53 protein-coding genes (1 of these 53 running past the window's edge) are annotated in these 55,076 nt (G+C 73.1%); 22 read left to right on the top strand and 31 right to left on the bottom strand.

What is annotated here, in order from left to right:
• Positions 1–369 carry the 3' portion of a nuclear transport factor 2 family protein gene (locus ACFWMZ_RS18480; RefSeq protein WP_383202667.1) on the top strand. It extends 96 nt beyond the left edge of the window, so only the last 369 of its 465 coding nucleotides appear in the window; its start codon lies off the left edge, out of view; the stop codon is at positions 367–369.
• Between the two features lie 345 nt (positions 370–714).
• Here the strand turns inward: ACFWMZ_RS18480 and ACFWMZ_RS18475 are convergent, their stop codons facing one another.
• From ACFWMZ_RS18475 to ACFWMZ_RS18460, 4 genes are all read right to left on the bottom strand, one after another.
• Complete coding sequence (locus ACFWMZ_RS18475; protein ID WP_383202664.1) at positions 715–1,239, bottom strand: nuclear transport factor 2 family protein; 525 nt, start codon at positions 1,237–1,239, stop codon at positions 715–717.
• Positions 1,240–1,375: 136 nt separating this feature from the next.
• Positions 1,376–1,552, bottom strand: coding sequence for an aldo/keto reductase (locus ACFWMZ_RS18470; RefSeq protein WP_383202661.1), 177 nt, complete (start codon positions 1,550–1,552; stop codon positions 1,376–1,378).
• A gap of 137 nt (positions 1,553–1,689) precedes the next feature.
• Positions 1,690–2,565 carry a TIGR03619 family F420-dependent LLM class oxidoreductase gene (locus ACFWMZ_RS18465; RefSeq protein ID WP_383171185.1) on the bottom strand — a complete coding sequence of 292 codons (876 nt, stop codon included), beginning with the start codon at positions 2,563–2,565 and terminating at the stop codon, positions 1,690–1,692.
• Positions 2,562–3,377: an SDR family NAD(P)-dependent oxidoreductase gene (locus tag ACFWMZ_RS18460; RefSeq protein ID WP_383171182.1), complete on the bottom strand. Its 816-nt coding sequence runs from the start codon at positions 3,375–3,377 to the stop codon at positions 2,562–2,564. The genes ACFWMZ_RS18465 and ACFWMZ_RS18460 overlap by 4 nt, the downstream gene beginning before the upstream one ends.
• 311 nt (positions 3,378–3,688) lie before the next feature.
• Between ACFWMZ_RS18460 and ACFWMZ_RS18455 the strand changes: the two genes are divergently transcribed.
• The gene (locus ACFWMZ_RS18455; RefSeq protein WP_383202658.1) at positions 3,689–5,383 is read left to right on the top strand and encodes a 3-ketosteroid-delta-1-dehydrogenase; all 1,695 of its coding nucleotides are present in this window, start codon (positions 3,689–3,691) and stop codon (positions 5,381–5,383) included.
• A 393-nt stretch (positions 5,384–5,776) separates the two neighbouring features.
• Here ACFWMZ_RS18455 and ACFWMZ_RS18450 read toward each other — a convergent pair whose 3' ends face one another.
• On the bottom strand, positions 5,777–6,193 hold the full coding sequence (locus ACFWMZ_RS18450) for a nuclear transport factor 2 family protein (RefSeq protein ID WP_383171176.1): 417 nt from the start codon (positions 6,191–6,193) through the stop codon (positions 5,777–5,779).
• A gap of 179 nt (positions 6,194–6,372) precedes the next feature.
• On the opposite strand from ACFWMZ_RS18450, the gene ACFWMZ_RS18445 reads away from it, so the two are divergent.
• Positions 6,373–7,194, top strand: a complete 822-nt coding sequence (locus ACFWMZ_RS18445; RefSeq protein WP_383171174.1) for an enoyl-CoA hydratase/isomerase family protein — start codon at positions 6,373–6,375, stop codon at positions 7,192–7,194.
• 259 nt (positions 7,195–7,453) lie between these two features.
• Here ACFWMZ_RS18445 and ACFWMZ_RS18440 read toward each other — a convergent pair whose 3' ends face one another.
• Positions 7,454–8,254, bottom strand: coding sequence for an IclR family transcriptional regulator (locus ACFWMZ_RS18440; RefSeq protein ID WP_383171618.1), 801 nt, complete (start codon positions 8,252–8,254; stop codon positions 7,454–7,456).
• Between the two features lie 166 nt (positions 8,255–8,420).
• Here ACFWMZ_RS18440 and ACFWMZ_RS18435 point away from each other — a divergent pair, with 166 nt between their 5' ends.
• On the top strand, positions 8,421–9,044 hold the full coding sequence (locus tag ACFWMZ_RS18435) for a TetR/AcrR family transcriptional regulator (protein ID WP_383171172.1): 624 nt from the start codon (positions 8,421–8,423) through the stop codon (positions 9,042–9,044).
• 18 nt (positions 9,045–9,062) lie between these two features.
• Here ACFWMZ_RS18435 and ACFWMZ_RS18430 read toward each other — a convergent pair whose 3' ends face one another.
• From ACFWMZ_RS18430 to ACFWMZ_RS18395, 8 genes are all read right to left on the bottom strand, one after another.
• Entirely contained in the window at positions 9,063–10,310 is a 1,248-nt protein-coding gene (locus ACFWMZ_RS18430) for a CaiB/BaiF CoA transferase family protein (protein WP_383171169.1), read from the bottom strand.
• Positions 10,307–11,359 carry an acyl-CoA dehydrogenase family protein gene (locus ACFWMZ_RS18425; protein ID WP_383171167.1) on the bottom strand — a complete coding sequence of 351 codons (1,053 nt, stop codon included), beginning with the start codon at positions 11,357–11,359 and terminating at the stop codon, positions 10,307–10,309. The genes ACFWMZ_RS18430 and ACFWMZ_RS18425 overlap by 4 nt, the downstream gene beginning before the upstream one ends.
• A complete protein-coding gene (locus ACFWMZ_RS18420; RefSeq protein WP_383171164.1) occupies positions 11,356–12,510 on the bottom strand; it encodes an acyl-CoA dehydrogenase family protein in 1,155 nt (384 codons plus the stop codon). The genes ACFWMZ_RS18425 and ACFWMZ_RS18420 overlap by 4 nt, the downstream gene beginning before the upstream one ends.
• 67 nt (positions 12,511–12,577) lie before the next feature.
• Entirely contained in the window at positions 12,578–13,300 is a 723-nt protein-coding gene (locus ACFWMZ_RS18415; RefSeq protein WP_383171161.1) for a GntR family transcriptional regulator, read from the bottom strand.
• 75 nt (positions 13,301–13,375) lie between these two features.
• A complete protein-coding gene (locus ACFWMZ_RS18410) occupies positions 13,376–14,122 on the bottom strand; it encodes an SDR family NAD(P)-dependent oxidoreductase (RefSeq protein WP_383171158.1) in 747 nt (248 codons plus the stop codon).
• A gap of 110 nt (positions 14,123–14,232) precedes the next feature.
• Positions 14,233–14,625 (bottom strand): VOC family protein, encoded by a 393-nt coding sequence (locus ACFWMZ_RS18405; protein ID WP_383171155.1) that lies wholly within the window; start codon positions 14,623–14,625, stop codon positions 14,233–14,235.
• A gap of 500 nt (positions 14,626–15,125) precedes the next feature.
• Complete coding sequence (locus ACFWMZ_RS18400; RefSeq protein ID WP_383171616.1) at positions 15,126–15,560, bottom strand: substrate-binding domain-containing protein; 435 nt, start codon at positions 15,558–15,560, stop codon at positions 15,126–15,128.
• A 789-nt stretch (positions 15,561–16,349) separates the two neighbouring features.
• Positions 16,350–17,810 (bottom strand): dihydrolipoyl dehydrogenase family protein, encoded by a 1,461-nt coding sequence (locus tag ACFWMZ_RS18395; protein WP_383202655.1) that lies wholly within the window; start codon positions 17,808–17,810, stop codon positions 16,350–16,352.
• Positions 17,811–17,934: 124 nt separating this feature from the next.
• Here ACFWMZ_RS18395 and trxA point away from each other — a divergent pair, with 124 nt between their 5' ends.
• Positions 17,935–18,333 carry a thioredoxin gene (gene trxA, locus ACFWMZ_RS18390; RefSeq protein WP_383202653.1) on the top strand — a complete coding sequence of 133 codons (399 nt, stop codon included), beginning with the start codon at positions 17,935–17,937 and terminating at the stop codon, positions 18,331–18,333.
• Between the two features lie 162 nt (positions 18,334–18,495).
• On the top strand, positions 18,496–18,954 hold the full coding sequence (locus ACFWMZ_RS18385) for a type II toxin-antitoxin system PemK/MazF family toxin (protein WP_383182992.1): 459 nt from the start codon (positions 18,496–18,498) through the stop codon (positions 18,952–18,954).
• A 27-nt stretch (positions 18,955–18,981) separates the two neighbouring features.
• On the opposite strand, the gene ACFWMZ_RS18380 is transcribed toward ACFWMZ_RS18385, so the two are convergent.
• Positions 18,982–19,821, bottom strand: a complete 840-nt coding sequence (locus ACFWMZ_RS18380; RefSeq protein WP_383202650.1) for a TIGR02452 family protein — start codon at positions 19,819–19,821, stop codon at positions 18,982–18,984.
• Between the two features lie 248 nt (positions 19,822–20,069).
• Between ACFWMZ_RS18380 and egtA the strand changes: the two genes are divergently transcribed.
• The 4 genes from egtA to egtD are packed head-to-tail and all read left to right on the top strand — an operon-like array spanning position 20,070 to position 24,556.
• Complete coding sequence (gene egtA / locus ACFWMZ_RS18375; RefSeq protein ID WP_383202647.1) at positions 20,070–21,458, top strand: ergothioneine biosynthesis glutamate--cysteine ligase EgtA; 1,389 nt, start codon at positions 20,070–20,072, stop codon at positions 21,456–21,458.
• Positions 21,455–22,822, top strand: coding sequence for an ergothioneine biosynthesis protein EgtB (egtB, locus tag ACFWMZ_RS18370; RefSeq protein WP_383202644.1), 1,368 nt, complete (start codon positions 21,455–21,457; stop codon positions 22,820–22,822). Before egtA ends, egtB begins: the two co-directional genes overlap by 4 nt.
• Before the next feature lie 19 nt (positions 22,823–22,841).
• Positions 22,842–23,597, top strand: coding sequence for an ergothioneine biosynthesis protein EgtC (gene egtC, locus ACFWMZ_RS18365; RefSeq protein ID WP_383202642.1), 756 nt, complete (start codon positions 22,842–22,844; stop codon positions 23,595–23,597).
• Positions 23,594–24,556 (top strand): L-histidine N(alpha)-methyltransferase, encoded by a 963-nt coding sequence (gene egtD / locus ACFWMZ_RS18360; RefSeq protein WP_383182982.1) that lies wholly within the window; start codon positions 23,594–23,596, stop codon positions 24,554–24,556. Before egtC ends, egtD begins: the two co-directional genes overlap by 4 nt.
• A 53-nt stretch (positions 24,557–24,609) precedes the next feature.
• On the opposite strand, the gene ACFWMZ_RS18355 is transcribed toward egtD, so the two are convergent.
• The gene (locus tag ACFWMZ_RS18355; protein ID WP_383182994.1) at positions 24,610–25,848 is read right to left on the bottom strand and encodes an extracellular solute-binding protein; all 1,239 of its coding nucleotides are present in this window, start codon (positions 25,846–25,848) and stop codon (positions 24,610–24,612) included.
• Positions 25,849–26,072: 224 nt separating this feature from the next.
• Here ACFWMZ_RS18355 and ACFWMZ_RS18350 point away from each other — a divergent pair, with 224 nt between their 5' ends.
• Positions 26,073–26,297 (top strand): dodecin, encoded by a 225-nt coding sequence (locus tag ACFWMZ_RS18350; protein ID WP_383182980.1) that lies wholly within the window; start codon positions 26,073–26,075, stop codon positions 26,295–26,297.
• 33 nt (positions 26,298–26,330) lie between these two features.
• Here the strand turns inward: ACFWMZ_RS18350 and ACFWMZ_RS18345 are convergent, their stop codons facing one another.
• Positions 26,331–26,816, bottom strand: a complete 486-nt coding sequence (locus ACFWMZ_RS18345; protein ID WP_383202639.1) for a haloacid dehalogenase-like hydrolase — start codon at positions 26,814–26,816, stop codon at positions 26,331–26,333.
• 94 nt (positions 26,817–26,910) lie between these two features.
• Between ACFWMZ_RS18345 and ACFWMZ_RS18340 the strand changes: the two genes are divergently transcribed.
• Positions 26,911–27,966 (top strand): MsnO8 family LLM class oxidoreductase, encoded by a 1,056-nt coding sequence (locus ACFWMZ_RS18340; RefSeq protein WP_383182977.1) that lies wholly within the window; start codon positions 26,911–26,913, stop codon positions 27,964–27,966.
• Positions 27,967–28,026: 60 nt separating this feature from the next.
• Complete coding sequence (locus ACFWMZ_RS18335; protein WP_383182975.1) at positions 28,027–30,378, top strand: ATP-binding cassette domain-containing protein; 2,352 nt, start codon at positions 28,027–28,029, stop codon at positions 30,376–30,378.
• A gap of 328 nt (positions 30,379–30,706) precedes the next feature.
• Here the strand turns inward: ACFWMZ_RS18335 and ACFWMZ_RS18330 are convergent, their stop codons facing one another.
• Genes ACFWMZ_RS18330 through ACFWMZ_RS18320 form a run of 3 tightly spaced genes read right to left on the bottom strand, consistent with a single transcriptional unit; the run spans position 30,707 to position 34,121 of the window.
• Positions 30,707–31,456 (bottom strand): succinate dehydrogenase/fumarate reductase iron-sulfur subunit, encoded by a 750-nt coding sequence (locus ACFWMZ_RS18330; RefSeq protein WP_383202636.1) that lies wholly within the window; start codon positions 31,454–31,456, stop codon positions 30,707–30,709.
• Positions 31,453–33,408, bottom strand: a complete 1,956-nt coding sequence (locus ACFWMZ_RS18325) for a fumarate reductase/succinate dehydrogenase flavoprotein subunit (RefSeq protein WP_383202633.1) — start codon at positions 33,406–33,408, stop codon at positions 31,453–31,455. Before ACFWMZ_RS18325 ends, ACFWMZ_RS18330 begins: the two co-directional genes overlap by 4 nt.
• Before the next feature lie 2 nt (positions 33,409–33,410).
• Positions 33,411–34,121: a succinate dehydrogenase gene (locus ACFWMZ_RS18320; RefSeq protein ID WP_383182969.1), complete on the bottom strand. Its 711-nt coding sequence runs from the start codon at positions 34,119–34,121 to the stop codon at positions 33,411–33,413.
• Positions 34,122–34,214: 93 nt separating this feature from the next.
• Between ACFWMZ_RS18320 and ACFWMZ_RS18315 the strand changes: the two genes are divergently transcribed.
• Positions 34,215–35,129, top strand: a complete 915-nt coding sequence (locus ACFWMZ_RS18315; RefSeq protein ID WP_383182967.1) for a LysR family transcriptional regulator — start codon at positions 34,215–34,217, stop codon at positions 35,127–35,129.
• A 17-nt stretch (positions 35,130–35,146) separates the two neighbouring features.
• On the opposite strand, the gene ACFWMZ_RS18310 is transcribed toward ACFWMZ_RS18315, so the two are convergent.
• Together ACFWMZ_RS18310 and ACFWMZ_RS18305 are read right to left on the bottom strand one after the other, a co-directional pair.
• On the bottom strand, positions 35,147–37,267 hold the full coding sequence (locus ACFWMZ_RS18310; RefSeq protein ID WP_383182965.1) for a putative bifunctional diguanylate cyclase/phosphodiesterase: 2,121 nt from the start codon (positions 37,265–37,267) through the stop codon (positions 35,147–35,149).
• Positions 37,264–38,076, bottom strand: coding sequence for an SAM-dependent methyltransferase (locus ACFWMZ_RS18305; RefSeq protein ID WP_383182962.1), 813 nt, complete (start codon positions 38,074–38,076; stop codon positions 37,264–37,266). The genes ACFWMZ_RS18310 and ACFWMZ_RS18305 overlap by 4 nt, the downstream gene beginning before the upstream one ends.
• Before the next feature lie 490 nt (positions 38,077–38,566).
• Here ACFWMZ_RS18305 and ACFWMZ_RS18300 point away from each other — a divergent pair, with 490 nt between their 5' ends.
• Both ACFWMZ_RS18300 and ACFWMZ_RS18295 read left to right on the top strand, forming a co-directional pair.
• Positions 38,567–39,154 carry a hypothetical protein gene (locus ACFWMZ_RS18300; protein ID WP_383202631.1) on the top strand — a complete coding sequence of 196 codons (588 nt, stop codon included), beginning with the start codon at positions 38,567–38,569 and terminating at the stop codon, positions 39,152–39,154.
• A 15-nt stretch (positions 39,155–39,169) separates the two neighbouring features.
• Positions 39,170–39,934 carry a hypothetical protein gene (locus ACFWMZ_RS18295; protein WP_383182960.1) on the top strand — a complete coding sequence of 255 codons (765 nt, stop codon included), beginning with the start codon at positions 39,170–39,172 and terminating at the stop codon, positions 39,932–39,934.
• Positions 39,935–39,974: 40 nt separating this feature from the next.
• Here the strand turns inward: ACFWMZ_RS18295 and ACFWMZ_RS18290 are convergent, their stop codons facing one another.
• Positions 39,975–40,472, bottom strand: a complete 498-nt coding sequence (locus tag ACFWMZ_RS18290; protein ID WP_383182958.1) for a hypothetical protein — start codon at positions 40,470–40,472, stop codon at positions 39,975–39,977.
• Between the two features lie 896 nt (positions 40,473–41,368).
• Between ACFWMZ_RS18290 and ACFWMZ_RS18285 the strand changes: the two genes are divergently transcribed.
• On the top strand, positions 41,369–42,046 hold the full coding sequence (locus ACFWMZ_RS18285; RefSeq protein WP_383182956.1) for a class F sortase: 678 nt from the start codon (positions 41,369–41,371) through the stop codon (positions 42,044–42,046).
• Positions 42,047–42,077: 31 nt separating this feature from the next.
• Here ACFWMZ_RS18285 and ACFWMZ_RS18280 read toward each other — a convergent pair whose 3' ends face one another.
• Entirely contained in the window at positions 42,078–42,932 is an 855-nt protein-coding gene (locus ACFWMZ_RS18280; RefSeq protein ID WP_383202629.1) for a polysaccharide deacetylase family protein, read from the bottom strand.
• A 116-nt stretch (positions 42,933–43,048) separates the two neighbouring features.
• Between ACFWMZ_RS18280 and ACFWMZ_RS18275 the strand changes: the two genes are divergently transcribed.
• The 3 genes from ACFWMZ_RS18275 (at position 43,049) to ACFWMZ_RS18265 (ending at position 44,927) form a co-directional block, all read left to right on the top strand.
• The gene (locus ACFWMZ_RS18275; protein WP_383182952.1) at positions 43,049–43,510 is read left to right on the top strand and encodes a universal stress protein; all 462 of its coding nucleotides are present in this window, start codon (positions 43,049–43,051) and stop codon (positions 43,508–43,510) included.
• Positions 43,511–43,726: 216 nt separating this feature from the next.
• Positions 43,727–44,281, top strand: a complete 555-nt coding sequence (locus tag ACFWMZ_RS18270) for a sigma-70 family RNA polymerase sigma factor (RefSeq protein WP_383202626.1) — start codon at positions 43,727–43,729, stop codon at positions 44,279–44,281.
• A 133-nt stretch (positions 44,282–44,414) separates the two neighbouring features.
• Entirely contained in the window at positions 44,415–44,927 is a 513-nt protein-coding gene (locus ACFWMZ_RS18265; protein WP_383202623.1) for a hypothetical protein, read from the top strand.
• Between the two features lie 20 nt (positions 44,928–44,947).
• Here ACFWMZ_RS18265 and ACFWMZ_RS18260 read toward each other — a convergent pair whose 3' ends face one another.
• Positions 44,948–45,592, bottom strand: a complete 645-nt coding sequence (locus ACFWMZ_RS18260; RefSeq protein WP_383202621.1) for a dihydrofolate reductase family protein — start codon at positions 45,590–45,592, stop codon at positions 44,948–44,950.
• 93 nt (positions 45,593–45,685) lie between these two features.
• On the opposite strand from ACFWMZ_RS18260, the gene ACFWMZ_RS18255 reads away from it, so the two are divergent.
• Positions 45,686–46,183: a winged helix-turn-helix transcriptional regulator gene (locus ACFWMZ_RS18255; protein ID WP_383182944.1), complete on the top strand. Its 498-nt coding sequence runs from the start codon at positions 45,686–45,688 to the stop codon at positions 46,181–46,183.
• A gap of 22 nt (positions 46,184–46,205) precedes the next feature.
• On the opposite strand, the gene ACFWMZ_RS18250 is transcribed toward ACFWMZ_RS18255, so the two are convergent.
• From ACFWMZ_RS18250 to ACFWMZ_RS18225, 6 genes are all read right to left on the bottom strand, one after another.
• Positions 46,206–47,420, bottom strand: a complete 1,215-nt coding sequence (locus tag ACFWMZ_RS18250; RefSeq protein ID WP_383182942.1) for a sensor histidine kinase — start codon at positions 47,418–47,420, stop codon at positions 46,206–46,208.
• Positions 47,417–49,000 (bottom strand): cation acetate symporter, encoded by a 1,584-nt coding sequence (locus ACFWMZ_RS18245; protein WP_383202618.1) that lies wholly within the window; start codon positions 48,998–49,000, stop codon positions 47,417–47,419. Before ACFWMZ_RS18245 ends, ACFWMZ_RS18250 begins: the two co-directional genes overlap by 4 nt.
• Entirely contained in the window at positions 48,997–49,368 is a 372-nt protein-coding gene (locus ACFWMZ_RS18240) for a hypothetical protein (protein WP_383182938.1), read from the bottom strand. Before ACFWMZ_RS18240 ends, ACFWMZ_RS18245 begins: the two co-directional genes overlap by 4 nt.
• A 95-nt stretch (positions 49,369–49,463) precedes the next feature.
• Positions 49,464–50,228, bottom strand: a complete 765-nt coding sequence (locus ACFWMZ_RS18235) for a LytR/AlgR family response regulator transcription factor (protein WP_383182935.1) — start codon at positions 50,226–50,228, stop codon at positions 49,464–49,466.
• Between the two features lie 87 nt (positions 50,229–50,315).
• Complete coding sequence (locus ACFWMZ_RS18230) at positions 50,316–51,176, bottom strand: Fpg/Nei family DNA glycosylase (RefSeq protein ID WP_383202615.1); 861 nt, start codon at positions 51,174–51,176, stop codon at positions 50,316–50,318.
• A 52-nt stretch (positions 51,177–51,228) separates the two neighbouring features.
• Positions 51,229–53,304 carry a SpoIIE family protein phosphatase gene (locus ACFWMZ_RS18225; RefSeq protein WP_383202612.1) on the bottom strand — a complete coding sequence of 692 codons (2,076 nt, stop codon included), beginning with the start codon at positions 53,302–53,304 and terminating at the stop codon, positions 51,229–51,231.
• 122 nt (positions 53,305–53,426) lie between these two features.
• On the opposite strand from ACFWMZ_RS18225, the gene ACFWMZ_RS18220 reads away from it, so the two are divergent.
• Entirely contained in the window at positions 53,427–54,857 is a 1,431-nt protein-coding gene (locus ACFWMZ_RS18220; protein WP_383182928.1) for a lipase maturation factor family protein, read from the top strand.
• Positions 54,858–55,076: the final 219 nt, after the last annotated feature.

Raw genomic sequence — 55,076 nt, 5'->3', positions numbered from 1 at the left:
GTCTTCACCGGCGTGTTCACCGCCGACGGCGTCATGGTCGCCTACGGACGGGACGGCAAGGAGACGTTGCGCCGCACGGGGCCGACCGAACTGGTCGGCGAGATAGACGACCTGGCAGCCTTCGAAAGGCTCTTCCACTCGGTCGCCACCCATGTCGCCGTCGTCGCCACGGACGGCGCCACGGCCACCGCGACCGTCCTGTGTGAGGCCCACCACTACGCCGAGGCCGACGGCACCGCCACCGACCTGTACTGCCCTGTGCGCTACGAGGACGCGTACGTGCGCACCTCCGAGGGCTGGCGCATCTCCCGCCGCGAGGTTCATGTGCTGTGGACCGACCTGCGCACCGTCACCGCGCCCGGCGGCTGATTCCGTACGGACGGAAGGGAGTGGGCACCCGCCGCCCGTATGCCCGGACCGGACGGCCGTTTCCGATGACGATCACCACGTCGAGGGCCCTCCAGGAGAGCCGGCCGCCTCCGGTGAGCACGATCTGGCGCGGTGGCATCTCATTCGTCACTTCCCGGACCATCGCCAGCTGCGTCCGATCGGTGGCCGCCGCCTCCGCCCCGCGAAGGACCATCCCGAGCAGAAGCCGCCCGATGCCCACTGCTGGCTGGAGCGTGCCGCGACGCGCTTCTTCCGGCCCGGTTCCAGCTCCACCCAGGCGGTCCAGGGACTCCATCACGCCCCCGTCCGGGCCAGGACATCAGTTCAGCGCACAACTCGGCCGAGGATTTCCCGGGCCTCCTTTCGGCCGTCGAGAAGGCGCGTGCACCGATTGGATATCCGCCAACCGGTCTCCCTCCGCACCAGGTCCCAGCGGTTCGCCGCAATCCGCCAGATGTAGAAGCCCCCGTTGCCGTCGCCGCGGAAGATCTGGGAGTAGGTGATGGCAGTGGCCCGTCCCCCCTCGATCTCGATGAGTGCGGGCCCGATGTTGTGCGCGGAGCCGCCGCCGATGATCTCCTGGTGAGTGGCGCCGAGGACCATCTCCGAGATGCCGGCACTGCCGTTGAGCACGCCGATGTCCATGTCATAGACGGCGTCCTGAGTCCACAGCGCTCCTGCCGCCTCGGCGTCGCCGCTGTCGACCGACGGCCCGTACGAAGCGATGAGCCGCCGGACAGCGAGCTCGTCCTCCAACTCGGTGACGCGGGCCGTCAGTGCCGCGAGCTGTACGGCCAGTTCGGCCACGGACCGGGCCGACTCGGTGTCTGCGGCCACTTCGGGTTCCATGCGCTGTTGCTCCTCACGGTAGGTGGGTCTCTCCGTCGCGGGCGATGGCGTCTCTGCGCCTCACCGAACTGCGTCACCCCCTTCCCGTCCCGATCAGCGGGAGCGAGAGCTGGGTGGTGCCGACTTCGTGCGACTTCTACTGGGCCGGGCAGCTCGCGAGAGCCTTGACCAGTACGGACTCGTTCACTCCGTACCCCGCGGCCGGACCGTGGACGTCGGCCGCGTCGAAGAGCGTCACCCCCGCGTCCACCGCAGCGTGCACAGTGCGGATCGCGCGTTCCTCGTCGTACCCGAGGGCCCAGGTCAGCGTCATCCGCGCCCCTACCGATCGGGAAGACCCTCGCGTCTCCGAACGGCCGCACGACTCGCTCCTGTCGAAAGTCGTCACTCGTCCACTTCCTCCTCGGCAAGGGGGCAGCGTGGACTCCACATGCCACGCGCCGGAGGTGACTACAGAGCTTCGGCTACCCGGGTCAGGGCTTCCAGCTGCACGCAGTGGTCGTCCGCGGAAGAGGACGCGAGCCGGACCGTGACCACGGTGGCGCCCGCCTGCCGCGCCTGCCGGAGCAGTGCCTCGGTGGATTTCGGGTCGTCACGGGGGTCCAACCGGCGTGAGGGGGACAGGACGACCTCGAAGCCGTCCGGGCGTTCCACCGAACCGAGGAGTTCGGCCAGTTGTTCCAAGGACAGGCCGAACGGGGCCCACCCGTCGCCGAGTTCGACTGCGCGGCGCAGTGAACGGCGGGTGGAGCCGCCGATCCAGAGAGGTACGCGCGGCTGCACCGCGTGTGGCTCGACCACCATGCCGGAGTAGTCGTAGTAGCGGCCGTGGTACTCGGGGTCCGGGCGCGACAGCGAGGCCCGCAGCGCCGCGAGCGCATCGTCGGCACGTGCGCCACGGTCCCCGAACTCCGCGCCCAGCAAACCGAATTCCTCCTTGAGCGTGCCGACGCCGAGGCCCAGCACAAGTCGGCCTCCGCTGACGCGGTCCAGGGTGCCGTACCGCTTGGCGATCTCCAGCGGGTGGTGATAGCCGAGGACCAGGACATGGGTGGCCAGGCGGATGCGGTGGGTGCGGGCGGCCAGGTAGCCGAAGGTGGCGAGCGGGTCCCAGTACGTGGCACCGCGTGCCGCCGCCACCTCGGATGGGACGGCCACGTGTTCACTGCACGTCAGGTGATCGTAACCGAGCTCGTCGGCGGCCTGCGCGATCGTGGCCAGTTCGGCGATACCCGCCTTCTCCTCCCAGGCCGAGTGGGCGCCCGGAAAACGGGTCACGACCGGGCTGATCGCCCCCAACCGCAGCGGCAGTCGAGGCGCCGTCACCGGGGGCTCATCCTGCGTACGCCGACCGCCACCTCGGTGACCAGGCGCGCCCGGTCGGGGCCGCAGTGGTTCTGAGCCTGTTCGACGTTGCCGCCGAGCACCTGGACGGGGCCGTCACCGAAGCGGGCGAGCATCTCCTCGGCGATGTCCCCTGGGTCGGCCACGGCGACCCCGGGCAGATCCATGCGCAGCCCTATCCGCTCCATCGCGGGAGTCCGGGTCAGACCCAGGACGGCGTGCAGCACGTGGACTCCGTGCGGTCGCAGCTCCGCCCACAGGCCCTCCGCGAAGATCCGCTCGAAGGCCTTGGCGGCGGCGTAGACGCTGATGTCCACGTGGCCCACATACCCGGACAGCGAACCGACGAGGACGAGGGCCCCCTTGCCGCGCTTCTTGAGGCGGGCGCCGAAGTACTGAGCGAGTTCCAGCTGACGGGTGATGTTGAGGTCGATGACCTGCTGAAAGGAGGAGAGATCGCCCTCGACGAACTCGGCGCCGTAGGTGTTGGCGCCCGCGTTGTAGATGAAGGTGCCGACATCGACCTCCGCTGCGATGTCACGGATCCGCTGGACCACGTCCGGGTCGAGCAGGTCGCCGGACAGAGTGCGGACCTGGACTCCGTGTGCCTGGGCAACGCGGTCCGCAGTGGCCTGCAGAGGGCCGGGCTTGCGGGCGACGAGGATCAGGTCGATGCCCTGTGCGCCCAGCCTGTCGGCGAGCTCGGCGCCCACGCCCTCCGATCCTCCCGCGATGACCGCCCAGGGGCCGTATGTCGCCCGGTCGACCACGCCGTCACCGAGATGCACGTTCATATGTCTCCCTGTCTGCTGCGAAGCCGTACGACGGGCGAGCAGGAACGCATGCCCCCAACGCCCGTAGTCTGGCAGGTGGCGCGGCAACGGCCCAGCCGTGCTCCCGATCAGCGGGAGTGTCGCCGGATCGGGAGTTCGCACAGCGCAGGGAAGGGGCGTCCCTCCCGTGCGGAGAAGCAAGCGGGCGGCGGCAGGGCGGCAGTCCGTCACGAGGGCCCGACCCGTCCCGTACACCGGGAGCGGCCCTTTCCGACCTGGCCGTCCCGTACGAAACTCTCCGCACCGCGCAGGAGCACCACGAGGAGACCGCTATGCCCGACAACGCACTGGCCCCCGTTCCGGCCGTCGACGGCACCACCGTCGACCTGTTGGTCGTCGGAGCGGGCACCGGCATGGCCGCCGCCCTCGCCGGGCACGAGGCGGGCCTGAAGACCCTGATCGTGGAAAAGACGGAGTACGTCGGCGGTTCCACGGCCCGCTCCGGCGGCGCTTTCTGGATCCCGGCCAGCTCCCTGCTGGCCGCCGAGGGCGCCGGCGACACCGCCGATCGCGCCCGTACCTACTTGCAGGCCGTGGTCGGCGCGAGCGCCACCGATGAGCGGTGGCTCAGCTTCCTCGATCACGGCGAGGAAGCCCTGCGGATGCTGCAGCGAGTCACCCCGATGCGGTTCTTCTGGACCCGCGGCTACGCCGACTACCATCCGGAACTGCCCGGCGGCTCCGCCGCCGGCCGCACCTGTGAATGCCGTCCCTTCGACCTGTCCGTACTGGGCAGGGAGCGGGCCCGGTTGCGTCCGTCCGTCATGGAATCGCCCGTGCCGATGCCGATCACCGGCGCCGACTACCGGTGGATGAACCTGGTGGCCCGCCTGCCCCGCTCCGGCCTCCCGCGCATCGCGAAGCGCGCGGCGCAGGGCCTCGGCGGCAAGCTGATCGGCCGCGAGTACGCCGCCGGCGGACAGGCGCTGGCCGGCGGCCTGTACGCCGGGGTGCTGCGCGCCGGGATCCCGGTGTGGACGCGGACCGCGCTGCGCCGCCTGGTCACCGATGGCGACCGGGTCACCGGCGCCGTGCTGGAGCAGGACGGCCACGAGGTGACGGTGACGGCCCGGCGGGGCGTCGTGCTGGCCGCCGGCGGGTTCGACCACGACATCGAGCAGCGCCGCGCACACCAGTCGAAGCATCTCGAGCCGGGCTGGAGCCTCGGCAGTCCTGGCAACACCGGCGACGCCATACGGGTGGCGCAGGACATCGGCGCCGACACCGAACTGCTGGAGCAGGCATGGTGGTTCCCCGCGGTGGCCCCGCTGCCAGGCGGTTCCCCGCAGGTCCTGCTCGCCGAGCGCGCTCTGCCCGGCTCCCTGATCGTCGACGGCAGTGGGCAGCGCTTCGTCAACGAGGCCACCGACTACATGAGTTTCGGACAGCGTCTGCTGGAGCGGGAGCACGCCGGCGACCCGGCCGGCCCCCTGTGGCTGGTCTTCGACCAGCAGTACCGCAACAGCTATGTCTTCGCCGGGGCATGCTTCCCGCGGATGGCCCTTCCCAGGGAGTGGTACGAGGCGGGCATCGCCCACCGGGCAGGCGACGCCGCCGCTCTCGCCCGCGGCGCCGGGCTGCCGGAGGACGCCTTCACCGCGACGCTGCGCCGCTTCAACAACCTGGCCGCAGCCGGAAACGACGACGACTTCCGCCGCGGCGCCAGCGCGTACGACCGGTACTACGGCGACCCGACGGTCACCCCGAACCCCAACCTTCGGCCGCTGACAGGACAGCTGTACGCCGTCCGCGTCGTCCTGAGCGACCTGGGCACCTGCGGCGGACTGCGGGCCGACGGTGACGCCCGTGTCCTGCGGCCGGACGGCGCCCCCGTCGAGGGCCTGTACGCCATCGGCAACACCGCCGCCAACGCCTTCGGCAGGGTCTATCCCGGCGCCGGAGCCACCATCGGCCAAGGACTGGTGTACGCAACCGTGGCCGCCCGGCACGCCGCAGGACGGAAGTGAGCGGCCCGATGCCGGGAGAACACCTGAACGGGCAAGATCCGGGCATGGACCGAGCGGCCACCGCGAACGCCGTCAACCGCTACGCGTTCTGCTTCGAGGGCTCGGACAGGCAGTGTCGCTCCACCTCGGCACGCGCCCCGGCTCCCGGCGCGCTTCGCTCCTGTCCCAGGGACGGGCTGCGAGCTGGGCACCCGCATGGCGCTCGGGGAAGGCGACGTCCGGGAGTTCCGTCCTGTCCGCCCGCACCACCGGGTCCGTCGATATACGCCTCGCCCACTCCGCCGGCGGCCGTCCCCGGAGCTCTGCCTCCGGCCCGGGCCACCTGTTCCCGCAGGAGCGATGAGGGCCCGAGTGCGCTGTTCCGCTGCGTGGACGGCTTTCGGCAGCCCGGGGTCAGGTCGTCACTTCGCGCCGGGCGATGAGCCAGCGCCCCTCCCCGGAACGCCTCAGCTCGTCACGGTAGGAACCGACGACCTCGACGACGGCGGGGGCGCCGCTGGAGACCAGGAGGAAGTACGAGCGGGCCGTGGCCCCGTCCCCGAGCACGCGGACCTCCTGGTTGGTGATCAGGTGCCGGTTCCCCGAGCCGGGGCCGGCGTGGCCGAGTTCGCGCATCGTCAGCAGTCCGGCGACGGCTTCCTCTCGTCCCCTCCACGTGGTGCCGGCCATCCGCCACTCCACGTCGTCGGTGAACAGGGCGCCCAGGTCTTCCGGTGCCCCTTCGTCGGCGAGGCGGGCGAAGGCGTACAGAACATCGGTGATCCGGGCGGCGTCCGGGACGTCTGTCCCCGACTCTTCGACGGTGTTCACGGCTCTCCTCGGGTTCGGAGGGCGGGGTTCGGGCGGCCGTTGTCGTACCGCTCCGGGCCCCGTGGAGCACCATCGTGCGCCGCTCCTCCTCCCCCACGGGCCCGAACGTCCACTGACCGGACACCTCGTCGATGGCGGGGGCACTCGTCCGGCAGCGTGGAAGCAGACCTTTCACCGAGATGGAGGCAGTTCCCGTGACGACAGGCACTGACGCCCACAGCACGCCCCCCGAAAGCCCTGATCTCTCGGTCACGGTGGACGGCGGTGTCGGCCTCCTCGAAATGCGTCGGCCGCCCGCCAATTTCTTCGACGAGGCGCTCATCGGGCAGATCGTCGACGCCGCCCGTCGGCTCGACGACGATCCCGCCTGTCGAGTGCTGGTCCTTGCCTCCGAGGGCAAACACTTCTGCGCCGGGGCCGACTTCGGTGACGGCGGCGGGTTCGCACAGGACCGGGTGGCCGTATCGGAACGCCTGTACCGCCGGGCGGCGCAACTGTTCGAGATCCGCACCCCGGTCATCGCGGCCGTACAGGGAGCCGCCGTGGGGGGCGGCCTGGGCCTCGCCTGCGCCGCCGATTTCCGTGTCGCCGAGACCGGTTCCCGGTTCGTCGCGAATTTCGCGTTGCTCGGATTCCACCAGGGATTCGGCCTGAGCGTGACGCTGCCGGAGCTCGTCGGCAGGCCCATCGCGTCCGACCTCCTGCTGACCGGACGGCCGGTCCGTGGTGAGGAGGCGGTCCGCATCGGGCTGGCGGACAGGCTCGCCGAGCCTGGCCGCGTGCGCGAGACCGCTCTGGACTGGGCACGCTCGATCGCGGCGGCCGCTCCCCTCGCGGTCCGCTCGATCCGCGCCACGCTCCGCGCGGACCTGCCGGGCCGGGTCCGGGCCGCTCTGGAGCACGAGCTGACCGAGCAGGCACGTCTGTGGGCCACTCAGGACTGTGCCGAAGGCATCGCGGCGAGCCTGGAGCGCCGCCGTCCGGAGTTCCGCGGCGAGTGATGACGCGCCGTCACCGGACGTTCCACTGCCAACCGGTGAGGAGCCCGCCGGTCAGGCGCGTACCGCCTCCGAGGTGCACACGGGGTCCTCCTCCTAGAGGTCCGCGCCACCACACGCCGGGACGCCTCCGAACCGCCCTACTCCCCCAGAGGGGGCATGACGTCCCCGCCGACGATGTCATCGGAACACACCTCGGCCACCCGTCCGAGCGGACGGCTGATCGGTACCGGGGGCAGCGGGGGCGCTGCGGGGCCGGGCGTCAGGTGATCAGGGGCCGTGGCGCGGGGCGGCTTCGCGCGCGAAGGCGGCTCATGCCCGATGCCGCGTACCAGATGTCCATCGCGGTGATGCGGACGGCGTCGATGGCCGACTGCAGCGGCATCGCGTCGGAAGGGCCGCACAGCGACACCGCCGCGCGGATCCGGCTCTCGGAGGGGCCGATAGGGGCGGCCACCGCCGTGATCCCCGCGGTGCAGCCCTGGGTATCGACCGCGACGCCGCCGCGGTCGCGAACACGGTCGAGTTCTTGTCGCAACTGTCTCGGGGTGCTGATGCCGTACGGAGTCGCGGGGGCTGGAAAATCCAGGTCGGGCTGCTCGCTCTGGTCCAGTTCCGCGAGCAGAGCACGGCCTGCCGCCGCATGAACGGCCGGCTGCCGGGCTCCCAGCCGCCAGCCTCTCCCCCGTTGCGGCCAGTCACCGATCCGTTCGAGGTGCAGCACCTCCGAGGACACGAGCACACTCAGATGTGCGGTCAGGCCGGTCGACCGGTGCAGCGCGTGCATGAGGGGAAGCGACGCCTGATGGACGCGGTCCCGCCGCACGACCTGAGCACCCAGCTCGAACATCCTCATGCCTAGGGCGTATTCGTATCCTTGCCGCTCGACCCAGCCCAGCTCCACGAGGCGTTGCAGGATGCGGTGTGCCGATGAACGCGGAAGGCCGGCGAGCCGGGAGATCTGGACCAGCGTGAGCTGTTGACGGCCATCGAACACCTCCAGCAGGGACGCCACTCTGTCGATCATGGCGACCGGCGTGGTCTGGCTCGGCGCAGTCGTCATCGTCACCTCCCGGCACCGTTGCCTGGTTGCACAATCTGCCAACCTGTCGCAAACTGACAGGTATGAGTCTACTGGCGGATTGCAAGCGTGTAAACGGATCGGATCCCATTTCCGCATACGACCTTGCGGCACCCGGTGCCGCCGCCGCTTTCAGAGGAGCGCGGCCGTGGTGAAGCGCGGAGGGCCGACGCTGACCGAGCGGCGCGCGGAAGAGCTGAGGATGACGATCGCGCACAAGGCGGTCGAGATCTTCGTCGCGGACGGTGACACGTCCGCGACCGTGGAGCGCATCGCCAACGCGGCGGGCATAGCGACGCGCACCTTCTACCGGCATTTCGCCGTCAAGGAGGACGTCGTCCGGCCGCTGTTCCGCCACAGCTCGAGCCTGGTCATCGACACCCTGCGCAACGCGCCCGAGGGCGGCGACACGGTCGGCATACTGGTCGCGGCCTGGACATCGGCCATGGACGACGGGGTACTCAGCCCGTTCGATCGCCGGCTCCTCACGCTGATCGCGGAAAGCCCGCAGTACCGCCTGCGATGGCTGGAGGCCGACGACGATCTGTGCGAGGCGGTGGCGGAGTTCCTCGCGAAGCAGCTCGGCCGGGAGGAACATCCGTTGCGGGTGACACTTCCCGCCTACCTCGTCGTCCAGGCGACTCGCCACGTCTTCATGCAGTGGGTCGCCACCGGCACCGACGAGGAGATCGCCGATCTGCTGCGGGTCGGCCTGAGCATGGTGCTGGACGGCGTGACGGCGGGCCTGCCCGCCGGTGCGGCGCGAGGATGAGCCGACCTGCCTCTTCCTTCACCGCGACATACGAGGCTCGTTCACATCCCCGGAGCCCGCTTCGGCTTCCGCCGGTCCGAGGGCGCCGGACAGCCGTAGCGCGGCGAGGTCCTGCGGGGTGTAGCCGCACTCCGCGAGTACACGGGAGGTGTCCGCTCCCAGAGGCATGGGCGCACGCGGGGGCACCGACGAGGAGCGGCTCAGTTTGACGGGGACTCCGATGCCCCGGTAGTCGCCGTCCCGGACCACCATGCCCCGGTGGATCACCTGGGGGGCGGACAGCGCCGCCGCTATGTCGTTGACCGGGCTCGCCGGGACGCCCCGCGCCACCAGTTCGCCAGCGAGTTCGTCTGCGTCGCGCGCCAGGAACGCGGGTTCCAGTTCGGCCAGCAGTGCGGGCAGATTGCCGATGCGGTCCCGGTTGCGACGGAAGCGCGGTTCCCTGGCCAGTCGGGGGCGTCCGAGTACCTCGGTGAGCGCGGCGAACTGCGCGTCGCTGGCGGCCGCCACGAACAGGCGGCCCTCTCGCGCCGTACGGAAGACCTGGTACGGGGCCACGGTCGGGTGGGCCGCCCCAGTTCGTTCCGGTACTTCGCCGGACTGCAGGTAGGCCGCGCTGTGCGGATGCATCAGCGACACGACGGCATCGAGCAGCGTTGCTTCGACAAGCTGCCCCTGCCCGCTGACCCCTCTCTCCAGGAGGGCGAGGAGGACGCCCGCGAACGCCTGGTGCGCCGCCGTGATGTCCACCAGGGGCACACCGACCCGGAGCGGATCGCCGTCGCGCTCTCCGTTGACGCTCATGAGACCGCCGTACGCCTGGAGCGCCGCGTCATATCCGGGGAGGCCCCCGAGCGGGCCATCGACGCCGTAGCCGGTGATCCGGCAGTAGACGAGCCGAGGGAACTCCGCCGCGAGCCGGGACTCGTATCCGAGCCCCCAACGTTCCATCGTTCCCGCCTTGAAGTTCTCCACGACCACGTCGGAGCGGGCGATGAGGCTGTGCAGCACCTCGCGGGCCTCTTCCGCCCGCAGGTCGAGCACGATGTTCGCCTTGTTGCGGTTGAGGCCCTGGTAGTACGCGCTCGCCGTTTCCGCGTCGTCGACGAACGGAGGACCCCAGCGACGCGTTTCGTCTCCCGAAGGCGCCTCCACCTTGATGACTTCCGCGCCGTGGTCAGCGAGCATCTGTGCGCAGAAGGGCCCGGCGAGGACCCGGCTCAGGTCCAGGACGCGCAGACCTCGGACAGCACCGGCGCCGTTCACCGCTCGCCTCCCGTCACCAGCGGCCACCAGTCCCCGCCCGCGCCCACGCGAGCGGCCAGGCGGTCCTGCCAGTAGCTTTCGGAGCCGAACTCGTCGCGCCAGGACCACATCCGGGTGGTCACCCTTCCCAGATGGTGCTCGCGCGAGTAGCCGAGCGCACCGTGCAGTTGATGTCCGAGCGCGGTGACCACCTGTGTGCCGGCCGAGGCCGTCGCCTTGGCCGCGGCGACCGCGAGATCCGCGTTGTCCTGTGCCTCCACCGCGAGTACCGCGGCATCGGCGCCGACTCTCATCATGGCGGCCTCCGCGGCCAGGGCCGCCACATGCTGCTGCACGGCCTGGAACCGGGCGAGCGGGCGTCCGAACTGCTCGCGTTCGGTGACATGCCGAAGGGTGGATTCCAGCACCGCGCGCGCCGCTGCCGCCAGTTGGACCGACCGGGCCAGCGCCCCCCGCCGCGACACCGCGGCGGTGTCGACGCCGAGTGGCGCGGGGGCAACCGCTCCCCCGGCTTCGAAGTCCTCCAGTACGAGCGTGTCGCGCGGCTCCCCGGCGAGGTTGTCCGCCCGTACGACGGCCGGATCCGCGAGTCGCCGAACGGGTACGACAGTGACGAGCACTTCCTCACCGCACTTGACCAGGGTTACGACGTGGTCCGCATGCCGGCCCCAGGGTGTCCGCAGCCGCCCGGACAGGCGGAGCGTACCGTTGCGCCACTGGCCACGGGCCTCGTCGAGCGAGGCGACCACGAGTCCCTCCGGCAGGGGCAGGCCGGCCTGCGCCAGGAGCCAGCCCGCCAGGAACGCGGTCTCGGCCACCGGGACGTCGGCGGCGTGGAAGGCGGTCAGGTCGACCACGACCGCCAGGTCGCGGAGTGTGCCGCCGCTGCCGCCCGACTCCTCCGGGACCCCCAGCAAGTGGAATCCCGTTTCACTCAAGCCCTTCCACAGGAGGCCGTCGAAGCCTCCCGGGCCGGACGCGCTCGCCTCGCCGCGCCGCAGGATGGCGCTGACGGCAGAGCGGATCTCTTCCCGCACGTCGTCGCTCACCGGACCCCCAGCCCGCGGGCGACCACCGAGCGAAGGATCTCGCTGGCCCCTCCGCGCAGCGTGAACGCCGGGGAGTGGAGGATGCCCTCAGCGAGCATCCCCGCCAAACCCGTCGCTCCCCTGACGGGTTCCGTCCCGGTCAGTCTGCGTACGGTCTCCACCACGTCTCCTTCGAATCGTGACCCCAGATCCTTCACCAGGGCGGCGGCGGTCTCGGTGGAACGCCCTTCAGCCAGGGCGGCGGCAACCGACAGGGAGAGCTGACGCAGCGACCAGGCCCGGGCTGTGAGCCTTCCCAGCTCTCTCGCCTCGACGGCGCCGATCCCCCGCTCCGCCAGATGGTCCGCCCACTCCCGAAGCAGCGGCACCGTACTCATCAGTCGTTCGGGCCCGGACCGTTCGTACGCGAGCTCGGCGGTGACCTGGCTCCATCCAGCTCCGCGTACGCCGAGCAAACTGTCCTCGGGGACGACGGCAGCGTCGAACACCACCTCGTTGAAGTGGTGTTCCCCGTCCGCCGTCACGATGGGCCGGATTTCGACGCCCGGCGCCGGGAGGTCCACCACGAACTGCGACAGACCGGAGTGCCGATCTGCCGGTGAGCCGTCCGTACGGGCGAGGACGACCATCGCGTGAGCGTAGTGGGCACCCGTGGTCCACAGCTTGGTCCCGGTGATCTCCCACCCGCCGGGCACCTCTCGCGCCCTGGTGCGCACCGACGCCAGGTCGGAACCGGCCTCGGGCTCGCTCATGCCGATGGCGAAGTAGCAGGCGCCACGGGCGATCTCGGGCAGATAGCGCTGCCTCTGTTCTTCGGAACCATGACGGAGGATGGACGGTGCCATCTGGCGATCGGCGATCCAGTGCGCGGCGACCGGCGCGCCCGCGGCGAGCAGTTCCTCGGTGACGACGAAGCGGTCCAGCGGTGAGCGGTCATGGCCGCCGTAGCGGCTGGGCAGCGTCATTCCCAGCCAGCCGCGCGCCCCCAGCCGCTTGCTGAAGTCCCGGTCGGCCGCCGTCATCCAAGCGTCACAGCGCGGAACGAAGGTCCCCGCCGCCCTTTCCTCTGCCAGGAAGGCCCGGACTTCCTCGCGCAGCAGCCGTGACGCGTTATCAAGGCGATGAGCGGAGAGATCGATCGTGGCTGTCATCGGACACCTCCTTCGGTTCCAGCCCACGCTAGGCGACGGGATCCGAAATCGTATGACGATGTTCCGGTCAGTGGACGGCCTCCTGCGGCTCGTCAGCCACGGGGCGGGCGGCCGTACCCGCCTGGAGCATCAGGTTCAACTGGGCTTCCGAGCCCGCGCGGTGGGCGTCCATGAGCGCGACCAGGCGGTCCAGATCCCCCTCACCGAGCGCGGTGACCATCTCGCGGTGCTCGGCGAGGATGCGTTTCCGCCCTGCCTCGTCATGGAGGTAGACCGAGTGGTAGGGAAGAGCCCATGTCCAGATCCGTGCGATTTCTCCGACGACGAGGTTCAGGTCGCTCAGACCGAAGATCGCCAGGTGGAACTGGCTGTTGAGCGTACGCATCAGGGCAAGGTCGAGGTCCTTGGCAGCTCGCTCGATCTCCTCGGCCAGCGTGCGGATCTCGGCAAGCTGGGCGACGGACGGACGCGGCAGGCTGCGGATCGCCTCCGTCTCCAGGAGCCGCCGCATCAGATAGACCTGGTCGAACTCGGACCTGCCCAGGCGGGCGACGGCAAACCCGACATGGTGCTCGTGGACGACCAGGCCGTCCGCGGCGAGCTGACGCAACGCCTCGCGCACCGGCAGGCGGCTCACCCCCAGGGCAGCCGCCATCTGCTCCTGCCGGATCTGCTGACCGGGTAGCAGCTCGCCCGACAGGATCCTCTGCTTGATTCCGGTGACCACCCGGGACACCGCCTGGTTCGCGGGGGGCCCGGGGCTGGTGGCGCGTGTCTTACTGGACGGCATCTGCACTCCTCACAATTCGCTACACCGTAGAGTGTGCGGCGACCGGGCGCAGCGGCGGACTGCCGTCCTGCCGGGTCATGACGTCACGCTGCCTCCGTTGAGGTTGAGGATCTGCCCGGTCATCCACGACGCCTCGGGCGACGCGAGATAGACCGCCGCCGCACCGACGTCCTCCGGTGTCCCGAGCCTGCGCAAGGGGATCTTCGCCGCGAACACCTCCGTGCTCTCGCCGGCGACATTGCTCTGCAACCCGAGCGCGAGGGTGTTCGCGGTGACGCCGAACGGCGCGAGCTCCTGGGAAAGATGCCGGATGAAGCCCTCCACACCGCTCTTGGCCGCCCCGTAGAGGGAGATCCCCGTGGCAGATCCGGCGCGTGCCGATCCCGAGGAGATCTGCACGATCCGCCCCCAGCCCGCCTCGCACATGTCGTCGGCGACAGCCGACACCAGGTTCATGGCGCCGAACAGGTTGATCTCCACCGGAGCCCGCCACCGGCCGGGAGCGAGGGTGCGGAACTGTCCCTGCCCGAAGTCTGCCGGGACCCCGGCGTTGTGGACGAGGATGTCGAGGTGACGCCCGAGTTCGGCGCTAGCCCTGGCCACTCCCTGCTGGACGGCCTCCAGATCGGTGACGTCGAAGGGCACCGCAATCGCCGTCCCGCCCCCGGCGGCGATCTCCTTGGTCACAGCGTCGGCCCGCTCGGGCACGAGGTCGTTCACCGCCACCGCGGCACCCTGAGCGGCAAGGGCCCGGGCGATCCCCGCCCCGGCGTTCTGGCCGGCTCCCGTCACCAACGCGGTGTGTCCTGACAGATCGAACATCGCTTGCCTTTCCTGTATCACGGTCATCCCACGGTTCGGTCGTCGATGTTCCGGTTCCCAACGTCCCAGCTCGCCGGGGCGAAGACCGGGGACCGACTCTTGGCGGCACGTCAGATGTGTTGGATGATCTCCAGGGCGTGGCCCTCGGGATCCTGCACCCGGGCGACGCGCAAGGCCTGGCCTGGCAGGCTCCTGGGCGGCGCGCACACGACGCCGCCCGCGTCCGTCACCGCCCGTACCACACGCTCCACGTCGGCAACGGTGAAGCCGAGCACGGCTTCACCCGGCGGCGGGGTTTCGCGGTGAAGGTGGTGCACCAGCAGCAGGGACGGTCCGTCGCCGTCCGGAGAGCCCATGACGATCTCCGAGAACTCACCGTCGCCCTCCCCGCCGGACACGCGGTGCCTGACCACCTGGCCGAGCACGGCGGAATAGAACGCGGACTGGGTATCGAGGTCATCTACGGCGATCTTGGTGAACGCGAAGCGCTGGTCGTCGGCCATGGGTCTCTCCAATGACGCGGTGGGTCGCGGCGTGGGTACCCGGCCCGACCAGCCTGGCGACTCCCGCCATCACCTGGGTAGTACAACAACTCCCCGGCACCGCCGACGGCGCGTGTTCCAGTGAGCGGGAGACGCCCGCGCCCCGCCGGGACGCCCGCGGGCCCGCCCCCTGCACTGCCTCGACCCGCACCACACAGGGCAAAGCCCGCCCGGTGACACAAGGCAGAGACTCGTGGCGTCAGCTCAGTCTCGCCACCAGCTCGGTGGCGCGGGGGACGGGTACGCCCGACACGGCCAGTTCGTGATCGCAGCGGAGTCGCCGGCACCGTCCGACAAGTTCACCTTCCGCACGAGTCCGTTGCGACACCCAGCTGATGGACGTCGGCGACGAGGGTTCCGTCAATGCGGGAGTGGCCGCGGCCATCGGCGTACTCGGTGGAGCGGATGTGCTGGTGAACGCGGCCGGCAGGTTCGGGCGCCGGGACGTTCCCGGACCGAGGTCACGCCCCGCGATCTGAGCAGGTTCCCGTGGATTCCCGGGCGATGGCGGTCGCGCCGAGGTTCGGAACCCCCTGGGTCGGCGGACGGCCGTCGAGCTCGTGCAAGGCGAGTTCGGCCAGGCGTCTCCCCAGGCCGATGGTGTCGGTGCGCACGCTGGAGATCGAGGGGACGAACATGGCCGCCAATGGCATGTCGTCGTGCCCGATGACAGCCAGATCACCGGGGACGGACAGGCCGGCCCGCAGGGCGGCACCCACGGTGGCTGCGGCGGTCTCGTCGTTGAAAGCGACAACGCCTGTCACCCCGGACGCGGCCCAGGAGCGGACTGCGGAGGCGGCGGACCCGTCGCCGTGGTCCACCGGGCGCGCGTCCACCACGTCGAGTCCCATACGTTCGGCGATCCGTCGTGCGCCTCGTGACCGGGCCTCGGTCAGGCGGGCGCCGGGGGTCGGCCGACTCGGCGATGGAGAGCCTGCGGTGCCCGAGACCGGCGAGGTGCTCGACCTGGGCCGACGGCCGACGCGGCGTCGAAGCCGGATCGGTCACTCTCCTGCTCGCCCTGTCCAGTGCGGACATCGGAGGCGAGAGCAGGGTCGAGGTTCCGGAACTGGTCATCCGCGGCTGATGGCGCCCGGCCTGGACCTCGATGCCTTGACGTCGGCAGACCACAGAAAGTCCGAGCGATGAATGATCACAGCGAGCCGCCCAAGCCCGGCTCGCGGGATCCCACGAGCCGCATGCCTCTGTCCGACATCCCCGTGGAGCGCAAGGCCTCTCTTCTCCCAGGTGCCGACCTCTGAACTGGTAAGACACCCATCAGCCGCATCCAGCCCTCCCGGGCCACCTAACAACTTACGGAGGACACCATGGGCGACTGAAGTCCGGTGTTCCGTCGCCGGCCAGAACCGGGCGCTCGCGCTTTGTACTAGTGCACCGCATAAGGTCAAGGAAGCGGCGCTCTTCACGAGCGTGAGCGTTCAGACGGTCTACTCCTGGATTCGTCGAGGTCGTCTGACCGTCGGACGGCTCGACCACCGGAACCAGAAGCCCTTCCGCCACCTGAACGTGGCGAAGGCCGAGATGACCACGAGGACGCGGACGAAGCGTCGTTCCGGACCTCGCGGAGCGGACCATCGGCAGAGCCCAGGGCTTGTGCACGCTGACGGGCTTCAGCCACACAGCCTGTCGAGACACCTTCCGCTGTGGGTACTCAACGGCGGTTCCTAACCCCTCAACGCCTCCAGCAGCCGCAGCCACACCTCGCTGATCGTCGGGTAGGCCGGGACGGCGTGCCAGAGACGGTCGACGGGAACCTCGCCCGCGACGGCGACGGTGGCGGAGTGGAGGAGTTCGCCGACGCCGGGGCCGACGAAGGTGACGCCGAGGAGCACCTCCCGGTCGAGGCCGACCACCATGCGGGCCTGGCCCCGGTAGTCGTCGCCGTACAGGGCGGCGCCGGCGATCTGGGAGAGGTCCTGGTCGACGGCGCGGACCCGGTGGCCGGCCGATTCGGCCTCCTGCAGGGTCAGGCCGACCGAGGCGGCCTCGGGGTCGGTGAAGACGACCTGCGGCACCGCGTCGTGGTCGGCGGTGGCGCTGTGCGCGCCCCAGCGGCCGGTGTCCAGCGGCCGCCCCTGCGCGCGGGCCGCGATGACCGCCCCGGCGATCCGCGCCTGGTACTTGCCCTGGTGGGTCAGGAGTGCGCGGTGGTTGCAGTCGCCGACCGCGTAGAGCCAGTCGCTGCCGGTGACCCTCAAGGTGTCGTCGACGGTGAGCCAGTCGCCCGGGGTGAGGCCCACCGTGTCGAGGCCGAGGTCGCCGGTGCGCGGCTTGCGGCCGGTGGCGAAGAGGACCTCGTCCACCTGGAGGCGGGCGCCGTCGTCCAGGGTGAGGGTGACCCCGGAGGCGTCGCGCGACAGCCCGGTGACCGAGACGCCGGTGCGGACGTCGGCCCCGGCGGCCCGCAGGCTCTCGGCGACCAGCTCCCCGGCGAACGGCTCCATCCGCGGCAGCAGGCCGCCGCCCCGGACCAGCAGGGTGACCTGCGAGCCGAGCCCCTGCCAGGCGGTGGCCATCTCGACGCCCACCACGGAGCCGCCGATCACGGCGAGCCGGCCGGGCGCCTCGGTGGCGCTGGTCGCCTCCCGGCTGGTCCAGGGACGGGCCTCCTCGATGCCGGGCAGGTCGGGCAGTGCGGCGCCGGTACCGGTGCTCAGGGCGACGGCGTGGCGGGCGGCGAGCGTGGTGACCTTGCCGTCACCGGCGGTCACGGTGACCCGGCGCTCCCCCGCGAGGCGGCCGTGGCCCCGGTACAGGTCGGTGCCGGTGGAGTCGACCCACTCCACCTGGCTGTCGTCCTTCCAGTCGGAGGCGAAGCTGTCGCGGCGGGCGAGGACGGCTCCGGTGTCGAGCGGGCCCGCGGTCATCCGCTCCAGACCGGGCAGTCTGCGGGCGTCGGCCTGGGCGAGGACCGGGCGGAGCAGCGCCTTGCTGGGCATGCACGCCCAGTAGGAACATTCGCCGCCGACCAGTTCGCTCTCCACGATCGCGGCGCTCAGACCGGCCGCGCGGGCGCGGTCGGCGACGTTCTCGCCCACGGGTCCGGCACCGACGACGACCACGTCGTAGGTGTGATCCGGAGTCTCCGCGGGGGTGGGCGTGTCGTCCGTTCGGGCTTGCGTCATGCCGTCAGTGTGACGGGGGGTGTGCGTCGTGGCCACACGGGTAGCGGCACCCGGATACGGAATACACCCGCCCGCCGTGCCGTTGTGCGAGGCGGTTCAGCAGTCAGCAGGAAGGTACGACGCCATGAGCACTGTGGAACTCACCAAGGAGAACTTCGACCAGACGGTGATGGACAACGAGTTCGTCCTGATCGATTTCTGGGCGTCCTGGTGCGGTCCGTGCCGTTCGTTCGCACCGGTCTACGAGACGGCCTCCGAAACCCACTCCGACCTGGTCTTCGGCAAGGTCGACACGGAGGCCCAGCAGGAGCTGGCCGCCGCGTTCGGCATCCAGTCGATCCCGACCCTGATGATCGTCCGCGACCGGGTGGCCGTCTTCGCCCAGCCCGGCGCGCTGCCCGCGGAGGCCCTGGAGGACGTGATCGGCCAGGCCCGCGCCCTGGACATGCAGGAGGTCCACAAGTCGGTGGCCGAGGCGCAGGCCGCCGAGGCCAAGGGCGAGCAGCCGGACGCGCAGGGCTGACCCACCACCCCTGCTGTCCGCCGCACCCCTCACAGGCGGGGCCGCACCGGAATTCCGGTGCGGCCCCGCCTTTCTCGTGCCCGGCCCGGCCTCCGCGTGTGCCTCGGTGAACCCCCGCACCCGGTGGGCGGGTTGCCGACGGCAGGGCCTACCGTGGCGCGGGTGACTATCGACACCGGTGACCTGCCCTTCTCCCCCTCCCCCGGCCGTGACGGCGCCGCGGCGACGGCCGAGGCGGACCCCCGCCGCGTCGGCGCGGTACGGACCGAGTACGCGCCCGAGAAGGACGGTGACCCCGATCCCGGCGAGATCGTCTGGACCTGGGTCCCCTACGAGGAGAACGACGGCCGGGGCAAGGACCGCCCGGTGCTGGTGGTGGCGCGCGAGCCGGCGGGCACGCTGCTGGCCGTGCAGCTCACCAGCAAGGACCGGCGCGGCGACAACGGCTGGGTGGCGATCGGCGCGGGCCCCTGGGACCGGGAGGGCCGCCCGTCGTGGGTCGCGGTGGACCGGGTGCTGCGGGTGCACGAGGACGGCATGCGGCGCGAGGCGTGCGCGCTGGACCGGGGCCGCTTCAATCTCGTCGTGCTGCGGCTGCGAGAGCGGTACGGCTGGAAGTAGCCCCTCGCCGCCTCGGGAGCGGCCCGGTCAGGGCCGCTCCGGGGCGAAGGCGGCTTCGAAGGCGGCCCGGGTGGCGGCCGTCCGCGACCGGTCCAGGACGGCGAAAACCACCGTGTCGAAGGTGCGGGCGAAACGCGCCCCGGGCGCGGTCAGCAGCCGCCGGAAGGCGTCGGCCACCTCGGCCGGGTCGTTCTGGAAGACGCCGCAGCCCCAGGCGCCGAGCACCAGCCGCCGCACGCCGTGGGCGGCGGCGCACTCCACGACGCGCTCCGCCCGGCGGGCGAGCGCGGGTGCCACCTCGGCGGCCGCGCGGACGGGGTCGGCGCGGCGCAGCACGCCCGCGTTGGGCGCCGGGCTGGTGAGGAACGCGGCGGTGCGGGGGGTCTCCAGCAGGGCGCCCCCGTCGTCGCGGAAGACGGGCACGCCGGGCGAGAAGATGACCCGGTCGGAGTAGAGGGCGTCCCGGTGCTCGCGGTGGTGGGCGTAGTAGCCGGGGGCGCGCAGCAGGCAGTCGTAGAGCGCGGTGGCCCGGCAGACCGGCTCCTCCTGGGCCTGGGCACCGTTGAGGTAGCCGCCGCCGGGATTGCGGGCGGAGGCGAAGTTGAGGGCCGCGACCGGGCCGCCCTCCTCGGCCGCCAGCCGCAGGAGGGCGGCGGTGGTGGACTCGGCGGTCACCGTGACGGCGGTGGAGGCGGCGGGCGGGGAGTCCGGTACGGGGATCGGCTCGGGTCCGTGGAGACGGGTGGCGTCGCGTGCGGCGGCGATCTCACCGGACAGATCGCGCCAGATTCCGGACGGGGCCCGGTACCCGCCCCTGGCCACGATCTCCTGCGTCTCGCGGGCTATGCCCCGCAGTCGTGCGCTCACACCGCTCCTGCCGCTCACCACCCGGGCGCTTCCCGCGCGCCGGTGCCGCGCTCCCGCGCGACCGCTCGTGGTGCCATGGTGGCGGCCGGGATTTCCGGGGCACAACTCCTTTCTCCGGATCATCGGCCCGGCCGAGAGGCGCGGTTGTGCGATGCGCGCCGAGCGTCTTGGCTGGACGGGTGACACCACGGCGCCGCCGCGTGCGGAGCGCCGTGCACCACGGCTGTCCTCCCGCAAGGAGTGCGTCCATGTCCCAGTCGTCGATCCCCTCGTCCGCCTCCTCGTCCCCGCCCGAGGGCGGGCCGCCCGCCTGGCCCTGGCCCGCAGGCCCGGCCGCGGGGGTCAGCGAGGACTTCTTCTCGGGTCGGGTGCGAGGCATCTGTTTCAAGACCGGCCCGCCCCGCACGGTGGGGGTGGAGCTGGAATGGCTCGTGCACGACGCGGCCGACCCGCTGCGCAAGGTCTCCGCCGACCGGCTGCGCGCGGCCCACACGGTCCTGAAGGACCTGCCGCTGACCTCGCTGTTCACCGCTGAGCCCGGGGGCCAGCTGGAACTGAGCTCCGCGCCCGCGCCCTCGCTGGCCGTCTGCGTGGAGCAGGTCTCCGCCGACATGGTGGTGCTGCGCAGGGCGCTGGCGGCGCTCGGCCTGCGGGTGACAGGGCTGGGCACCGAACCCTCCCTCCCCGGTGAGCGGCTGCTGCGGGAACCGCGCTATGACGCGATGGAGCGCTACCTCGACCGTGCGGGCCCCGCCGGGCGGCACATGATGCGCTCCTCGGCCTCCGTCCAGGTCTGCCTGGACGCCGGGTACGAGGAGCCGGGGCCGCAGGGCTACCACCGGCGGTGGCGGCTGGCCCATCTGCTGGGCCCGGTCCTGGTCGCCGCCTTCGCCAACTCGCCGGTCCACGAGGGGCGGGTGACCGGCTGGCGCTCCACCCGGCAGTCGCTGTGGGGCGAGATCGAGCCCGGCCGGTCGGCGGCGCCGCCGCTGGAGGCGGAGCCGCGCGGGGCCTGGACCGAACGGGTGCTGGACGCGCCGGTGATGTGCGTGCTCGCCGACGCCGGGCCGTGGGACGCGCCCGAGGGGCTGACCTTCCGCGACTGGGTGCGCGGGAAGGGCCCCCGCCCGGTCACCGAGGAGGACCTCGCCTACCACCTGACGACGCTCTTCCCTCCGGTGCGCCCGCGCGGCCACCTGGAGCTGCGGATGATCGACGCGCAGCCCGGCGAGGACGGCTGGCGCGTCCCCCTCGCCGTGACCTGCGCGCTCTTCGACGACCCGGAGGCCACCGAGACCGCCTACCGGATCGTCAAGCCACTGGCCGAGCGGGCCACCGGCGGGCCCGCCCCGCACAACGCCCTGTGGCGGGACGCGGCCCGCTCGGGGCTCGCCGACCCGGAGCTGCGGGAGGCGGCCGCCGCCTGCTTCGCGACGGCGCTCCAGGCGCTGCCGCGGCTCGGCGTGGGCGAGGAAGTGACGGCGGAGGTCGCCGCGTTCGCCGAGCGGTACCCGCGGGCGGGACGCTGTCCCGCCGACGACTTCCTGGACACCTGTCTGGACATCCGGTCCGGCCGGGGGCCCGCCGAGGGGCCCGCCGCGCACGGGACGGTCAGGGGAGAGGACGCGCCGGCATGACCACTTCGTCCACGGACACACCGCAGCCCGCCGGGCCCCCGCCCGGCCCGGACGCGCTGCGGGAGCGGGCGCTCGCCGCGCTGCTCGCCGCGCGGGAGCGGACCGCGCTGCTCACCGACTGCCTGGAGGGCCCGGACCTGACGGGGCAGCACTCCCCGCTGATGTCGCCGCTGGTCTGGGACCTGGCGCACATCGGCAACCAGGAGGAGCTGTGGCTGGTGCGCGCCGTCGGCGGCCGCCCGGCGCTCCGGCCGGAGATCGACTCGCTGTACGACGCGTTCGAGCACCCGCGCGCCGAGCGGCCCTCGCTGCCGCTGCTCGCCCCCGAGGAGGCACGGCGGTACGCGGCGGAGGTACGGGGCCGGGCGCTGGACGTGCTGTCCTCGGCCCCCGTGGAGGGGGAGCGGCTGACCGTGTCGGGGTTCGCCTTCGGCATGGTCGCCCAGCACGAGCAGCAGCACGACGAGACGATGCTCATCACCCATCAGCTCCGGCGCGGACCGGCCGTGCTGGACGCCCCGGCGCCGCCGCGCCCGGATCCGGCCGCCCCGCTGCCGGGCCCGGAGGTCCTGGTGCCGGGCGGGCCGTTCACCATGGGCACCTCGGCGGAGCCGTGGGCGCTGGACAACGAGCGGCCCGCGCACCGGCGGGAGGTGGCCGCCTTCCACCTGGACACGGCCCCGGTGACCTGCGGGGCGTACCTGCGGTTCATCGCGGACGGCGGGTACGGCCAGGAGCGCTGGTGGCATCCGGCGGGCTGGCGCATGGTCCGCGAACACGGCCTGACGGCGCCCCTGTTCTGGCGGCGGGAGGGCACCACCTGGCTCCGGCGCCGGTTCGGCTCGGTGGAGCCGGTGCCCGAGGACGAGCCGGTGGTGCACGTCAGCTGGTACGAGGCGGACGCGTACGCCCGCTGGGCCGGGCGGCGGCTGCCGACCGAGGCCGAGTGGGAGAAGGCGGCCCGCCACGACCCGGCCACCGGGCGCGCGCGCCGCTACCCGTGGGGCGACGCCGACCCAGGGCCGGCCCACGCCAACCTGGGCCAGCGGCATCTGTGCCCGGCCCCGGCCGGGGCGTACCCGGCGGGCCGTTCGCCGCTCGGCGTCGGCCAGCTCATCGGCGACGTGTGGGAGTGGACGGCCGGCGACTTCCTGCCGTACCCGGGGTTCTCGGCCTTCCCCTACCGGGAGTACTCGCAGGTCTTCTTCGGGGACGCCCACAAGGTGCTGCGCGGCGGGTCGTTCGGGGTGGACGCGGTGGCCTGCCGGGGCACGTTCCGCAACTGGGACCTGCCGGTGCGCCGGCAGATCTTCGCCGGGTTCCGCACCGCGCGGGACGCCGCCGTCGGCGAGGGCGCCGCGTGAGCGGGCGGAGGGCGGCCTGATGTGCCGGCACCTGGCGTACGTGGGCCCGGCGATGCCGCTGGGCGAGCTGCTGTCCGCGCCGGAGCACAGCCTGTTCCGGCAGTCCTGGGCGCCGCGCCACCAGCGGTACGGCACGGTCAACGCCGACGGCTTCGGGATGGGCTGGTACGCGCCCGGCGACCCGGTCCCGGCGCGTTACCGCCGGGCCGGCCCGATCTGGGCGGACCCGTCCTTCGGCGACCTGGCGCGGGTGGTGCGCAGCACGGCCGTGCTGGCGGCGGTGCGCGACGCGACGGCGGCCGGGGCGGACCCGGAGGCGGCGGCGGCGCCGTACGCCGACGGGCCCTGGCTCTTCAGCCACAACGGGGCGGTGTCCGGGTGGCCGGAGTCCCTGGCGAAGCCCGCCGCGTCGCTGGATCCGCTCGCCCTGCTGGAGCTGGAGTCGCGGTGCGACGCGGCCCTGGTGTGGGCGCTGGTCCGGGAGCGGCTGCGGCGCGGTGAGGCGCCCGGGAGCGCGCTCGGCGGTGCGGTCGGCGCCGTGGCGGCGTCCGCGCCCGGCTCGCGGCTCAACCTGCTGCTGACGGACGGCCGCTCGATCGCCGCCACGACTTGGGGCGACACCCTCTTCCACCGCCCGGGGCCGGCCGGCGGCCGGGTCGTCGCCTCGGAGCCCTACGACGACGAGCCGGGCTGGCGGGCCGTGCCTGACCGCACCCTGCTGCTCGCCGATGCCCAGGAAGTCACCCTCCTCCCTCTCAAGGAGCCCTCCGCGTGAGCCTGTTCCGCATCACCCGCACCCTGCCCGAGAACGCCACCGGCGCGGCCCTGCGCGAGGACGTCCGCACCGGGCTGACCTCTGCGCCGAAGACGCTGCCGCCCAAGTGGTTCTACGACGCCCGGGGCAGCGAGCTCTTCGAGGAGATCACCCGGCTGCCCGAGTACTACCCGACCCGTGCCGAGCGCGAGATCCTCCAGGACAGGGCGGGCGAGATCGCGGCGGCGCTGGAGGCGCGGACGCTGGTGGAGCTGGGTTCGGGCTCCTCGGAGAAGACCCGGCTGCTGCTGGACGCGCTGACCGGTCTTGAGGCGTACGTCCCGGTGGACGTGAGCGAGAGCGCGCTACGCGGCGCCGGTGAGGCGCTGTCGCGGGAGCGGCCCGGGTTGCGGGTGCACGCGCTGATCGCCGACTTCACCGGCCGGCTGGAGCTGCCCGAGGGGCTGCCGGGGCCGCGGCTGGTGGCCTTCCTCGGGGGGACGCTGGGCAATCTGCTCCCCGGCGAGCGGGCGGCGTTCCTCGCCTCGGTGCGGGCAACGATGGCGCCGGGCGACGGGTTGCTGCTCGGTACCGACCTGGTGAAGGACGAGGCGACGCTGCTCGCCGCCTACGACGACGCGCAGGGCGTGACGGCCGAGTTCGACAAGAACGTGCTGCGGGTGGTCAACCGCGAGCTGGGCGCCGACTTCGACCCGGGCGGCTTCGACCACGTGGCCCGCTGGGACGCCGAGCGGGAGTGGATCGAGATGCGGCTGCGGGCGCGGGCGGCGGTCACCGTGAAGATCCCGGCACTGGACCTGGCGGTGGAGTTCGCCGAGGGCGAGGAGGTGCGGACGGAGGTGTCGGCCAAGTTCCGCGAGGAGGGCGTACGGGCCGAGCTGGCGGCGGCGGGGCTGCGCGCGGCCGGGTGGTGGACGGACCGGGCGGGGCGGTTCGCCCTCTCCCTGTCGCTGGCCTGACGCCGTACGCCCGGGGGCCTTGGTGGCGGCCCCCCGGGCGTGCGGCCGGCCGGTCAGCGGGTGCGCAGGTCGAGCGTCTTGGTGATCCGCTTCGAGGCCGCCTTGGCGGCGGTCTCGGGGTCGGTGCCGGTGAGCACCTGGGTCATGTACGCCTTGATCGGGTTGTCGCCCTCGACCGCGGCCCAGCGCGGCGAGTTGGGGGTGGCCCGGCCGTGGGCGGCGCCCTCGGCCATCGCGGCGGACCCCTCGTCGGCGCTGACGGCGTCGGCGAGCGTGGTCTTGTTGGGCACGTAGTTCATCGTCTTGGCGAGGTCGACCTGCCACTTCTCGCCCGCGAGCGACTTGATGAGCTCGACGGCTCCGGCGCGGTTGTCGGTCTTCTCGCGGACCACGAGGTCGGAGCCGCCGGTGAAGACGGCGCCGGGCTTGGCGGCGGTCTTGCCGGGGACGGGGAAGAAACCGAGCTTGCCCTTGAGGGCGGGGTTCTCCTGGACGATGGTCTGGGCGGTGCCGGGAACGGTGATGATCTGGCCGACGTCGCCCTTGGCGAAGACCTCGGCCTGCGGGGGGTTCTCCTCGTCGGCGTCCTTCGGGCCGTTGCCGAGCTCCTGGAGCTGCCGGTAGAACTCCATGCCGCGCAGGGCGGCGGGGGTGGCCAGGGTGCCTTCCCAGAGGTTGCCGGACTCCTTGGCGAGGTCGCCGCCCTCGTCCCAGATGAAGCCGGAGAGCGTGTACCAGTCCTGACCGGCGAGGTAGATGCCCTGGCTGCCGCTGTCGTTGACCTTGGCGGTGTCGGCGAGCCACTGCTCGCGGGTGGTGGGGGGCTTGCTGACGCCCGCTTCGGCGAAGACGTCCTTGTTGTAGATGACGACGCGGTTGGCGGCGTACCAGGGGATGCCGTACTGCGAGCCGCCGAACCGGCCGGGGTCGGCGAGGCCGGGAAGCCAGTCGTCCATGCCGAGGTCGCGCATCGACTCCAGCGTCAGGTCGACCAGGCCGCCGCCGTCGACGTACTGGGCGACCTGGGTGTTGCCCACCTCGATGACGTCGGGGGCGGTGTCGTGGTCGTCCGACTTGAGGGCCTCGTCCACCTTCTTGGTGATGCCGGTCCACTCCTGCACCTCGACCTTGAGGCTCAGCGAGGGGTGTTCCTTCTCGAACTCCTTGGTGAACCGCTCGACGAAGTCGGCCGTCGCACTGCCCTTCATGAGCCAGAGGGTGATCTCCTCCTTGTCGTCACCGCCGGGGAGGAGCCCGCATCCCGTCAGGAGGGATGCGCTGGCGAGGAACACGACAAGGGTGGTACGGCGGGTCTTCACGTGGGTTGCTTTCTGCCTTCGGGGAGGAGGGAGACAGTCCCGACGTGGGGGGCAGCGCGCGCGCTCGTACGGGTGTACGCCCCACCCTGGTATAGACCAAATCGGTGGTCAAGAGGCTGAGGGCGAATCCGCCCATTACGGTTGGGTGACGACACAGCTCTCGGGGAGCCCACCCGTACCGGAGGAGGACGTCCGCCATGTCCGATCACGTCTACCGCGTCACCGAGATCGTCGGCACCTCGCCCGACGGCGTCGACCAGGCCATCCGCAACGGCATCGAACGCGCCTCCCAGACCCTGCGCGGCCTCGACTGGTTCGAGGTCACCCAGGTGCGCGGCGCCATCGCCGACGGGCAGGTGGCCCACTACCAGGTGGGGCTGAAGGTCGGCTTCCGCCTGGAGGGCGCCGACGGCGGGTCCTGACCGGCCGGTCCGCCATCCCGGCGCCGGGGCAGGTCAGGTACGGCCCTCGCGCTCCTGCCCCGCGCGCAACTCCGCCGAGATGCGGCCCCAGTCGGCCTCCACCACCCGGAACCCGGCCCGCTCGGCCTCCGCGCAGACCAGCGGATCGTCGTCGACGAGCATCCGCACGGTGCGGCCGGACCGCAGCCCGCGCAGCGCCTCCAGCTTGGTGCGCACGGCCGGGCGCCGGTCGTGGTCGCGCCGCATGCGTACGGGCCCCCCGGGCAGCCCGTGCTCGCGCAGCCACGCCTCGGTGTCGGCCCGGCACCGCTCCGGACGCCCCGTCAGGTAGACCAGGGCGCAGTCGGCGGCGGCCTCGTGGGCCAGGGCGACGCCCTCGGGCAGCGGTGCGTCCTGCGGCGCGGCGGCGAAGAAGCCGGGCCAGTCGCGCGGGGGACGCTCCAGGAAGTGCTGGCGGTGGGCGGTGTCGGCGAGGGTGCCGTCGAGGTCGAAGACGGCGATCGGGCGGGCGTCGGTCACCGGGGCACGGTAGCGCCCGGTCCCCTCTGCGGCGGTCCGGACCTGCGGGGGAATCGCGCGCGTGGCGCGCGGCGTTGCAGCGGAGGTGAGTACCGTGAACGGCCCGTCCGGCCCCGCCGCCCCCTCCCCCGTCCCCGTCGCCGGCCCCTTCCCCGGAGTCCGCTTCTCCGTCCTGGACCGCTCGCGGGTGCGGGAGGGGCGCCCGGTGGGCGAGGCGCTGCGGGACACCGTGGCGCTGGCGCGGGAGGCCGAACGGCTCGGGTACCACCGGTTCTGGGTCGCGGAGCACCACGGGGTGCCCGGCGTCGCGGGTTCCGCGCCGACCGTCCTCGCGGCGGCCGTGGCCTCGGCGACCTCCCGGGTCCGGGTCGGCACCGGCGGCGTCATGCTGCCCAACCACCAGCCGCTGGTGGTGGCCGAGCAGTTCGGGGTGCTGGAGTCGCTCTTCCCCGGCCGGATCGACATGGGCCTGGGCCGCTCGGTCGGGTTCACCGACGGGGTGCGCAAGGCGCTGGGGCGCGGCAAGGAGGAGGCGGACGCCTTCACCGACCGCCTCGCCGAACTGCTCGGCTACTTCGACGGCCCCTCCCCCGCCGGGGTCCGCGCCCGCCCGGCCGACGCCGTACGCGTCCCCGCCTTCGTGCTGGCGACCGGGGCGGGCGCGCGGACGGCCGCGGCGGCGGGGCTGCCGCTGGTGATCGGCGGCCCGCGCCGGGAGAAGCTGGTCCTGGCGGCCCGAACCTACCGCGAGGAGTTCCGGCCGGGCCCTTGGGCCGCCGAGCCCTACGTGGTGGTCTCCGGCGAGGTCGCCCTCGCCGCGGACGAAGGGTCCGGCCGCCGCCTGCTGCTCCCCGAGGCGTGGGCGATGTCGCACGCCCGCACCCACGGAACCTTCCCGCCGCTGGAACCGGCCGGGGCGATCGAGGCGCGGGACCTCCCCGAGCGGCAGCGGGGGCTGCTGGAGGCCGGACTTGAGGGCGGGGTCTACGGCACCGAGGAGCAGGTCACGGACCGGCTGGGCCGGCTGATCGAGGCGACGGGAGCTCAGGAGGTGCTGGTCACGACCAGTACGTACGATCGCGAGGGGCTGCTGGACTCGTACCGGCGCCTCGCCCGGCTCGCCCGGCTCGTCCCGCCGGACGGTGGCTGAGGCCAGCGGCTTCAGCGGGGGCGGCCGGGCGTGAACCACCCGATCCCACGGAGCACGCCGATGCACGAGACCGAGACCGCCGAGCACGACCCCTACGTCCGCGTCCGGGGCGCCCGGGAGAACAACCTGCGCGGCGTGGACGTCGACATCCCGCGCGACGTGCTGGCGGTGTTCACCGGCCTCTCCGGCTCCGGCAAGTCCTCGCTGGCCTTCGGCACGATCTACGCGGAGGCGCAGCGGCGCTACTTCGAGTCGGTGGCGCCGTACGCGCGGCGCCTCATCCACCAGGTCGGCGCGCCGAAGGTCGGCGACATCACCGGGCTGCCGCCCGCGGTCTCCCTCCAGCAGCGGCGCGGCTCCGCCGGGGCGCGCTCCTCGGTCGGCACGGTGACCACCCTGTCGAACTTCCTGCGCATGCTCTTCTCCCGCGCCGGGACGTACCCGCCGGGCGCAGAGCTGATGGACTCCGACTGGTTCTCGCCGAACACGGCGGTGGGCGCCTGCCCCGAGTGCCACGGGCTCGGCCTGGTGCACACCACCTCCGAGGAACTGCTGGTCCCCGACCCGTCCCTGTCCGTCCGGGACGGTGCCATCGCGGCCTGGCCGGGCGCCTGGCAGGGCAAGAACCTGCGGGACGTGCTGGACACCCTCGGTTACGACGTGAGGCGCCCATGGCGGGAGCTGCCGGCCGAGGACCGGGAGTGGATCCTCTTCACCGACGAGCAGCCCACGGTGACCGTGCACCCGCTGCGCGACGAGGGCCGCATCCCCCGGCCGTACCAGGGCACGTACACCGGGGCGCGCCGGTACGTGCTGAAGACGTTCTCGGACTCGCGCAGTCCGACCATGCGGGCGCGGATGGAGCGGTTCCTGCGCAGCGAGCCGTGCCCGGTCTGCGAGGGCAGCAGGCTGCGGCCCGAGGCGATGGCGGTGACCTTCGCCGGGCGGAACATCGCCCAGATGGCGGCACTGCCGCTGGCGGAGCTGTCGGCGGCGCTGGCGACCGGCGAGGAGAGCGAGACGGCCCGGGTGCTCACCGCCGACCTGCGGGCCCGGATCGAGCCGGTGGTGGAGCTGGGCCTCGGCTACCTCAGCCTGGACCGGACCACACCCACCCTCTCGGCCGGGGAGCTCCAGCGGCTCCGCCTCGCCACCCAGCTGCGCTCGGGCCTGTTCGGCGTGGTGTACGTCCTCGACGAGCCGTCGGCCGGGCTGCACCCGGCGGACACCGAGGCGCTGCTGACGGTGCTGGACCGGCTGAAGGCGGCGGGGAACTCGGTCTTCGTGGTCGAGCACGACCTGGAGGTGATCCGGCACGCCGACTGGCTGGTGGACGTCGGTCCGCTGGCCGGGGACCACGGCGGTCGGGTGCTGCACAGCGGGCCGCCCGCCGCGCTGGCCGAGGTGGCGGAGTCGGCGACGGCCCGGTTCCTGTTCGCCGGGCCGCCCGGTGAGCCGCGTACGGTGCGCGAGCCGCACGGCTGGCTGGAGGTCGGCCCGGTTCAGCGGCACAACCTGCGCGGGACGGTGGCCCGGATCCCGCTCGGTGCCTTCACCGCCGTGACAGGCGTGTCGGGCTCGGGCAAGACGACGCTGGTCGGCGAGGTTGACGAGGAGCTGGAGGGGGTGGGGCGGCTGGTGGTGGTCGACCAGAAGCCGATCGGCCGCACGCCGCGCTCCAACCTGGCCACGTACACCGGGCTCTTCGACACCGTCCGCAAGGTGTTCGCGCAGACCGAGGCGGCGAAGGAGCGCGGGTTCGGCGTGGGCCGGTTCTCCTTCAACGTGCCCGGCGGGCGGTGCGAGACCTGCCAGGGCGAGGGGTTCGTCTCGGTGGAGCTGCTGTTCCTGCCCAGTACGTACACGCCGTGCCCGGACTGCCACGGCGCGCGGTACAACCCGCCGACGCTGGAGGTGGCGTACCGGGGGAAGTCCATCGCCGAGGTGCTGGACATGACGGTCGAGACGGCCCTGGAGTTCTTCGCCGGGACGCCGGCGGTGGCGCGGTCGCTGACGACGCTGCGGGAGGTCGGGCTCGGTTACCTGAGGCTCGGGCAGCCCGCGACGGAGCTCTCCGGCGGCGAGGCGCAGCGCATCAAGCTGGCCAGCGAGCTCCAGCGGGCCCGGCGGGGGCACACCCTGTACCTGCTGGACGAGCCGACTACGGGGCTGCACCCGGCCGACGTCGAGGTGCTGACGCGGCAGTTGCACGGCCTGGTGGACGCCGGGAACACCGTGGTGGTCGTGGAGCACGACATGGCCGTGGTGGCGGGCGCCGACTGGGTGGTCGATCTCGGTCCCGGCGGCGGGGACGAGGGCGGCCGGATCGTCGCGGAGGGGCCGCCCGCGGTGGTGGCGCGGGCCGCCTCGGGGCACACGGCGCCGTACCTGGCGCGGGCGCTGCGCGGCTGACCGGGCGGCGGGCACCGCGCCGGGGACGCACGGGAGCCCCGCCTGCGCCCGGCCGGGACGGAGACGGGGCCCTCGGGGTGGCCCGCCGGAAGGGGCGCGGGACACGGGACGGGACCGGAGGGTTGAGCACCACGGGCCGGTCCCGTCTGTCTGAGAGGCGGTCTGGGGGGTGTCTTCAACGTCCTGTGCGGTGTCCGCGGTGTCCGGTGCGTGCTCTCGGCGCGCCGGGCGGACGTCCTCGTACTGGACCGTACTCGGGCTTTCGCCCGGTGCGGTGAGAGCACGTGCCGGGCGCCGTGGGCGCCGTGCGGGACGTTGAAGACACCCCCTAACGCTTGCCGCCCTTGCGGGTGGCGCGCAGCCACTCCTTGTTCATGCGGGTGATGGAGACCAACGGGATGCCCTTCGGGCAGGCGGTGGCGCACTCCCCGGCGAGGGTGCAGCCGCCGAAGCCCTCCGCGTCCATGGTCGCCACCATGTCCAGCACGCGGGACTCGCGCTCGGGCGCGCCCTGCGGGAGGACGTTGAGGTGGCTGACCTTGGCGGCGGTGAAGAGCGCCGCCGAGCCGTTGGGGCAGGCGGCGACGCAGGCGCCGCAGCCGATGCACTCGGCGTTCTCGAAGGCGAAGTCCGCGTCGGCCTTGGGCACCGGGGTGGCGTGCGCCTCGGGGGCGGTGCCGGTGGGCGCCGAGATGTAGCCGCCGGACTGGATGACGCGGTCGAAGGAGGACCGGTCGACCACGAGGTCCTTGACGACCGGGAAGGCCGCGGCGCGCCAGGGCTCGATGTCGATGGTGTCGCCGTCGGAGAACGACCGCATGTGGAGCTGGCAGGCGGTGGTCCGCTCCGGGCCGTGCGCTTCGCCGTTGATGACGAGGCTGCACGCGCCGCAGATGCCTTCGCGGCAGTCGTGGTCGAAGGCGACCGGGTCCTCGCCCTTGAGGGTGAGGCCCTCGTTGAGGGTGTCGAGCATCTCCAGGAAGGACATGTCCTGGCTGATGTCGTCCACCTCGTAGGTGGACATGGCTCCGGGCTCGTCGGCGTTCTTCTGCCGCCAGACGCGCAGGGTGAGCTTCATGCGTAGCTCCGCTGGGTGGGGTGGACGTACTCGAAGACCAGGTCTTCCTTGTGCAGGACGGGGGCCTCGCCGGTGCCGCCGAACTCCCAGGCGGCCGCGTAGGAGAACTCCTCGTCCCGCCGGGCGGCCTCGCCGTCCGGGGTCTGCGACTCGACGCGGAAGTGGCCGCCGCACGACTCGACGCGGTGCAGCGCGTCGAGGCACATCAGTTCGGCCAGCTCCAGGTAGTCGACGACGCGGTTGGCGCGCTCCAGCGACTGGTTGAACTCCTCACCGGAGCCGGGGACCTTGATGCGGCGCCAGAACTCCTCACGGATCTCCGGGATCCGGGCGAGAGCGGTGCGCAGGCCCTCCTCGGTACGGGCCATGCCGCAGTACTCCCACATCAGTTCACCGATCTCGCGGTGGAAGGAGTCCGGGGTGCGGTCGCCGTCGACGGAGAGCAGGAGGTTGAGCCGGTCCTGGGTCTCGGCGACGGTCTCGGCGACGGCCGGGTGGTCGGCCGAGACGTCCTGGGAGTGCGGGTTGCGCGCGAGGTAGTCGTTGATGGTGGACGGCAGCACGAAGTAGCCGTCGGCGAGGCCCTGCATGAGGGCGGAGGCGCCCAGGCGGTTGGCCCCGTGGTCGGAGAAATTGGCCTCGCCGATGGCGAAGAGGCCGGGGACGGTGGTCTGGAGGTCGTAGTCGACCCAGAGGCCGCCCATCGTGTAGTGCACGGCGGGGTAGATCCGCATGGGGACCTGGTAGGGGTCCTCGTCGGTGATCCGCTGGTACATGTCGAAGAGGTTGCCGTACTTGGCCTCGACGGTCTTGCGGCCCATCCGCTCGATGGCCTCGGCGAAGTCGAGGTAGACGCCCTGCCCGCCGGGGCCGACGCCGCGCCCCTCGTCGCAGACGTTCTTCGCGGCGCGGGAGGCGATGTCGCGGGGGACGAGGTTGCCGAAGGAGGGGTAGATGCGCTCCAGGTAGTAGTCGCGCTCCTCCTCGGGGATCTGGTCCGGCCGCCGCTGGTCGCCCTTGGCCCTGGGCACCCAGATCCGGCCGTCGTTGCGCAGCGACTCGCTCATCAGGGTGAGCTTGGACTGGTGGTCGCCGGTGCGCGGGATGCAGGTCGGGTGGATCTGCGTGAAGCAGGGGTTGGCGAAGTACGCGCCCTTGCGGTGCGCCCGCCAGATGGCGGTCGCGTTGGAGTTCATGGCGTTGGTCGACAGGTAGAAGACGTTGCCGTAGCCGCCGGTGGCGAGGACGACGGCGTCCGCGAAGTACGTGTCGATCTTGCCGGTGACCAGGTCGCGGGCGACGATGCCGCGGGCCTTGCCGTCGACCACGATCAGGTCGAGCATCTCGGTGCGGTGGTGCATCTCGACGGTGCCCGCGCCGATCTGCCGGGAGAGCGCCTGGTAGGCGCCGAGCAGGAGCTGCTGGCCCGTCTGGCCGCGGGCGTAGAAGGTGCGGGAGACCTGGACGCCGCCGAAGGAGCGGTTGTCGAGGAGGCCGCCGTACTCGCGGGCGAAGGGGACGCCCTGGGCCACGCACTGGTCGATGATCTCCACGGAGATCTGGGCGAGCCGGTGGACGTTGGACTCGCGGGCGCGGAAGTCGCCGCCCTTGACCGTGTCGTAGAAGAGCCGGTGCACGGAGTCGCCGTCGTTGCGGTAGTTCTTCGCCGCGTTGATGCCGCCCTGGGCGGCGACCGAGTGGGCTCGCCGCGACGAGTCCTGGAAGCAGAACTGGACGACGTGGTAGCCCTGTTCGGCAAGGGTCGCGCCGGCCGAGCCACCGGCCAGGCCGGTGCCGACGACGATGACGGTGTGCTTGCGGCGGTTGGCGGGGTTGACCAGCTTCGCCTCGAAGCGGCGGGTGTCCCAGCGTTCGCCGACCGGTCCGGCCGGCGCCTTGGTGTCGGCGATCGGCTCACCGGTGGTGTAGCGGGTGTAGTCGGTGTCAGCCATGGTCAGCTCACCAATCCGGTCATGACGGCGACGGGTACGGCGATGAAGCCCAGCGTCAGGACGAGGGCCAGGATGTTGGCGGTGGCCTTCAGCAGCCGGTCCCGGCTCCTGCTGCCCGCGCCGAGGCTCTGGGCGGCGCTCCAGAAGCCGTGCTGGATGTGCAGGCCGAGCGCCACCATCGAGACGATGTAGATCGCGTTGCCGTACCAGGTGGAGAAGGTTCCGACCACGTTCTGGTACGCCTGGCCGTGCTGGAAGTCGCCCGCGTGGACGGTGCCCGTGGTCAGGTCCAGGATGTGCCAGACGATGAACAGGCCGAGGATGATCCCGCCCCAGCGCATGGTGCGGGTGGCGTAACTGGCGCGCGGCGGCCGCTTGTGGACGTACTTGACCGGGCGGGCCTTGATGTCGCGGCGGCTGAGCTGGGCGGCGGCGACCGCGTGCAGGACCACGGCGGCCAGCAGCACGACCCGCACGATCCACAGCGCCCACTCGTGGTGCAGGAACGGCTCGCCCATGCTGCGCAGCCAGGCGGCGTAGCCGTTGAACTCACCGGGTCCGAAGAAGATCTTGAGGTTGCCCAGCATGTGGACGACCAGGTAGAGCAGCATGACCAGGCCGGAGACGGCCATCACGGTCTTCTTGCCGACGGACGAGTCCCAGAGCGTGCGGATCGTGGACGGCCGTCGGTCCGTCCTCGTTGCCAGAGCCATGAGCATGACGGTAGGGCCGGAAGGCCCGAGAGGTCCAAGACATGGAACAGCTCATTTCCATAGCCCTAGCCTATTCGGGTGTAATGTGACGATATGCAGTTCCAGCAGCTCCACTACTTCGTGGCGGTCGCCGAGACCCGCCACTTCACCCGGGCCGCCGAGACGGTGCACGTGGCGCAGCCCTCCCTCTCCCAGCAGATCCGGGCCCTGGAGCGGGAGCTGGGCGCCGACCTCTTCCTGCGCGCGCGGGGGAACATCACCCTGACCGACGCGGGCGAGGCCCTGCTGCCGCTGGCCCGGCGCATCCTGGCGGACGCCGACACCGCCCGCCACGAGGTGCAGGAGCTGGCCCAGTTGCGCAGCGGCCGGGTCCGCCTCGGCGCCACCCCGAGCCTGTGCACCGGGCTCCTGCCGGACGTGCTGCGCTCCTACCACGACCGCTATCCCGGCATCCGGCTGATGATCGAGGAGAACGGCTCGCACGACCTGGTGCGCGAGCTGGCGCGCGGCGCGCTCGACCTGGCGCTGGTGGTGCTGCCGCTGCCCAGCCCCTCCCCCGCTCTGCTCACCACCGAGCTGCTCCGCGAGGACCTCGTCGTGGTCTCCGGCCGGGACGTGCCGGTCCCCGGGGGCCACCATCCGGTGCGCATCGCGGACCTGGCGGGCGAGCGGCTGGTGATGTTCCGGCACGGGTACGACCTGCGGGAGCTGACGGTCTCCGCCTGCCGGGCCGAGGGGTTCGAGCCGACCCTCGCGGTGGAGGGCGGCGAGATGGACGCGGTCCTCGGCTTCGTCCGCGCGGGGCTCGGCCACGCCGTGGTACCGCGCATGGTCGCCACCAGGGCCGGCCAGGACGTCCAGGTCACCCCGCTCGCCTCACCCGGACTGCACCGGACGATCGGGCTGGCCCGGCGCGGCGACGTCGACCCGCCGCGCGCCGCCCGCGAGCTCCAGCGGATGCTGCTGGAGACGACCGGGACGGTGCGGGAGCCGGCCGCCGAAGGCTGAGCCGGCACCGCGCCGGGTCAGCCCGTGGCGTCCGCCAGGGCCAGGGTGTGCAGGCGGTCGGGCGGGCCGGGGCGGGCGTAGAACCAGCCCTGCGCGGTGTCGCAGCCGAGCTCGCGCAGGGCGTCGGCCTGGGCGCCGGTCTCCACCCCCTCGACCGTGACCGACAGGTCCAGGCTGTGGGCGAGCGCGACGATCCCCTCGACGATCTTCCGGTCGACCGGGTCGGCCGGGTACTGCTGCATGCCCCGGGTGAAGGAGCGGTCGAGCTTGAGCACGCTCACCGGGAGGCGGCGGAGGTTGGCGAGGTTGGAGTAGCCGGTGCCGAAGTCGTCCAGGGCGATGTCGACGCCCATCTCGGCGAGCCGCCGCAGCGGCTTCAGCAGGTCGTCGTCGGCTCCTATCAGCGCGGACTCGGTGAGCTCCAGGCAGAGCGCGCCCGGCTCCAGCCCCTCCCGCTCCAGGATGTCCACGGTGTCCGTGACGAGGCCGGGGTGGTGGAGCTGCATCGGGGAGACGTTGACGTTGATCCTGAGCGGCCCGGTGTCGGCGCCCTGCCAGCGGCGGGCCTGGCGGACGGCGCCTTCCAGCACCCACCGCCCCAGCGGCACGATCAGCCCGGTGTCCTCGGCGAGCGGGATGAACCGGTCGGGGCCGAGCACCCCGTGCTGCGGGTGGGCCCAGCGCACCAGCGCCTCGGCGCCGCGCACGCTGCCGTCGCCGAGGTGGACCAGCGGCTGGTACTCGATGAAGAACTCGCCCCGCTCCAGCGCGGCGGGCAGGGCCGTGGTCAGGGCGTGCCGGGTGATGGCGCGGGCGTCGGACTCCGGGTCGGCCAGCTCGAAGCGGTTGCCGCCCGCCGACTTGGCCCGGTACATGGTGATGTCGGCGCTGCGGAGCACCTCGGCGGGGCCGCGTTCGCCGGTCGGCCCGTCGACGACCCCGATGGAGCCGCGGACCAGCAGTTCCCGGCCGTCGATGCGGATCGGAGCCTCCAGCGCCTGGAGGATGCGCCCCGCCAGCTCGCTGTGGCCGGGTTCGTCGCGCGGGTCGGTGGTGAGCGCGACGAACTCGTCGCCGCCGAGCCGGGCCACCATCTCGCCGGGGGCGGTGGCGCAGGACTGGAGCCGGTCGGCGACCTCGACCAGCAGCCGGTCGCCCGCCGCGTGGCCGAGGCTGTCGTTGACGGTCTTGAAGCCGTCCAGGTCCAGGTAGCAGAGGGAGAAGTGGCCGTCGGGGCGGGTGACGGCCTTCTCCAGCCGCTCGAAGAAGAGGGTGCGGTTGGGCAGCCCGGTGAGCGCGTCGTGGGTGGCCTCGTACCGCAGGCGCAGGTGGAGCAGGCGGCGTTCGGTGGTGTCCTCCAGCAGCGCCAGCTGGTACTGGGGTTCGCCGTCGGCGTCGCGCAGCAGGGAGACGGTGAGGTTGGTCCACAGGACCGTTCCGTCGCTGCGGAAGAAGGGCTTCTCCACGCGGTAGCTCTCGCGCTCGCCGCGCACCAGTTCGCCGTAGAGGTTCCAGACGTGCGGCGCGTCGTCGGGGTGGACCCACTCGGTGAGGTTGCGGCGGACCGGGTGGCCGAGGCCGCCGAACATGCGGACCAGGGTGTCGTTGGCCTCCAGCACCCGGCCGTCGAGCGAGGCGATGGCGATGCCGATGGCGGCGCCCTGGAAGACGGCGCGGAAGCGGGCCTCGCTGTCGTGCAGGGCCTCGGCGACGGCGCTGCGGGCGTCCAGCGCCGCGTGGGCGACGGCCTCCTGCTCGGCGAGGGTGCGGTCGCGCAGGGCACGGGCGTACCCGGCGGCCATCCGGTGCTGGAGGCGCGAGCAGCGGGCCCGCTGCTCCTCGCGGTCGCCGTCGGTCCCGCAGTACAGCACGAGGTAGGAGTCGACCACGTCCAGGCTGCGGCTGAGCGCCTCGGGGTCGGTGCAGTGGGCGGCCACCAGGGCGGCGCCCGCGTACTGCCCGGCCTCCGCCTCCAGGGTGCGGTCGGTGAGTGCCTCGCTGAGCCGGCCGGCCAGCGGCAGGAGCTGGTCCTCCAGTTCGGCGCGGGTTCGGGAGGTGGTCGTCACCGGGTAGACGGCGCGACTCCAGATCGCGGCGAACCGGCGCAGCCGGTCCTCGGCCTCGGCGCGCCCGCTCACGCGGCCCGCCCGACGGCGCCGAAGCCCGAGAAGGCGTACGGGTCCTCGTCCTCGGGCGGCCCGTCGGGGCGCCACCGGGGCAGGGGGACGAGGCCGGGTTCGACCAGCTCCGTCCGGTCGAGGAAGCGGGCGATCCCCTCGCGCGAGCGCGTCACCAGGGGGGTGCGGACGGAGCGGTACACCTCGACGGCGCCGCGGACGCCGTCCTCGCCGGCCGGGACGGCGTCCAGGGCGGCGTGGGTGAGGATCAGCAGGCTGCCGGGGGCGAGCCCGTCGGTGAGTTCGGCGACGGCCGCGTACGGATCGTCGGCGTCCGCCACGAAGTGCAGGACGCCGACGAAGAGGACGGCCACCGGCCGGGTGAGGTCCAGCACCTCGGCCGTCACCGGGTGCTCCAGGATGTCGCGCGGTCTGCGCAGGTCGGCGGCGAACGCACCGGCGCGCTCGTCGCCCTCCAGCACGGTACGGCTGTGGGCGACGGCGACCGGGTCGTGGTCGACGAGGACGACGCGGGCACCGGGGTCGGCGGCGCGGGCGGACTCGTGGACGTTGCCGAAGGCGGGGATTCCGGAGCCGATGTCGAGGAACTGGGTGACGCCCTGGCCGACCGCCCAGCGCACGGCGCGGCGGGTGAAGGCCCGGTCGGCCCGGAGGATCTTCGGCAGCCCCGGCAGGAACCGCATCGCCCGGCGGGCGGCCTCCCGGTCGGCCTCGAAGTTGTGCGAACCGCCCAGGTAGTAGTCATGGATGCGGGACACGCTCGGCACCGTGATGTCGATACCTCGCGGCGCCCAGGCGGGACGCTCCATCAATGTCTCCCAGAGGTGGACAGCCGGTGTTCGGGCAGAGGCTACTGATCACCCGCCAATACAGCGACCTGAAGCGGAAATTGACCGTCCGTTCTCAGTCACAGCCTGCGACAGCGGCGCTGCGGGGGCAGGGTGGATCATGTCCCCCGGAACCCCCCGGACTCAAGTGGAAGAGGCGCGCGGCACACGCGGCGCGGGTGGGCGAAGAGAAGAAAAGCGGACCAGGTACCGCAGAAGCGCGGGGAATCCGCGGTGGGAATCCGGCACCGTCCGCGCACGGAGCGAAGGGGCCGGTCCTCAGGAGCGCACATGCCCCGCGGGCCCCGGAGTGACCGGCGACACCTGACGGGCGGCCGCGGGGACACGCGCGCCGGGCGTTACCGCGCCGGTCCGGCGCCCGGATAAACCCGAACGCGCGGCCACCACCCGTTCGGACCAATCGGTCCCGGCCGACGCGTACGGCGGGTGCGGGCGGCCCATGATCCGAGGCGTGCACGTATCCGCGCGGGGGCCGGTCGCCCCCTTCCCTCCGCCGGGGCTCCGGTCGCTGCTCCGGGCGGCCTGCCTGCTGGCGGTCGCCTGCCTGGCGTGGCTGCTGACGACGCCCCCGCAGGCCCATGCCTCCGACTGCGGCTACGCCTCGATCGGTGACGGCGACGACAGCGGGGTGTCGGTCTCCACCGACGGCGACTGCTCGGCCGGGCCGGTCCCGCCGGCCCCCACGCCGACGGCGCCCCCGCCCCCGCCTCCGTCTCCACCACCCCCTCCCCCGCCACCTCCGCCCGCGCCGACGCCGACCCCCGAGCCGCCGAAGGCCGTTCCGCCTCCGACGCGTCCGGCACCTCCCCCACCGCCCGCGCCCCCACCGCCCGCGCCTGCCCCCACGCCCACCCGGACACCGGAGCCGTCCCCGACGCCTTCGGCGGCGCCCCGGCCCTCGGTGAAACCGGTGGTCTACCCGGCGTACCGGCCGCCCGCCCGGCGCACGCAGCCCCGGCACGGCCCCTCGCTCGTCTCGCTCACCCTGCTCATCACGGCACCCGCGGTCCTCGCGGTCGCCGCGCTGCGGCCCCGCTGACCGCCGGAGGAACCCATGTCGGAATGGCTTGTTCTCATTCTCGCGATGGCGGTCGTCTGCGCTGTCGTCGTGCTGGTGACCACCTTGCGCCACCGGCGCGTGGGTGACGACGACGACCCCAGCGAGACGCCGGACGTCATCGAGTACATGACGATGATGATCGGCGTGGTCTACGCGATCGTGCTGGGTCTGGCCATCGCGGGCGTCTGGGAGGCGCGGAACGCGGCAGAGGACCACGTCCGGGCCGAGGCGCAGGCGCTGCACGAGGTCACGGAGCGGGTGCGCATCTATCCGGCGGACGTCCGGGACCGCATCCGGGCGGATGTCGACGCCTATGTCGGCCATGTCACGGCCGTCGAGTGGAAGGCGATGGCCGATCGCGGCGAACTCACCGAAGAGGGCGCGCGGTTGCTCGACCGGGTACGCCACGACGTCACCGACTACGAGCCGGCCGACGAGTTCGAGGCGCAGGCGTACCAGCCGCTGATGGACCAGGTGATGGCGGCGGACCAGGCCCGCGGCGCCCGCGCGGACAGCGCCGAGGCGACGATGCCGGGCGTGGTCTGGTTCGGGCTGATCACCGGCGGGCTGGTGACGCTGGGGATGATCTTCGCGCTACAGATCCGGCGGACGGCCCGGGAGATGATTCTCGCCGGTCTCTTCTCCGCCCTGATCGCCTTCCTGCTCTTCCTCATCTGGGACTTCGACGCGCCCTACAGCCGAGGCGTGGCGACCACGGCGGAGCCGTTCCTGGAATTCTTCCCGCATGTGACCAAGTAGCGCGGGGCGGCGGCCCGTCCCTCGACCGCCGGGCCGCCACTCACGCCGGGAAGCGGCGTCCCTCGCCCTCGCCCCGCAGCCAGAGCACTCCGCCGCCGATAAGAGCGGAGGCCACCATGAGGCCGCCGATGACCAGGTCGGCGGTGGAAGCGCCGTCCGAGGGCGCGGGGCCGTGGCCGCCCCGTACGCCGCCGTTGATGACGGTGAAGGCCGCGGTGCGGGTGACGGAGCGGCCATCGTCGCACGTCACCGTGATGTCGTAACTCCCGGGCGCCGCGTCGCGGGCCACGGCGGGCGTGGCGTGGCCGCCGTCGCCGTCCGCCTGCGGGGTCAGCGGGGTGCGGCCGAAGGCCGGGGAGGAGGCCGAGCCGTTGCGGCAGGAGGCCGCGTGGACGGTGACCGTGACCGGCTCGTCCCGGGTGGTGACCGACGGGGCGACGACGATGTTGCCGGGACCACCGTCCGCCGCGGCCGACGGGGCCGACAGCGCCAGCAGGACGCACACGGCGGCGGCCGTGCGGCCACGGGGAGTACGCATCTGGGACCTCCGCGGGAGACACCCCGGGGGCTGTCCCCCGGTCGGTCGGCGGCAGCGCCTCCCACGGGAGACCATCGGACCGCGCGGGGGCGCCCGCATGTCGGCGCGCGTCCGATCCGGTGGCCGACACGCCGGCGAGCGGCCGGGCGCGGAACGGTTCTCGCAGCTCACGGCCGGTCAGGAACCGGCCGGTGCGACGACCCGGATGGCCGCGCCCGGACGGGACGACCCACCGCACGGCCCCTCCGGCAACGGCGTGGCGCGGCGTCAGGGAGCGCATCACGGACGGGCGGAGCGCCGTCGGGAAGCCACGGCCCACCGGGTCGCGCGGGGGCCCGGTGCGTCTCGCCGGACTCCGGCCGTGGGATGTCGCCCTCCGCCAGACTGCCGCGCCGCCACGTGTGCGCGTCCCGTGCACACGACACACCATCAGAGGTCAGCGAATCGGCCCGCGCGCCGCCGGGGTTGCCGAAGGCGCACGTGTGCCTCGAATGCCGCCCGCGCGCACAGAGTGGAGTCGGGGCCCCGGTAGATCGAGGAGCACGGCCGCGTCCCGGCGACGGCCCGTCAGGCGGCTCGCCCACCACCGCTGAGCCCCCGAGGGTGGGCCGAGCTCGCTCAGGCCCCTTCGTGTCGGAACGAAGCCCACCCGCGCGCCCAGTAACCCGGGCACGGTCCCCCCTACTGGGCAGGCGCCGCCGAAAGCGCAACCCCGCCCTGGGGAACACCCCGTCAAAAGACCCGGTTCCGCACGCGAGTCGGCGTTCCCGCTCGCGGGACGCGGCGTCGGTCCGCGCGGGCGACCACCCGTTCGCCCCGACGCTGTCGCCGCCCCGGCGGGCCGCGCATACCGTGGCGCCCAGGCCCGCCCGGCCGCGTCGAGAAGGGAAGCCACCATGCCCGAGCCCCGGCCCTTCGACCGCCTCGGGCCGCCCTCCTGGCCCGCGCCGTGGGGCGTCCTGGCCCTGCTCCTGCTGACCGGGCTGGCCCTGATCCGCAACGGGTCGGGCGAGTTCGACAGCCACCCCCCGCAGCCCGCCCCGGCCGCGGCGACCGGCGCCCTCTCCCCCGCCGACGCGTCCGGCGCCACCACCGCGCAGGCCTCCCCCACGGGCCTGTCCGCGTCGCCCGCCCTGCGGGTCCGGGTGCCGGGGGCCGGGGTCGACGCGCCGGTGCGGCCGGTGGGGCTGGACCGGGAGGGCTGGATCGATCCGCCGCCTGCGCGCGCGCCCCACCCGGCGGGCTGGTTCACCGGCTCCCCGGCCCCGGGAGAGTCCGGCACCTCGGTCCTGGTCGGGCACGTGGACGGGGCCGACGGGCCCGCCGTCTTCCACGGACTGGGCGCGCTGGAGAAGGGCGGGCGCGTCGAGGTGGCCCGCGCCGACGGGCGGGCGGCGGTCTTCACCGTGTACGGCGTGGACGTGGTGCCGAAGGACGGGTTCCCGGCGCGCCGGGTGTACGCGGGCACCGGCCGCCCGGAGCTGCGGCTGATCACCTGCGGCGGCCGTTACCGGCAGGGCGAGGGGTACGACGCCAACGTGGTGGTCTTCGCCCGCCTGAGCGCCGTGCGCTGAGGCGGCCCGAGCCCCTCCCCCCGGCCGGGTGTCAGACCTCCCCGCGCACCGGCACGGTGAAGCGGTGGCCGTCGGCGAGGAGCCGGGGCAGGTAGGTGCGGAGTGCGGCCACCGTCTGCGAGCGGTCGCCGCCCGCGTCGTGGGCCAGCACGATGACACCGGGCCCCGCCCCGTTCAGCACCTGGTCGATGATGGTCCGGGTGCCGGGCTCCTTCCAGTCCAGGGAGTCGACGGTCCAGGCGAAGGCGTCCATGCCGAGTTCGGCGCCGAGCCGGAAGACCCGGCGGTTCCACGCGCCGTAGGGGGCGCGCATCCACTGCGGGGGCTGTCCGACGGCCCGCTCGACGGCTTCGCTGGTGCGCTCCAGTTCGGCGCGGACCACGGCGGTGGAGGCCCGGGTGAGCAGCGGGTGCGACCAGGAGTGGTTGCCGATGACGTGGCCCTCGTCCACCATCCGCCGCAGCAGCCCGCCCTGGGTCTCGGCCATCTCGCCGCAGACGAAGAAGGCGGCCCGCACGTGGTGGCGGCGGAGCAGGTCGAGGACGGGCGGGGTGTAGCGCGGGTCGGGCCCGTCGTCGAAGGTGAGGACCATGGGGTGGGCGGCGCCCGCCATCCGCAGGATGGGCCGGGTCCGCACCGGGGTCGGCAGGCGGCGGGCCGCTTCGGGGGCCCCGTACCCCGCGAGCGGCCGCAGCCGGTGGTCGGGCCGCGCGGGGACGGCGGCGCCGGGTCCGGAGGCGGCGGGGGGCGGTCCGCCGGACGGGGCTGCCCCGCCGGGTTCGGCGGTGGGGTCGGCGGTGAGGAGGCGGGTGGTGACGGCGGCGCCGAGGACCGCGGCGGTCCGCAGCAGGAATCTTCGGGGGACCAGGGACGCGTCGTTCGTCATATCTCATGCCTCGCACGCGGGCGGCCCGCCGCCGCTCCCCCACACCGCGCGGGAGGTGACATGCACCCGATGGGACGCGCCACCGTCCGCGGGTGCGAACGCCTATCCTCTGCGCTGTGACCAGCCACCAGTCGTCCTCGTTCGAACGCGGCACGGACGGGCCGAAGGTGATCCTCGCCGGCCTCGACGGATCGGCACCCTCCCTGCGCGCGGCCGCGTACGCGGCCGGGCTCGCCCGCCGCCAGCAGTCGCTGCTGGCCATCGTCTACGTCCAGCCGGTCGCCGCCGTCTCCAGCGCGATGGGCATGCCCGTCCCGGCCGCCCCGGACGGTCTGGCGGAGGACCTGATGCAGGAGGTGCGCGCCTCGGCCGAGCGGCTGCGGGACCTCTACGAGGTGCGCTGGGAGTTCCACACCTTCCACGGCGACCCGTACACCGGCCTGGTCCAGGCGGCGGAGGAGCTGACCGCGGACGCCGTGGTGGTCGGCGCCTCCGAGCAGGCGGGGCACCGCATCGTCGGCTCGGTGGCGGTCCGCCTGGTGAAGGCGGGCCGCTGGCCGGTGACGGTCGTCCCCTGAGGCGTCGGCGGCGCACGGCGTTGACCCCCGGCACGGCGCCGCACGCGGCGGTGACCGGCGGAGATGGCCGCCGCCCGCCGCTTCGCGGCCCGCGCGGGACAGGTCCCCCGGGCCGGTCGCCCGTTCGCCGCACCACTCACCGACAGCATCGACCGCCCGCCGCAGATCGGTGCGCGGCGTATGTCGGTCGCGGGCGGGCTGCGTTGGCATACGCCCATGACCACCGTGACCCACACCACTGTCGAGGCTCCGGCGGCGCGCACCCACGAGCGGGAGCTCGCGGCCCTCCAGCACGAGCACGGCGGAGCCCTCTTCGCCTACCTTCTCCGCCTGACCGACGGCGACCGCCAGCGCGCGGAGGACCTCGTCCAGGAGACCTTCGTCCGCGTCTGGCAGCACCCGGAGGCGCTGCGGTCCGGCTACGGGTCGATACGGCCCTGGCTGTTCACCGTGGCCCGGCGGCTGGCCATCGACGCGCGCCGGGCCCGCCGCGCCCGCCCCGCCGAGGTGGGCGACGCGGTCCTGGACCACTCCCGGGTGGCGGCCGACCACGCGGAGCGCTCGGCGGCGACCCTGGACGTACGGCAGGCCGTCCGCACCCTCAGCCCCGAGCACCGGGCCGTCCTGCACCAGGTCTACTTCCGCGGTGCCAGCGTCGCCGAGGCCGCCGCGACGCTCGGCATCCCGGTCGGCACCGTCAAGTCCCGCGCCTACTACGCCCTGCGCGCCCTGCGCAGGGTTTTGCCGGGATACGCGACCGACCTGCGCTGAAACCGTACGCTCGGTCAAAGCTCGGCAAAGCGCCTTGCCGGGTGGCCCCTCGCGGTAATCGGCTGTCCCTGTCCGCCCTCGCGGGCCACCGGCCCGGGTGGCGGGGACGCGGACCGGAGGAAGGCAGGACGGCATGCGGTACGAGAGCGGGACCGGCACGGACGGGAGCGGCGGCACCGGCGGCACGGCGGTGCCGATGGCGTGGTTCTACGCGGAGTACATCGCGGAGGAACTGCTGCGCACCGGGGACCTGATGCCGCCGACCACCTTCGAGTTCCGGGCCGGGCGGGAGGCGCTGGCCCTCACCGTCTTCCTCGCCGACACCGAGGACGCCCTCTCGGGCATCCGCGTCGTGACCGAGCTGGAGAGCTGGCTCGCGCTCACCGCGTACGACCAGCCCTGGCAGGAGTGGATCGCCGAGCGGCTCGCCGAGCGGCTCACCGAGCGCGGTGCCCGGGGCGCCGAGGACGCGGACCTGCGCCTCGCGCGGGCGGCCTGGCGGTGGCTGGAGGAGACCGAACTCCTCGCCCCCGACCTGGACGCGGTCCCCGGCGGTGGCGTGCCGGACGAGGAGCGGCCGCAGGTGTGGACCCCGGCGTGGCGGCTGGGGCTGCCGCTGGGGCATCTGGCGATCCATCTGTTCTGAGCGGCCGGTCGAAACAGGCCTCAGCCGGACGTGACGCGATTCCAGAAGTGGTGGGTGAGGCCGCTCGCCGAGGGCACCGACTCGATGGTGAAGCGGTCCTGGACTCCGGCCATCCCGTCCCACAGCGAGACCCCCGCGCCGAGGGTGAGGGGCACGGTGACCAGGTGCATGAAGTCGACCAGGTCGGCCGCGAGGAACTGCCGGACGGTGGAGGGGCCGCCGCCGACGCGAACGTCCCGGCCGCCCGCGAGGTCCTGGGCGTAGGCGAGTGCGTCCTCGGGTGTGGCGTCGAGGAAGTGGAAGCTCGTCCCGTTGTCGAAGTGGAGGGGGTCACGCCGGTGGTGGGTGAGCACCACCACGGGCGTGCGGAAGGGCGGCTCGTCGCCCCACCAGCCCCGCCAGCCGTCGTCGGTCCACTCGCCGGTCTGCGGACCGAACTTGCCCCGGCCCATGATCTCGGCCCCGATGCCCTGACCCCAGGTGCTCGTGAGAGCCCGGTCGAGGGTGATCGGGTCTTCCACGGCGTCCACGCCGTCGATGACCCGTCCGTCGAAGCGCGCGAACAGCCCCTCGGCGCCGCCGATGGGTGCGTCGAGCGTGATCGTCTCGCCTGCGCCGTAGCCGTCGAGGGAGACGTGAAAGTTGTGCACGCGGGCCTTGGCCATGTGGTCCAGCTTCCCTGAGTGATTGCGATCCGCAACTGGTTGACGCACCTTACGATGAGGAGTTGCGAGCCGCAATCAGTCAGGAGGTGGGCGATGCGCGAGGAGCCGCGTTCGGGGTGTGCGATCAATGCCGCGGTGGAGGTTCTGGGCGACCCGTGGACCTTGATCGTGCTCCGTGACGTGATCTTCGGCGGTCGTCGTCACTTCCGCGACCTGCTGACCCGGAACGAAGAGGGCATCGCGTCCAACATCCTCGCCGGCCGGCTGCGCAAGCTCGTCGCGGCGGGCCTCCTCACCCGCGACGATGCCGCCCGTCGTGGCCAGCGAGCGACCTACACCCTCACCGAGGCCGGCATCCAGACCCTCCCCGTGATGGTCGCCCTCGGCGCGTGGGGGCTGCGGCACAGGCCCACTACCCCGGAACTCGCGGTGCGGGCCCGCATCCTCGCGGACTCGCCGCACCTCGTCGGTGACCTCATGGACGAACTGCGCGAGATGCACCTCGGCGTCACTCCGGAATCCCGCAGCTCCCTCGCCGCCTCCGAGCAGCTGCGACAGGCGTACGAGGCCGCCCGGTCGCAGGCTCCCTGACGACCGCCGCTCGCGGTCCCCGTCAGGGCAGCTGCCCCGCCTCAGGCGGCGACGAGTGCACGCCCGCGCGGAACTTCGGTATGCGCACCGTGATGCGGGTGCCGGCGCCCCGGGCCGTCTCGATGACCAGGCCGTACGCGTCGCCGAAGACGGTGCGCAGGCGTTCGTCCACGTTGAGCAGGCCGACGCCCGCGGACGGGCCGCCCTCGCCGCGCAGGATGGCGCGGAGCCGGTCGGGGTCCATGCCGACGCCGTCGTCCTCGATGACGACCTCCGCCTCCGCTCCGGCGTCCTGGGCGGTGAGGGTGATGCGGCTGCGGGTGACCGCGCCCTCCAGGCCGTGTTTGACGGCGTTCTCGACCAGCGGCTGGAGGCAGAGGAAGGGCAGCGTGACGGCGAGCACCTCGGGGGCGATCTGGAGGGTGACGGCGAGCCGGTCGCCGAAGCGGGCGCGGACCAGGGCCAGGTACTGGTCGATGGAGTGGAGTTCGTCGGCGAGGGTGGTGAACTCGCCGTGGCGGCGGAACGAGTAGCGGGTGAAGTCGGCGAACTCCAGGAGGAGTTCGCGGGCGCGGGTGGGGTCGGTGCGGACGAAAGAGGCGATGGCGGCCAGCGAGTTGAAGATGAAGTGCGGGGATATCTGGGCCCGCAGCGCCTTGATCTCCGCCTCGATGAGCCGGGTGCGGGAGCGGTCGAGCTCGGCCAGTTCCAGCTGGACCGAGACCCAGCGGGCCACCTCGTCGGTGGCACGCGCCAGCACCGCCGACTCGCGGGGCGCGTAGGCGACGAGGGCGCCGAGGACCCGCTGGTCGACCACGATGGGGGCGGCCACGGCCCAGCGCAGCGGGCAGTCGTCGGCGCGGCAGCCGCAGTCGAAGGCGGCGCTGCGGCCCGCGTCGAGCACGTCGGCGAGGTGGTCGAGGACCTGCTTGGCGTGGTGTTCGCCGGTGCCGTGCCAGGTGAGCACGGTGGAGCGGTTGGTGAGGCAGAGGGCGTCGGTGCCCAGCAGCGAGCGGAGCCTGCGGGCGGCCTTGCGGGCGCTGTCCTCGGTGAGTCCGGCGCGCAGCGGCGGGGCGGCGAGGGAGGCGGTGTGCAGCGTCTCGAAGGTGGCGCGTTCGACGGGGGTGCCGAGGTCGCTGCGCCCGGCCGGGTGGGCGGTGCGGCGCCCGGCCAGGAAGCCGCCGGCGAGCAGCAGCGGGCAGAGGGCGAGCAGGACGGCGGTGGCGGTGGAGCTCATCGGCCGCCTCCGGTGACGCGCAGGCGGCGGGCGGGCGGCTCGGCGGGGGCGGGCTCGTCGGCCGGGGGCGGGCGGCGGACGGTGAGGGCCTCGGGGAGGTGGAGCCGGGTCATGGTGGTGCTGGTGTGCGGGGGCACGCTGCCGGGGGTGGCGAGGGAGACGAGGACCATGGTGAGGAAGCCGACCGGGACCGACCAGACCGCGGGCCAGGCCAGCAGGGTGTGCAGCCAGCCCGAGCGGACGACGCCCGCGACGGTGAGGCCGACGGCGAGCAGGGAGGCGCCACCGCCGAGGAGGAGCCCGGCGACGGCGCCGGGCGGGGTCAGGCGGCGCCACCAGATGCCGAGGACGAGCAGGGGGCAGAAGGCGGAGGCGGAGACGGCGAAGGCCATGCCGACGGCGTCGGCCGCGGGGACGCCGCTGACCAGGATTGTTCCGGCGCACGGCACCGCCATGGCGAGGACCGTGGCGAACCGGAAGTGGCGCACGCCGCGGGAGGGCAGCACGTCCTGGGTGAGCACCCCGGCGACGGCCATGGTGAGGCCGGAGGCGGTGGAGAGGAAGGCGGCGAACGCGCCGCCGGCGACGAGGGCGCCGAGGAGGTCCCCGCCGACGCCGCCGACCATCAGGCCCGGGAGGAGCAGCACGGTGGCGTCGGCGTCGTGGGCCTGACTGAGGGCGGGTGCGTAGAGGCGGCCGAGCCAGCCGTAGACGGGCGGCAGCAGGTAGAAGAAGCCGACCAGGGTGAGGACCATGAGGGTGGTGCGGCGGGCGGCGCGGCCGTGCGGGCTGGTGTAGAAGCGGACGACGACGTGGGGCAGGCCCATGGTGCCCAGGACGGTGGCGACGATCAGGCCGTAGGTGGCGTAGAGCGGGTGGTCGGCGCGGCTGGTGGCGAGCGGCTGGTCCGCCCCGGCGCCGCCGAGCAGGGCGGCGGGGATGTCGGGGAAGGCGGGGGCGGCGCCGCCGTCACGGTGCCAGACGATGAGCAGGAAGAAGGCGGGGATCAGCAGCGCGGTGAGTTTGAGCCAGTACTGGAAGGCCTGCACGAAGGTGATGGAGCGCATCCCGCCCGCGGCGACGGCGAGGATGACCACGGCGGCGACGACGGCCCCGCCGAGCCAGCGGGGCGCGCCGGTGAGCAGGGAGAGGGTCAGTCCGGCGCCCTGGAGCTGCGGGACGAGGTAGAGCCAGCCCGCGCCGACCACGAACATGGAGACGAGCAGCCGTACCTGGCGGGACTCCAGGCGGCTCTCGGCGAAGTCGGGCAGCGTGTAGGCGCCGGAGCGGCGCAGCGGGGCGGCGACGAAGACGAGCAGGACCAGGTAGCCGGCGGTGTAGCCGACCGGGTACCAGAGCATGTCCGGGCCGTGCACGAGCAGGAGGCCGGCGACGCCGAGGAAGGAGGCGGCGGAGAGGTATTCGCCGCTGATGGCGGCGGCGTTGAGGCCGGGGCCGACACTGCGGGAGGCGACGTAGAAGTCGGAGGTGGTGCGGGACAGGCGCAGGCCGAAGCCGCCGATGAGGACGGTGGCGAGGACGACGGCGGCGACGGCCGGTATGGCGTAGGCCGGGTTCACGGCCCACCGCGGTGCTCGGCGCCCTCGACGAGGCGGGCGAAGTCGCTCTCGTTGCGCTCGGCGCGGCGGACGTACCACCAGGCGATGACGACGAGGACGGGGTACGCGGCGAAGCCGAGGACGGCCCAGACGACCGTGGCGCTGCCGAGGGCGCCGAAGAAGAGCGGCAGGGTGACCAGGAGCAGCACGAGGACGGCGAACGCGGCGAGCCCGGTGCGCAGCTGGCCGCGCATGAGGGAGCGGACGTAGGCGGCGCCGAGGGTGGTCTGTTCGTCGATCTCCCAGCGGGTGTGGGGGCGCTGGGGCCGGTGCACGCGCCGGGGTTCGCCGGTCACGGTCTCGCGGCGCGGCGCTGGCTCTGCGGACACGGCGGGGAGTCTAACCGCTCGGCGTGGCGGGTTGAAGGGGTGCGCCGCGCCCTTCGATGCGGCCGGGTCGGCGGCGAACGGGCAGGTCACGGGGGTCAGCCCGCGGAGCGTCCGAGGAGCAGTTCCCGCAGCCGGCTGGCGTGCCTGCGGGAGACGGCGAGTTCGGCGTCGCCGACACGGACGCTCATCGAGCCGCCGTCGAGGCGGAGTTCGTCGATGCGGTGGAGGGCGACGAGGTGGCGGCGGTGGATGCGGACGAAGCCGTGCTGCTGCCAGCGTTCCTCCAGGGTGGTCAGCGGGACGCGGACCAGGTGGCTGGCGTCCTGGGTGTGCAGGCGGGCGTAGTCGCCCTGGGCCTCGGCGTAGGCGATGTCCTGCACGGCGACGAGCCGGGTGACGCCGCCGAGTTCCACCGGGATGGTGTCGGGGGTGGTGGTGGCGGGCGGTGCGGCCCTGCGGTATCCGAGCGCCTCGGCCTGTTCGGCGACGCGCCGGACGGCTTCGGCGAGGCGCTCGCGGCGGACGGGCTTGAGGACGTAGTCGACGGCCTTGAGGTCGAAGGCGCGCACGGCGAAGCCTTCGTGGGCGGTGACGAAGACGATGAGCGGCGGGCGGGCGAAACCGGCCAGCAGGCGGGCCACGTCGAGCCCGGTGAGCCCCGCCATCTGGATGTCGAGGAAGAGCACGTCGATGGCCTCGTCGCTGTCCGGTCCCGCCTCCACGGCCCGGGTGATGCGCCGCAGCGCCTCGGTGGCGTCGGTCGCGCCCTCCGCCGCGCGCACCCGGGGGTCGGCGCGCAGCAGGTAGAGCAGTTCGGCCAGCGCCGGTTCCTCGTCGTCCACAGCCAGTACGCGCAGCATGCCGGTGGAGTGTAGGTGCTGGTCGCGTTCCGGCCAATCCGTCCGGGCCCTGGCTGGGCCCTGCCGAGGCCGGCGCCGCGGGCCGACTCACTTCAGCAGGCGGCTGAGGCGGCGGTCGGCGAGGGTCTTGCCGCCGGTCTGGCAGGTGGGGCAGTACTGGAGGGAGGAGTCGGCGAAGTTGACGGAGCGGATGGTGTCGCCGCAGACGGGGCAGGTTTCGCCCTCCTTGCCGTGGACGCGCAGGTTGCTCTTCTTCTCCTTCTTGAGGTGGCCCGCGGCGACGCCCCGGCCGCGTTCGACGGCGTCGGCGAGGGTGGTGCGGAGCGCCTCGTACAGGGCGGTGGTCTCCTCGTCGGTGAGGCGTCCGGCGTTCTTGAACGGGGAGAGCCGGGCGGCGTGCAGGATCTCGTCGCTGTAGGCGTTGCCGACGCCCGCGATCAGGCTCTGGTCGCGCAGGGCGCCTTTGAGGAGGCGGCTCTCGGGAGCGAGGAGGGCGGCGAGCCGGTCGCGGTCGAAGCCGTCCGCGAGCGGGTCGGGGCCGAGCCGGGCGATGCCGGGGACCTCGGCGGGGTCGCGGACGACGTACACCGCGAGGCGCTTCTGCGTGCCTGCCTCGGTGAGGTCGAAGCCGGAGCCGCCGTCGAGGACCACCCTCAGCGCCAGCGGGCCCTTGCCGGGGCGGGGCGGCGCGGCGGGAAAGCTGGCGTTCCAGCGGAGCCACCCGGCGCGCGCCAGGTGGGTGACGAGGTGCAGGGGGCCGACGGTGAGGTCGAGGAACTTGCCGTACCGGTCGACGGCGGTGACCGGCTGCTTGTCCAGGGCGGTGGCCGGCGGGTCGTAGGTCTTCAGGACGTGGAAGGCGACCGGCAGGACCCGCTCCACCGTGCGGCCGACGGCGTGGACGGAGAGGAATTCCCGCAGGGCTTCGACTTCGGGCAGCTCCGGCATGGTTCCAGCCTGCCTCAGCGGCGGCCGGGGCGCTTCCCGTACGGGGGACCGCTCAGACGCGGTCGGGCCCGGGCGGGACGACGAACTCGCACCACACGCACTTGCCGGTGCCGCGCGCCTCGACGCCCCAGCCGTCGGCGAGCCGGTCGACCAGGAGCAGGCCGCGCCCGGAGACACCGTCCGCACCGGCCTCGCGGCGGCGCGGCAGGGCGCTGGAGGTGTCCTCGACCTCGACCCGCAGCCTCCGGTCGGTGCCGGTCAGCACGCGCAGGGTGACGACGGCCGAGCCCTCGGTGTGCATCAGGGCGTTGGTGATCATCTCGTCGGCGGCGAGTTCGATCTCGTCGGCGCGCTCGCCGGAGCCCCAGGAGCGGACCGCGGCCCGGATGAGGTGGCGGGCCCCGGCGAGTGCCTCGGGGTCCTCGGGCGCGACGTGCTGGCGCAGCCGCCCGCCCGCCGCCGGGGTGGAGCCGGTACGGCGGCGCATCAGCAGGATCGCCACGTCGTCCTGGCCGTCGCGGCTGTCGACGTCGGCGCAGAGCAGGTCGGCGAGGGCGTCGAGACTCCGCGGCCCGTCGCGGACCAGCCGTGCCAGGGCGCGGAAGCCGTCGTCGAGGTCGTCGCCGGGACGTTCGACGAGGCCGTCGGTGCAGAGGATGACGGTGTTGCCTGGGTCGAGTTCGACGGTGGCGACCGGGTACTGGAGCTCGCCGAACCCGACGGAGAGGCCGAGGGGCATGCCGCCGGGCACCGGGACGCGGGTGCAGGCGCCGTCGGCGGCGCGGATGAGCGGGTCGAGGTGGCCGGCCCGGACCATCTGCATGACCCCGGTGGTGAGGTCGGCGTCGGCGTACAGGCAGGTGACGAACCGGTCGGTGTCCAGCTCTTCGAGGAAGGCGGAGGCGCGGGCCATCACGGTGGCGGGCGGGTGCCCTTCGGCGGCGTAGGCGCGCAGGACGATGCGGAGCTGCCCCATGACGGCGGCGGCGTGCGTGTCGTGGCCCTGGACGTCGCCGATGACCAGGCCGACGTGGCCGCCGGGCAGCGGGATGACGTCGTACCAGTCGCCGCCGACGTCGCGCCCGGCGCGGGCGGAGCGGTAGCGCACGGCGATCTGCGCGCCCGGGACGGCGGGAATGGTGCGGGGCAGCATGGCCTGCTGGAGACCCTCGGCGAGGTCCTTCTCCTGTTCGTAGAAGAGGGCCCGTTGAACGCTCTGGGCGATGGTGCTGCCAAGGCCGATGAGGAGGGTGCGGGCGCGTTCGCCGAACTGGGTGTCGCCGCGGTAGTACACGGCGAGGGCACCGATGGGGCGGGCCTGGGCGATGAGCGGCAGGTAGGCGGCGGAGCGGATGCTGCTGCGCCGCAGGTGGCCGATGAGACGCGGATAGCGGCGCTCGAACTCGGCCCGGCTCTCGATGAAGCGGGGCTCCAGGGTGCGGATCGTCTCGTTCAGCGGATAGGGCTCGTCCAGCCGGATCTGCTCGGCCTCCCTGACGAAGCCGTCGGCGGGGCCGGTCGCCCGCAGCCGGATGCGGCCGCCTTCGAGCAGGCCCAGCGCGATGTCGGCGGCTCCGAGGCGTTCCAGGACGTCCGGGTCCTGGAGGACTTCGACGACGTCGGCGAGGGTGCGGGCGCCGGCCAGGGCGTCGGTGGTGGACTGCACGATGCCCGCCTCGCGGCGGCGCCGGTCGATGCGGCGGCTGCGGGCGGTGGTGTCGTTGAGCTCCTGGGTGGCGTCGCGGACCAGCCCGACGATACGGAGGGGGCGGCCGTCCTCGTCCCGGCGGATGTAGCCCTGGGTGTGGGTCCAGCGCAGGGTGCCGTCGCGGCAGCGCATCCGGAAGTAGCCGCCGTAGTTCTCCACGCCCTGTTTGAGGGCTTCGGAGACGATCTCGTCGAGCCGCCGCGCCTCGTCGTGCGGCACCCGGGAGGAGAGGGTCTCCGGGTTGTTGTCGTACTCCTCGGGGCGCATGTCGAACACGGCCAGCGCCTGGCTGTCCATCGCCATCAGGCCGCTGTCCAGGTCCCAGTCGAAGCTGCCCATACGGTTCAGAGCCAGGATCGGGTCCGGGTCCGCCGGCCAGTCGTCCGGGAGGGAGTGGGCGTTCGCACCCCGGTCAGCCATGTTTTCACTTTCCCACCCTTGGGGGGATAGGTCGATATTTCGCCGTCCCCGGGGGCCAATACGCGGTCCCCGGGTCCTCAAGGGGGACGATGGACCCGCCCCGGCACGGAGGAGAGGCCCCGATGGAATGGTTCGCGGCGCCGGAGTACTGGCTGAGCCGCCTGGTCTTCCAGCGCCTGCTGGCCCTGCTCTACCTGGTCGCCTTCCTCACCACGGCCCTCCAGTTCCGCGCCCTGAACGGCAGCCGGGGGATGACTCCCGTACCGGTCTCCGTCACCTGGAAGCAGTGGCGGACGACGCCGAGCCTGCTGCTGCCGCGCCGCTCCGACCGGTTCTTCGCCTGCTGCGCCTGGACGGGGTGCGCGGTCTCGGCGGCGCTGCTGGCGGGCGCCGACGGGCTGCTCCCGCTGTGGGGCGCGATGCTGTTGTGGACGGTGCCGTGGGTGCTGTACCTGTCCTTCGTCAACGCCGGACGGCTCTGGTACGGCTTCGGGTGGGAGCTGCTGCTCCTGGAGACGGGCTTCCTCGCCGTCCTGCTGGGCAACGACCGGGTGGCCCCGCCGCTGCCGGTGCTGCTCCTGCTGCGCTGGGCGCTCTTCCGGGTGGAGTTCGGGGCGGGGCTGGTGAAGTGGCGCGGGGACCGCTGCTGGCGGGAGCTGACCTGCCTCTACCACCACCACGAGACGCAGCCGATGCCCGGTCCGCTGAGCCGCTTCTTCCATCTGCTGCCGCGCCCGGTGCACCGGGTGGAGGCGGCCGCCAACCACGTCGTGCAGCTCGGGGTGCCGGTGCTGCTCTTCACGCCGCAGCCGGTGGCGGGCGCGGCGGCCTGCGTCATGATCGTCACCCAGCTCTGGCTGGTGGCCTCGGGCAACTTCGCCTGGCTGAACTGGCTGACCATCGCCTTGGCGGTCACCGTCCTCGACCTCGCCCCGCTCGCCGGGGAGCGCGCGCTGCCGTCTCCCCCGCTCTGGTACGTGGTGGTGGTCTGCGCGGCGACGGCCGGGCTGCTGGCGCTCAGCTTCCGCCCGCTCCGCAACCTGCTCTCTCGCGGGCAGACGATGAACCGCTCCTGGGACCCGCTGCGGCTGGTCAACTCCTACGGCGCCTTCGGCACGGTGAGCCGCGTCCGCCACGAGCTGGTCGTGGAGGGCACCGACGACGCCGCGCCGGGCCCCAAGACGCGGTGGCTGGCCTACGAGTTCCGGGGCAAGCCGGGTGATCCGGCGCGGCGGCCCCGCCAGTTCGCCCCGTACCATCTGCGGCTCGACTGGATGATGTGGTTCGCGGCGCTCTCCCCGGCCTACGCCCGGGCCTGGCTCGACGGCTTCGTGGAGCGCCTGCTCACCGGCGACCGCGACACGCTGCGCCTGCTGCGGCACTCCCCGTTCCCGGCCGACGCGCCGCCGGTCCACGTGCGGGTCCTGCTGTACCGGTACCGCTTCACGACCCGGGCGGAGCGGCGGGCGACCGGCGACTGGTGGCACCGGACGCTGGTCCGCGAACGGATCGGGCCGACGCGGCTGACGGGCCGGAAGGATCCCGGGGAGTGAGCGGGGCCGCAGGGGAACCGGCTCGGTATGTCCGAAAACGGCCCCCCTTGGCGAGAGACACCGCGGGGCCGTGCTGTCGCTGTTCCCCTGCTGCCGTGGACCGTCGCGGGCGGCCGGGGCTCCGGCGAGCGCCGGGCCCCGGGGGGGGGCCCCCGGGGGGCGCCCCCGCCACGCGCCCCCCCCCCCGCCCCCCCCCCGCCGGCGCGCGCCGCCCGACGC

The sequence above is a fragment of the Streptomyces sp. NPDC058373 genome (assembly GCF_042723275.1).
Lineage (GTDB): Bacteria > Actinomycetota > Actinomycetes > Streptomycetales > Streptomycetaceae > Streptomyces.
Note: the sequence above shows the minus strand (reverse complement) of the source record. Positions and strands in the feature narration are given on the sequence as shown.

What these genes read in the sequence shown, in the direction of transcription:
- ACFWMZ_RS18320 (WP_383182969.1), bottom strand. Translation starts at nt 34,121, where the DNA reads ATGGCTCTGGCAACGAGGACGGACCGACGGCCGTCCACGATCCGCACG.
- ACFWMZ_RS18290 (WP_383182958.1), bottom strand. Translation starts at nt 40,472, where the DNA reads ATGCGTACTCCCCGTGGCCGCACGGCCGCCGCCGTGTGCGTCCTGCTG.
- ACFWMZ_RS18255 (WP_383182944.1), top strand. Translation starts at nt 45,686, where the DNA reads ATGCGCGAGGAGCCGCGTTCGGGGTGTGCGATCAATGCCGCGGTGGAG.
- egtA (WP_383202647.1), top strand. Translation starts at nt 20,070, where the DNA reads ATGTCCCAGTCGTCGATCCCCTCGTCCGCCTCCTCGTCCCCGCCCGAG.
- ACFWMZ_RS18260 (WP_383202621.1), bottom strand. Translation starts at nt 45,592, where the DNA reads ATGGCCAAGGCCCGCGTGCACAACTTTCACGTCTCCCTCGACGGCTAC.
- egtB (WP_383202644.1), top strand. Translation starts at nt 21,455, where the DNA reads ATGACCACTTCGTCCACGGACACACCGCAGCCCGCCGGGCCCCCGCCC.
- ACFWMZ_RS18405 (WP_383171155.1), bottom strand. Translation starts at nt 14,625, where the DNA reads ATGGCCGACGACCAGCGCTTCGCGTTCACCAAGATCGCCGTAGATGAC.
- ACFWMZ_RS18280 (WP_383202629.1), bottom strand. Translation starts at nt 42,932, where the DNA reads ATGACGAACGACGCGTCCCTGGTCCCCCGAAGATTCCTGCTGCGGACC.
- ACFWMZ_RS18455 (WP_383202658.1), top strand. Translation starts at nt 3,689, where the DNA reads ATGCCCGACAACGCACTGGCCCCCGTTCCGGCCGTCGACGGCACCACC.
- ACFWMZ_RS18230 (WP_383202615.1), bottom strand. Translation starts at nt 51,176, where the DNA reads ATGCCGGAGCTGCCCGAAGTCGAAGCCCTGCGGGAATTCCTCTCCGTC.
- ACFWMZ_RS18265 (WP_383202623.1), top strand. Translation starts at nt 44,415, where the DNA reads ATGCGGTACGAGAGCGGGACCGGCACGGACGGGAGCGGCGGCACCGGC.
- ACFWMZ_RS18250 (WP_383182942.1), bottom strand. Translation starts at nt 47,420, where the DNA reads ATGAGCTCCACCGCCACCGCCGTCCTGCTCGCCCTCTGCCCGCTGCTG.
- ACFWMZ_RS18470 (WP_383202661.1), bottom strand. Translation starts at nt 1,552, where the DNA reads ATGACGCTGACCTGGGCCCTCGGGTACGACGAGGAACGCGCGATCCGC.
- ACFWMZ_RS18270 (WP_383202626.1), top strand. Translation starts at nt 43,727, where the DNA reads ATGACCACCGTGACCCACACCACTGTCGAGGCTCCGGCGGCGCGCACC.
- ACFWMZ_RS18350 (WP_383182980.1), top strand. Translation starts at nt 26,073, where the DNA reads ATGTCCGATCACGTCTACCGCGTCACCGAGATCGTCGGCACCTCGCCC.
- ACFWMZ_RS18445 (WP_383171174.1), top strand. Translation starts at nt 6,373, where the DNA reads ATGGAGGCAGTTCCCGTGACGACAGGCACTGACGCCCACAGCACGCCC.
- ACFWMZ_RS18335 (WP_383182975.1), top strand. Translation starts at nt 28,027, where the DNA reads ATGCACGAGACCGAGACCGCCGAGCACGACCCCTACGTCCGCGTCCGG.
- ACFWMZ_RS18395 (WP_383202655.1), bottom strand. Translation starts at nt 17,810, where the DNA reads ATGACGCAAGCCCGAACGGACGACACGCCCACCCCCGCGGAGACTCCG.
- ACFWMZ_RS18325 (WP_383202633.1), bottom strand. Translation starts at nt 33,408, where the DNA reads ATGGCTGACACCGACTACACCCGCTACACCACCGGTGAGCCGATCGCC.
- ACFWMZ_RS18285 (WP_383182956.1), top strand. Translation starts at nt 41,369, where the DNA reads ATGCCCGAGCCCCGGCCCTTCGACCGCCTCGGGCCGCCCTCCTGGCCC.
- ACFWMZ_RS18305 (WP_383182962.1), bottom strand. Translation starts at nt 38,076, where the DNA reads ATGGAGCGTCCCGCCTGGGCGCCGCGAGGTATCGACATCACGGTGCCG.
- ACFWMZ_RS18315 (WP_383182967.1), top strand. Translation starts at nt 34,215, where the DNA reads ATGCAGTTCCAGCAGCTCCACTACTTCGTGGCGGTCGCCGAGACCCGC.
- ACFWMZ_RS18235 (WP_383182935.1), bottom strand. Translation starts at nt 50,228, where the DNA reads ATGCTGCGCGTACTGGCTGTGGACGACGAGGAACCGGCGCTGGCCGAA.
- trxA (WP_383202653.1), top strand. Translation starts at nt 17,935, where the DNA reads ATGAGCACTGTGGAACTCACCAAGGAGAACTTCGACCAGACGGTGATG.
- egtC (WP_383202642.1), top strand. Translation starts at nt 22,842, where the DNA reads ATGTGCCGGCACCTGGCGTACGTGGGCCCGGCGATGCCGCTGGGCGAG.
- ACFWMZ_RS18410 (WP_383171158.1), bottom strand. Translation starts at nt 14,122, where the DNA reads ATGTTCGATCTGTCAGGACACACCGCGTTGGTGACGGGAGCCGGCCAG.
- ACFWMZ_RS18220 (WP_383182928.1), top strand. Translation starts at nt 53,427, where the DNA reads ATGGAATGGTTCGCGGCGCCGGAGTACTGGCTGAGCCGCCTGGTCTTC.
- ACFWMZ_RS18440 (WP_383171618.1), bottom strand. Translation starts at nt 8,254, where the DNA reads ATGACGACTGCGCCGAGCCAGACCACGCCGGTCGCCATGATCGACAGA.
- ACFWMZ_RS18475 (WP_383202664.1), bottom strand. Translation starts at nt 1,239, where the DNA reads ATGGAACCCGAAGTGGCCGCAGACACCGAGTCGGCCCGGTCCGTGGCC.
- ACFWMZ_RS18460 (WP_383171182.1), bottom strand. Translation starts at nt 3,377, where the DNA reads ATGAACGTGCATCTCGGTGACGGCGTGGTCGACCGGGCGACATACGGC.
- ACFWMZ_RS18330 (WP_383202636.1), bottom strand. Translation starts at nt 31,456, where the DNA reads ATGAAGCTCACCCTGCGCGTCTGGCGGCAGAAGAACGCCGACGAGCCC.
- ACFWMZ_RS18415 (WP_383171161.1), bottom strand. Translation starts at nt 13,300, where the DNA reads ATGCCGTCCAGTAAGACACGCGCCACCAGCCCCGGGCCCCCCGCGAAC.
- ACFWMZ_RS18225 (WP_383202612.1), bottom strand. Translation starts at nt 53,304, where the DNA reads ATGGCTGACCGGGGTGCGAACGCCCACTCCCTCCCGGACGACTGGCCG.
- ACFWMZ_RS18420 (WP_383171164.1), bottom strand. Translation starts at nt 12,510, where the DNA reads ATGACAGCCACGATCGATCTCTCCGCTCATCGCCTTGATAACGCGTCA.
- ACFWMZ_RS18295 (WP_383182960.1), top strand. Translation starts at nt 39,170, where the DNA reads ATGTCGGAATGGCTTGTTCTCATTCTCGCGATGGCGGTCGTCTGCGCT.